This window comes from Lyngbya sp. PCC 8106 (assembly GCF_000169095.1).
Taxonomy (GTDB): domain Bacteria; phylum Cyanobacteriota; class Cyanobacteriia; order Cyanobacteriales; family Microcoleaceae; genus Capilliphycus.
Map to the genome: position 1 here is coordinate 1 of NZ_AAVU01000039.1, position 57,671 is coordinate 57,671.

Sequence of the window (57,671 nt, forward strand, 5' to 3'; positions counted from 1 at the left end):
TTCTTGACGTTCTTGAGTCGGGAAATATTCATCAGGACGGGGAGTTCCAAAAGCATCGTAAGCCAAACCTGTACTTACAAATAACCAACCTGCAACAAACAATGCCGGAATCGTGATGCTATGAATCACCCAATACCGAACACTGGTAATAATATCCCCAAAGGGACGCTCCCCGGTATCACCTGCCATATCTAAATTCTCCTGATTACAACGGTTTACAAATCGGATGAGAGACTTGAAATTATACTACGTTTTGTGAGTGGGGTTTTAAAAGCCAATCTCCCCTGCTTTTTGACAGAGGCTGGTTCTATTTTTATCCCGATCCCTAGACAAGAGAAATTTCATCTTTCCCCTGTCTCGCATCTGGGCGTTTCAATTCCAAAAGTTTTTCAGGGTCTTAAACGCCTATCACTGTATTATGATACGAAATTTGTGAGTTTGTAACAACCCAATTGAGCCATTGATCTGCTTTCATTCAGTTTAGAGTTCAAACCGCCGCTTGGGAAGGCTGACCTGTATATCTCAGTAGCGTTCCTCTTTGACCCAGGATAAAACCTTTTTCTGGGTTAATAAACTTAATGCGGTTAAAGTTAGAGGGAATATCTTCAACTTCGCGATCTTTGAGCCAAGTTTCTCCCCCGTCCAAACTACACACCAAGTTACCACTACCGCCACTGATCCAAATTTCTGACGAGGTACGATAAGCCAAGTCTAATAATCCCCAACTGGTGGTATATTCAGGCTGAATCGCTTCGCCCCATTCTTCAGGATTTTCTGGATCGGTAAATCGGAGTTCACCGCCTCGGGCAATCATCCACAAACGACCATCTTCACCAAAGCCCATATTTTCTAGGCGTTTAGAGCTATAACGGTTGTGGGGTTCCCATGCTGTTGATCCGGGTGTCCACATCGAATAAAAGTTTCCTTTCGCCGATACAGTCATATATTCACCCTCAGAGGAACGGGCGACATTACGAACAACTCCCACGGCTTCTTCGACTAGGGCTTTCCAGTGTTCACCCCCATCTTCTGTGCGATAAATAGCACCGATATCAGTTGTCATTTCTGCTGAACGTGGCCCGAGTGCAACGATCTTGTAAGGCGCACCGGGAAGTTTAGAACTTAATTGAATGCGAGTCCAAGAATTTCCGTTATCGGTGGTATGGAGTAAAACAGAAGGTTCACCGACAACCCATCCTTCAGAATCCGAGAAACTGACTGATGCTAACCGTACCTTTTCTTCGCCTAAGTCTAGGGCTTTTGTTTCCCAACTTTTCCCGCTATCGGTTGTTTCTAACAGCGTGGAATTACTACCGACAACCCAACCATGATTTGGGTCTTGTTCTGAAAAAGCGACATCAAATAAATTGGCATCGGTAGCAATGGGAATCAGTTCCCAAGGGTTATAACTGAGGGCGGGCAGATACTTACAACTGGTACACAGGAGAATAACAGCAAATACAACTAGAATTTTTCGCAAAAATTTCATTAAACTCATGGGTTTTAGATCGGTTCAAGTTGCTTTTATTTCAAAGCATACAAGCTCATAAAAAACAGAAAACCTAAGGCTAGTCCACCAAAAATTATGAGGTTTTTTTGTTGAGAGGTCAGTGTATTGACACCTAAGCCATAGTTCAAATTTTCTTTAAAGCCAGAAGGCCCTTCTTTCGATCCAATGTTGGAAAACTGACTTCTTGGCGCCCCACAAACTGGACAACGCCAGCCAGCAGGAATTTCTTCAAAGGGTGTTCCGGCCGAAACCGCTACTTTTCCCATTGAAGTTCCTTTGGTGGGTTCGTAAACGTACCCACAGGCTCTACATTCGTACTGATCTAGCGGTTGAACTTCAGTAGCTTGATCGCTCATAGCTTAACCTGGAGGAGTCATTAATTCTTAAAATGTCTATTACATAATATTACAGAATCTCACCAAAGCCAATCAAAAAATGGAATAGAGCGGGGGACCAGGCAGGGCCGTTTCGTTCTAGCCCTAAAACTTGATTTGTGGGGGGGGGTGGGGAGGTAGTGAGTCCACCCCCGTGCGCGGGGAACCCGCGTTGAGGGGAGTGGCGAACCCGTGCGCGGGAGGTAGGGAGGTAGGGAGGATTTTTATTAATCAAAAGCTATTTTTCCTCGGAAAAAACTCCTCTCCCCACCACCCCATAACTCTTTCACCCCATCAACCCCGGCAATTTTTAACTCGGGAAGCGAGTCATCCGCAAGCACCGCTGCCGACCGACTCGGATTTCAAATCCGAGTCGCAAGCGGCAGTGCATTCCGCACCTTGAAAAGGCGGTGAACGGATGACTGAGAATGAAACAGCCCTGGGGAACAGGGAGACAGAGGAGATAGGGAGAGAGAAAAAAACTTCTGACCTGACGACTTCTGAAGAAAGCCTGCTCCACTCACCCAAGGCAACCATATAATGTATAAAGACAATTGATAGTACACTTTCCGTCAATCAGCCATCGTGTTTATTCTCAGTGGTTATGAATACTTTCTAGGCTTCCTGATTATCTGTAGCCTAGTCCCCCTTCTTGCTCTTGGTGCATCCAAGCTGGTACGTCCTCAAAGCCGAAAGGGTGTGCGACGCACTACCTATGAGTCGGGTTGCGAACCGATCGGTGGTGCTTGGATTCAGTTCAATATTCGCTACTATATGTTTGCCTTGGTGTTTGTCATTTTTGACGTGGAGACGGTATTTCTCTACCCCTGGGCGGTGGCCTTTCACAAGCTGGGATTGTTAGCGTTTATCGAAGCATTGATTTTTATCACCATTCTTGTAATTGCCTTAGTTTACGCATGGCGCAAAGGCGCACTGGAATGGTCTTAAGTAGTTGTTAGTTAGAATTGCACAGAAACTATGACAAGTCAGAGTATTTCCCCAGAAACCGGGAAAATCATCAATCCCATCGAGCGACCTCAAGTTACTCAAGAACTGTCAGAAAATGTGGTCTTAACCACTGTCGATGACCTGTATAATTGGGCAAGACTATCGAGTTTGTGGCCGTTGCTATACGGTACGGCTTGCTGTTTTATTGAATTTGCAGCATTAATTGGTTCTCGGTTCGACTTTGATCGCTTTGGTTTAGTACCGCGTTCGAGTCCTCGTCAAGCCGATCTGCTGATCACCGCAGGTACAATCACGATGAAATATGCACCTGTGTTGGTGCGGTTGTACGAACAAATGCCTGAACCCAAGTATGTAATCGCCATGGGTGCTTGCACGATTACTGGCGGGATGTTTAGTATGGACTCGACCACTGCCGTTAGAGGTGTCGATAAGTTGATCCCAGTGGATGTATATATCCCGGGTTGTCCTCCTCGCCCAGAAGCGATCATTGATGCGATCATCAAACTGCGGAAGAAAATTTCCAATGATTCTCTACAGGAGCGAGGAAATTTACAACAAACTCACCGTTACTACACTCGTTCTCATCAAATGAAGGTAGTTGAGCCGATTTTGACGGGTCAATATTTACAATCTAGCACTCGTCAAACTCCACCCCCGCAACTCACTGAAGCGATGGGAATGCCTGTACCCCCGGCACTGTTAACTGAGCAAACCAAGGAGGAACAGCGTGGCTGAAACTGAAGAAGCAGCAATTGTAGAAGCCGGCCCAGTTTCCCAGTGGCTCAGTCAAAATGGATTTGAACATGAATCCTTAGAACGAGATCACTCGGGAGTAGAGATTATCAAGGTTAGTCGGGATTATCTTATTCCTCTGTCTACAGCCCTCTACGCCAACGGATTTAACTATTTGCGGTGTCAATGTGCCTATGACCTTGGCCCGAGTGAAGATCTCGTCAGTGTTTATCATTTGGTAAAAGTTGACGATAATGTGGAACAACCTGAGGAAGTATGCGTCAAGGTATTCGTTCCACGAAATGATCCAAAAGTTCCGTCAGTTTACTGGATTTGGAAAGCAGCCGACTTCCAGGAACGGGAGTCCTATGATATGTACGGTATCGTTTACGAAGGTCATCCTAATCTGAAGCGAATTTTAATGCCTGAAGATTGGGTAGGCTGGCCTTTGCGAAAAGACTATATCTCTCCTGATTTCCATGAATTGCAAGATGCCTATTAATGATTTTCGGGTCAGATTAATAACGTTGTGATCAAACGGCACTCCTGTCAATTGGAGGGAGTGCTGATTACAATTTCAAGAATAGGCAAAAGCAATCTACGACGGGATGGAGGCAACCGAAGTGCATTGTCAGATTTCCGAAAAGTCTGGTATAGTTGCCTACGATTAGGTAGCATTTATGTCTAGCCTAAGTTTCGTTGTATTTGGCCGCAGGGCTTGCGGTGTCAGCCTGTAGAGCGAGTGTAAGACCTGAAAGATTCCTAAGTCTAGAGGGCATCTGCATTAGAGCAGGAACCTAAATCGTGAGGTTTAGGAATTCTCCCCTTGAGGGAGGAAAGGATGCCAAGAGAGCGCATATGTACGATACCATTTAGGTTGCAACATTATATAGTCCTACGGGACTCGTCTTCGTACAATACTTTGGTGGAGGAGTTAAATTGTGAGTACTATTAGAGGCTCAGTATTTCAGGATCTTAACGGTAACAGTTTTTTTGATCTCGGTGAAGGTCTTCCAAACATTACAGTATTCTTAGATGACAATGGGGATGGTCTTCCGGGCGACCTTGAGCAAATAAGATTAACCGACTTTAACGGCGAATATTCCTTTGCGGATTTAGCGGAAGGAAGCTTTACTCTCGATCAAGTGACTCCCCCCGGTTTCAATGAACCTGTGGGTGTACCCATCTCCCTCGCGACAACAGGTGATCCCAACGAACGGATTGATATCAACATTCTCAACACAAACCTGACCCCACCGTCTACCCCAGCCCCAACAACTGGAGTGATTCGGGGTTCGGTTTACGTTGATAACAACAGAAATGAAATCTACGAGCCTTTTGGGGATCTCGGTGAACCCACGCTTGCAGACGGCTTTCCGGATGCAACAATCTACATTGACCTCAACAACAGTGGTTTCCGCGAACCCAGTGAGCCTTTTTCTGAACCCAATGAAGCAGGTTTCTATTTCTTTGGGGACTTACCACCCGGCTCCTACTTACTGAGAGCTGAACTTCCACGAGGGTTTGAGTTACTGGGAGACAACCCGATCGTCGCTCCTGTGGCTGCGGCAACAGTCAATGAACTCAACATTCCTGTTATTGATCCAGACAGCATTTATGGTCGGGTGATCCGTGACCTCAATGGTGATGGTCTGCCTCAGCCTTCTGAACCGGGACAAGCGGGAATTGATCTGGAGATTATTGGTGAAGATGGGATCAATGTCGTCGCCACAACCACTAGCGACGATAATGGGTTCTACATCGTTTCCAATCTCAATACAGAGATTCCTGGATCGGATGACCCGCAAAACCCCTTTGCTGAATACATTTCCAGAACAGAACCCGAACGATTTGCTCGAGATTTTGTCGTCAATTTTGATGTCGGTTTACCTTCGTCCGCCTACATCTTTACCTCTCCGGTTCCTCCTGTCGGAGAATTTCCGGGTGAAATTGGTGCCACAGTTCCTCCGGATTGGAGTCGCCAAGTTAACTCTACATTAGTCTTTAATCCTGCGGGAACGGTTCTGCCTGTTCCTGATAGTATTGCGGGTGTGGTGTTCAATGACCTCAACGCGAACTCTCTGCTTGATACCGATCCGGTAACAGGTTTACCTGATGGGCCGCTCGCGGGCGCGACAGTCTACATTGACTTGGATGATGATGGTGAACTGGGAGGGGATGAACCCAGTACCACAACGGACTTCAACGGGAACTTTATCTTTACCAATTTATCTGCCACATTACCCATCGACCCGTTAACAGGTTTTGCGGCGACCGAAGATACTTACGTGGTTCGAGTTGAGCCAACAGACATTCAAGAGAACTTAACCACTCCGATTCCGGCGATCACTCTAGCGGATGGAGAAGCCGCTCAAGTGACGTTGGGATTGTCAAGTGTAGTTCCCTTCCCACCGGGAAACCAATTTGCTCAAGAAGGTGGTGGTATCAACCCCGACTCACTGATCCCCGTCAGAGGTTTCGATCCGTTGGTATTGGCAGCTCCGACTCCCGTTTTTACTCCCACTCCCATTGTTTAATTAAGAGTCGTTAAGCTTCGTGTATTAAGTCATCGCCAGGAAAATCAAGGCTAATCTAATCAACCTTCATCCTATTCCTGGGATGATTTTTTTATGGAGATTTCTCACATTTCAGACAAAATTGTATCAAAATACTCAAATCAAGTTTAGAGAAAACGATAATATTAATAGATTAAGTTAAGTTTAACTTCTATTAAATTGTTTCAACAGCAAACCGCTTTAGAGTTTCCTGGAAGTATATTTCGACTAGACAATGGATTAACGATCATTCACCAGGAGATTTCAGCAACTCCTGTCGTTGTCGTTGATGTTTGGGTCAGGGCTGGAGCGATTCAGGAGCCTGAACCCTGGTCAGGTATGGCTCACTTCCTAGAACACATGATTTTCAAAGGGACAGATAAAATTGCCCCGGGAATATTTGATGAAGTGATTGAAAGTCGAGGTGGAGTAACCAATGCCGCCACAAGCCACGACTACGCCCACTTCTACATCACCACAGCCGAACAATACCTAGAAGATACTTTACCCCCGCTCGCTGAATTACTCTTACACGCAGCGATTCCGGATCAAGAGTTTATCCGAGAACGAGATGTCGTTTTAGAAGAAATTCGTCAGGCTGAAGATGATGTGGATTGGATTGAATTTCAGTCTATGATGGGAACGCTCTACAGTCATCATCCCTATGGACGTTCAGTATTAGGAACCCAAGAAAAACTAATGCAGCGATCGCCTGAAGAAATGCGCTGTTTTCATCAATATCACTACCAACCGGAAAACATGGCGGTGGTGATCACGGGTGGAGTCCAAAAAAACCGCACTCTGAGCGCAATCCAAAAAGCTTTTGATCGGTTTCCCACCCCTCAACCTTGTCCTTGTGTTGGCTTAACGCCCTCACCCAAAATTCAAGAAATCCGTCGTCAAGAACTCCAATTACCAAACGCTGAACAAGCAAGATTAACGCTAGCATGGCTAGGCCCAAACGTTAACGAGTTGCGAGACGGTTATGGCTTAGATCTACTCTCTGTCATCCTTGCAGAAGGACGAACCTCTCGTTTAGTCAGGATGTTGCGTGAGGAACTGCAATTAGTTCATTCTCTAACAAGCTGCTTTTCTTTGCAACAACAATCTAGCGTACTAACCATTAATGCTTTATTAGACACCGAGCAGATTGAAACCGTTGAAACTCTAATTTGTGATTGTATTACCCAACTGCACAACGAACCCATTTCTGAACTCGAACTGAAACGCAGTCAACGTTTACTCTGCAACGATTACGCTTTTTCGACTGAAACTCCGGCTCAATTAGCAGGCTTATATGGGTATTATTTTACCATAGCTCAACCCGAATTATCAATGATTTATCCGAGTGAAATTAAATCATTTCAACCTTCAGACTTGCAAAAACTCGCCCAAAAGTATTTAAAACTAGATTCTTATTCCGTTACAGTTATTAAACCCTGTTAAACATTAAACTCAAGGTAGGTTGAGTAGAACTGGAGAAACAAGACACCAGTTGTTTCTGAGTAAACGTTTTGTAACCCAACCTACATTTGACAATCAAGATCTCTACAACTCAGACTTCAAACGAAAAACATCAGCCAGTAACTCATTACCATTAGGTCTTCTTTCGGGAGCGGGTGAGTCATAAACAATCAGCACAGAATCCGATTGTCCTAGACAGGGAAAATGAGCAATTCCTTCAGCTTTATCAGCCCCAACCTTAATCGGCAAATCAAACATAACCTCTAAATGTTTTGACTCTTGCCAATAAATCATTTCCTCAGTTCGCTTTTCAATATTTTTCAAACGAAAAACTCGCATCGCCCCATTGAGATCCATTGTTGGGCCTCCGAGAATAATTAAATCACCATCATGTAAAAACAGTTCTCGAATTCCTAATCCATCTAACTCAATAAAATGCTTTCGATAGAGTTGTCCATCTTTTTCTATCGGTTTGAGCGTCAGAACACCGGGTTTTGTTTCTTCAACTTCGATCTCCAAAATAATCGCCAACCCCCGCAAAACAGGCCCTCTCAATCCCAGAAAAATACGATGTTTACTAACAGCTAAACCCTCAATATCAAGTCCATTATCCTTAGACGGTAAACCAGTGGAAACAATCGTACCAATATGAGGATCAGACTTGAGACTTTCAACTAAAATATTACCTTCTTTCGTCGTCTCTAAAAGAGCAGCAGTGCGTTTTTTTTCAGGATCATCTTTCAAAGTACAAGACTTAATTAAATTACCATCAATCACCGGAATACGAGCAATTAAATAGCGATTCGCCTCCGACTTGACTTCAGATAACCGCTCAACATCTTTTTCAGGATCTTTTCCCTTTGGTTTTTTCCGTTTTGTGCTATGAGAACCCATCACCCACAAATAACCGTGAGAATAATCCATCCCTTCAATATCAATTTCATCCTCAGTATTGGGGAGTTCAATAAAATCCAAAAGAGAAAAATGCTTGTGATTACCAAAAACAAATGGTTCTACCTGGGAAAGTCGCTCGACTCCTAACAACTCATCAGAACCCACCCACAAACTCCCATCTGGGGTGATCGCAGCCGCAGAGAGTTCACCGACTAAATCATCTGAACTGTCTTCAAACCGCAAGAGAACCCGACTTAGTAAAAAACCTTCTGACATTAGCTTAATTCAATCAACTTACAGTTATTTTTAATGCTGTGATCTTACTCTATTTTGGGCTTAATTTGTTTTGAAGTGGCGATAACGAGCTTGTACCAACATATAAATACCATAAGCAATTAAACCAAAAGCGGCGATCGCTAGCAAGAATTTACCATAAGGCTGCTGTGCGATAGTGTGCAACGCTCCATCAAGTCCCCGTGCTTTACTCGGTTCAAATTGTCGAGCAGCTTGAATTAAAAAGAAACCTAACATCGTAAAAATAACGCCTCTCGCTGTAATCCCAAAGCGACAGACATTGACTACTAATTTTTCTTGCTTATAATCCAGTTCTCTTAGGTTTAACTTTTTGCGAAACTTAGTCTTATAAGCTTTATAAATATAATAGAAACCCAGTCCAATAATTAATGCACCGAGAGTTCCGACTAACCATTGACCAAACGGTTGTGAAAGTAGACGAGCCGTCCCCGTTTGTTTACTATCGCCCCCGCCTCCACTGCTCGATCCGATTGCGAGTAGAGCGGCATTTACAGCGACACCTGCATAAATTAAACCACTAATAATATAACCCAATCTTGTCACAATTCCCTTGAAATCTGACCCTTTGTGATCGGGATCTTTAATCGCTTCAACAAATCGCCAAATGACATATCCAACTAAGCCAACAGCAACTAAAATCAATAATATTTGTCCAAAAGGTTGAGCTGCAATTGTTCGCAAAGCGCCTTTAGTACCCGTTGTTTTTCCACCCGAAGTAAATGCGGCCATAACTGCTAAGATACCAATTAGCCCATAAACTGCTCCTTTGGTTGCATATCCAAAACGAGCTAACCTTTCTACCCACATGACTTAGACTCTCCCAAAATATAATAAATAATTTCAATATCCGATTAACTAAGGCTGAGTACACCGATCAAAAAGCTCTTGATATTGTTGCTGATATTGGGGATCATTGAGAACCAATTCAACCCGAACTTTAGTACATCCGTGAGCATCTTCCATCGCCAGAGTATGTAATAAATCACCTGCTGCTTTCAAAGAAATAAATTCACCCTGAACCGTGGTTTTATCTGAATTACTCTTACGGGTTTTGAGTTCAACTCCCTCGATTTTTCCCTGTGATAAATCAATTTCAGCTAAGGGTTTATCTGATGATCCGACTTGTTCAACGATTAATTTTTCTCGTCGCACCGGAACTTCAACTATTTCAGTTTCAACTTGTTTACGAACAACCACTTCACCGATTTTATGGCGATCATGTTTCACCTCTAATCGTTCAGCCAGTAGACGTATTGTTTCACTTTCTACAGATTCGTGATAGGATTCGTCTTCATCGTTAGTAGAATCATGATTATCCTCATAGTCTGAATCATCAACGGATGGGATATTATCCTTTTCAGTTAAACTTTCATTCCAAGAGGCTGAATATTGATTTAATTTTTCTTGCATTTTTTCTGTGAATCTGATCACAAATTGATGATTTTCTAAATCCGCTTTAATAATAGACTTTTGATGAACTCTAAACACAGGTTTTGATTGTCCTGGTAACGAAAAAAGAATCTGAATTTGATCAGAATCATTTTTTAAAATTCGTTCAATTTTACCAATTAATCTTCTCTTTTCATCAACAACTGAATAGGTTTTAATTTCTTGTGACGTTGATAAACTTTCAGGAGAAGAAACGGTTTGATAATTATTTTGAGTTTCCATTTTCTAGTTTTATTCTAAATTAATCAGCTCAAAATTTTAGTTTTTATCGAATTGCAGCTCAACAGAAGTGTTAGGTGGTTGGTGTTAGGAAAAACCCCAGACCCGACCAACCACCTAAGACCCAATTCAAGCTAACTCTCACGGTTTTTAATTAACCTGGTTGTTTTATCGCTTAACCACAGGTTCTCCATTTTTATTAACCCGTAATTCTTCACGACGGAGGGTTTCCTCTGCTGTCACGGTATCGCGATCAACTTCTTTGCGGACATTCACTTCTTCACGAACATAAGCTTCCTTATGAATATCTGCGGTTTCTTCGTAGACATCCATGCGAGCCACTTCACCTTCTTTGAAGTTCGCAGTACCTGGCTTCACCCGTTTTCCTGCATCGTCAGGTGTAGTCCGTTCGACAACTACTCGTTCTTTTTCAACCGGAACAGAAGCCTTTGCTTTCTCTGTTTCTACGGTTTTCCCAACAACAACTTCACCCGCTTTATGACGATCTTTGTTTGCAATTAAGCGTTCTTCGTAGAGCTTAAATTCACCATGATCGCGTTCGTTTAAATCAAACAACTCGGTATCGTTATCGTAGCGATAGTTGTTGCGATCATAACTGGCTTGAGGCTGACGAGTCCGATAACTTTGGCGAACCCGTTCTTCATAGTCGTAATCGACTTTCATATCGCTATCATACTTCGGTAAAGCCTCAGCTTGTTCTTTGCTGGTTAAACCTAAAGCATAAAGCTTGTGATCGTTAAAATCAATCCGAGAGCGACCTACGGGTAATAATACCTTCTTACCGAAAATCCAGAATCCTGTGTCAAGGACGAAATAGCGGATGCGACCTGCTTCATCAACTAAAGCATCATCGACTGAACCAATTTTTTCGTTACTGGTTCCCGCATAAACGGTATACCCTTTAAAGTCGTTTCCTTTAAACAACTCATCAACATAATTAGGATAGTATTCTTTAATCTTTACTAAAGCCATAATTTATTCTTGTGTCTCTTTGTTCACTACACTTACAACAATAGAGAATAATCAAGTTTAATCAATCCTCCCACTGAGAGATTTAAAAGCTATGTCGGGGGATGGATGATAAACACAGAGAAAATATCCGATACTAAAGAAAATAAAGATAACATTGATCTTTACCTTTCTCAACATTTTGAAGAAAGGACTATTGAAATAGAGAAAAAGAGAGTAGAAAATATGGTCACAAGAACAGATACAGATTATAAACGAGCAATTGGAGTTTTAAAAACTCGGCGAGAAACAGAACAAGCACTTTATCAACTACGCGATCGCGGGATTGATCTCGAACAAGTGTCTGTAATTGCCCCGGACTCCGATCCAAAGTCAAAAGACGCAGATGTTGACGTTTATACCCATTCTCAAGGAAATCATGCCGATAGTGGGGCGGTTGGAGGTGCGATCGCTGGAGGTGCGCTCGGAACGATTACCGGATTATTAGTCGGTTTGGGAGCTATTGCCATTCCTGGAGTTGGGCCGATTTTATTAGCTGGTGCGGAAGCAACAGCGCTAGCAACGACCTTAGCCGGAACTGCAATTGGTGCGACATCGGGTGGAATTATCGGGGCTTTAGTGGGTTTAGGAGTTCCTGAAGACCAAGCCAAAGTGTACAATGAGCGACTCTCCCAAGGTCAATATCTTGTGATCGTCACGGGAACACCCAGAACCGTTGGACAGGCAGAAGATATCCTCCACGATCAAGGAATTGAAGAATTACACGTTTATGATGCTTTGCAAGTCGAAGTGACGCCGACGATGGATAATATGGTTTCTCCATCCACTCTTAAACGGGAAGAAAATATTGCAACATCGAATCGAGTGGTACACCAAGAACATCCCGAATTGATCGAACGAGAAAAAAGGACGACTGTAACGCCAAAGGCTGAGACAGAACTCTTTGTTAAATCGACAGCAGATCGGCGAGAAAATCTTAACAATATTGATCGCGACAGGGTATCTACAAATCCAGAAGTGATCGTGATCGATAAGCGCGATGAGAAATACAAAAAGTCTTAAAGACTGGAGAATTTAATCTTTTTATTGAACAAAATTGGAGGAAAAAACCATGAAAAAGTTAACATCTTTGATTATCGGTAGTTTTGTTTTATTTGGGGCGGCTGGATGTGATGTTGCTCGTACCAGTGCAGATGCTCCGACTTCTATCGACGGTGAAGTTGAAGACCCTCAATTGGTAGAAGAAACTCAAGAAGATGCTGATAGTAATACTCGCCAAGCTCAATTAAGTTCAGATATCCGGGCGCGAGAACAACGTAACGATATATTGGGCGATCAACAAGAACGAGCTGATTCTGATATTGAAAGTGAAGTTCGTGCAAAATTAGAAGCGAATATTCCCCGAGGTAAACTGACTATTCAAGCCGAAGATGGTGCAGTCGCCATTGGCGGAACCGTACCCGATCAACGAGAGTATGAAACGATTGAACCGTTAACGAAAGAAATTCTTGGGGTAGATTCAGTTGATATTAGTCAGGTAAAAGTTGTAGAACCCACAGGTTCAGAATCCTAATCAAAAGTGGATTAAGCTGAGTTTAGAGTTGAGTTAGACCCATTTTAAAGGTAGAGATGTGTTCAGGCACGTCTCTATAACATTAAATAGCGGTGGTGTGGAAAAGAGGGGTTAATATTGATGTCAATTTGGCTGACTGTCTTAGGTATAACTATTTTGCTCGGTGTTACGCTTGATGTTTTAATCACCACTTTAACGGTGGGTGGAGGTGGCCCGATAACAAGCCGACTTTCAGCAAGAATCTGGATAATCGCATTAAAAATTCATCGTCATTTTCCCAATCATCGGTTTTTGGCGTTGATCGGGATGTCACTATTGGTTTTAATGACATTGTTGTGGTTTGCCTTAACTTGGTTAGGGTGGACCCTGTTATTTGTCTCGGGTGAAGGCGCGGTAATCACATCCCCCAATTTAGTCCCGGCTAGTTTTTGGGAGAGAGTGTATTTTGTCGGTTATACCCTCTCAACTTTGGGACAGGGAAGCTATCAACCCCAAGGAGAACCCTGGCAAATTGCAACAGCGATCGCTTCAATTAACGGCTTTTTTCTGGTAACACTCACTTTTGCTTATCTACTTCCCATCGTCTCGGCCGCTAGCCAAAAACGTTCTTATGCGACTTATATTGCTTCACTGGGGGGAACCGCAGATGAAATTCTCATCCGGGCTTGGAATGGTGAAAACTTCGGACAATTTGATCAACATCTAATCGCTTTGAGTGTAATGCTAACTGAACTCGGTGAAAGTCACTTGAATTATCCGATTCTGCACTATTTCCACAGTATTGAGCGTTATCGCGCCATGACGCTGAGTTTAGTTGCTCTCGATGATGCCTTAACTTTACTCCAATATGGCATTCCCCGATCGCATCAACCCGATCCGGCTGCTGTTCGTTCAGTTCGTCGGGCGAGTGCTGCGTTTTTAGCCACGCTGAAGTCTGCCTATTTGAACCCCACCGATGAAAATCCTCCCTTACCCGCTTTGGAGTTGGTTCGGCTAGAGGGAATTCCGACTGTGAACGACTCCCAATTTCAACAGGCAACTCAACACCTCGAACAACGGCGACGCATTTTGTTAGAGTTAATTCGCAATGATGGCTGGACGTGGGACGCAATTGCCTCGACAAGAACCACAAGTCGGGCGAGTAATTTAGATGATCATAGTGCATTGGATGATGTTGTTTACATGGCTGTGGATCAGTTTCCCAAAGTTTAGAATTTAGAATTTTAACACTCAAGACAATCAACAATGAACGAGTCATTAGTGATTAATTTTTTGCTCTTTCTATTTGCTGCTCTTGTGATTGGACTCGGGGGAACTAAACTCTCGAAAATTGCCGATCAACTTGCTGATGCAACGGGTTTAGGTGAAGCCATTGTCGGAGCGTTATTGTTGGGGGGAATTACTTCTTTAGCCGGAATTATCACTTCAATTACCGCCGCCGCAGATGCCCATCCTCAAATTGCAGTCAGCAATGCTTTAGGGGGAATTGCTGCTCAAACTGCTTTTTTGGCGATCGCTGATTTTGTCTATCGCAAAGCCAATTTAGAACACGCTGCTGCCTCTTTGCCGACTCTCGTTCAGGGGGCTTTATTAAATGCTTTATTGGCTGTTCCTTTGTTAGCAATCGCTGCCCCAAAGGTGGAAATATTGGGGATTCATCCAGCCTCACTTGTGATTATTGGGGGTTATCTGTTTGGTTTGCGTCTCACCTCTCAAGTGCGGGATGCTCCGATGTGGAAACCTCACCTCACCACTGAAACGTTAATTGATGAGGCTGAACACTCAGAAGATCAGGGTTCTCTTGACAATCTTCCTAAGATGTGGCTGATGTTGGGATGGTTAGCGATTGTGATTGCTGGAGCGGGTTATTTATTAGCAAAAACGGGGGTAACTCTATCTCAACAAACGGGACTTTCAGAAACGGTTGTCGGGGGGTTGTTTATTGCGATTTCTACTTCTTTACCTGAATTAGTGACCTCTGTTGCTGCGGTGAAACGAGGCGCTTTAACTTTAGCGGTTAGTGCGATTATTGGCGGGAATACGTTTGATGTTTTGTTGTTGTCTTTTTCGGACTTTGCTTATCGGCCCGGTTCGATTTATAATGCGATTACTCAGTCGGAAGTTTTTGTGATTGCGTTAACGATATTAATGACCGCAATTTTACTGTTAGGACTCCTAAGACGGGAAAAGTCTGGAATTGGAAATATTGGCTTTGAAACTTTCTCAATTCTGTTGCTTTATCTCGGTGGCTTTGCCGTTCTATTCACTTGGAGTTAATTTAGAGGCGGTTCATAGTATAATCAGAACGAAGTCTGTTCAACACTGATTACTGAATTTTACTTAAACATCTCCCATGAGTCGTTCTCCAAAAACAGGTACAAAAATTGTCCTATTTACGGTCGGAATTGCCCTGATTATTATCGCCACTATTGTGGTGTTGAGGGGGTTAGGAATTTTATCTGCTATTCCTGAGTTTATTATTTGGGCGTTGGTTCTTCTGACGCTCGGAATTGGGATTATCGGCGGGTTGTTAAGCCAGGGAGACTAAACCCTTAATTAAAGAAGTCGATCAGAGTGGAAAAAATAATAGACTCTACCCAAAGGAATAGTTAAAAATTCTATCGTTCAGGAGAAGCCATAATTGACTTAAACTGTTATCCTTATAGTTCCGATAGCAGAAAAAAGCCTTATAAACACGATGTTAGAGCAAGCAGCCCAGTTAAAGCAGGCGTTAGTTGATTTTGTCTATGATGCAGAGGGAGACTTAGCTGTAGCCTTTGAACAGTATGTCGCCACTCATGGAAGTCGAGATCGTCAAGATATTCGTCTGCAAAACTTGGTTGTTGATATGTTTTTGAATGGAGGGGAAGTCGGAGAACAGACTCCGATTGATTTGTTTATTGCCCAACAGTCCGAGTTAACAGCCAGCGATCGCGATCTGATTAAAAATTGGCAACACACCTTCACTGGTCTATTTGAAATTATAGAGATTCAGCCGAAAAGTTTCAAGTTAATGAACTGGTTGACCGCTAAATATTATACTGTTTTTCCGAGTCCCGAAATTTCTCGCTCCGAGATCGAAAAATGGAAACTGGGCGATATTTTACTGACTCGTCTTGCTCCTTTAACCGATGGAAATTGGATGTTTTCTGGAGCCTGTATCCCTAAAGGAAATCTCGGAAAACCAAAGCTAGCAGTTGTCGTGGGGGAATTCAAGAACAATTATCCCAATCAACTCTATGGAGATGCACCTGAACTGTTAGAAAAAGCTTGGGACTCGGTTCTTCAATATCATCAAGAGTTTGTTGACTTTTTTGAAAGTGATCGCATTTTACTCCCTGGATATCAGCTTAACAAAAAAATTGCTGAATTGCAAGAAAGATTAACTCAAAAACAATTAGAAGCGGCGGGAATTGATCCTTCAAAATCGATTAAAGAGATGATTCAAGAAGCGGGGGTGGATGAAAGTGAAGTCAAAGCCTCAGCGACAGAAACAGGTGCGGATGAAAAATCAGTTGAAACCGCTTTAGAAAATAATTCTTCTCCTATGTTTTCCCCCAAAGTCGAACTTCCCGACGAGATCAAACGAGCCGAAGAAGTGATGGCTTTTTCTCATCCCCGTTGGGGTCAAATGTTTATTCCAACCTATTCTAAATTTGTAAGAATACTTGAAGCTGAAGATCCGGTTTCCGAAGCGAATGCGGACAAACTGGTTCTAAAATACTTAGAAGATCAAGAGATTAATGCTTTTATTTGGCAACAACTGAAAGCAGAATATCCTAATTCTCTGGAAAAACTTTTAAAAGCCGTGTTAGAACGTCCCGATTTTAACTTAGAAAAAGATTTAGATCCAACCCTAAAACAGTATCATAAATCTCTCGAACCCAAACTTCCAGAAATTGCTAGTGTTCCTCAACATCTCCATCAGTTGTTTGAAGAAGCTGTCGCTCAGGTACAGTCAAAAGCGAAAAGTAGCAAAAAGAAAAAGAAAGGCAAAGGATTTAAAGTTTAGAAAATAGGGAATATCTAGAGAATTGAATGAATATAGCAATGTTACCTGATTTGTAAAAAAGTAATCAAGATAACCCCCCAATGTTGGGGGGAAGGGGGGCGCAGAATTGGGGGTTTGGGGGCAATATCGTTTACAAATGATTTCTTATTGCTATAGAAAATTAAACCCTAAAAAACAGAGCTTCTTACAGCTCTGCTTTATTCTCATTCTACTGTCTTACCTATCTTTTCGTAAAGACTAATATCAAATGGTTAGTTTAAATTCTCTAATTTAGCAAAGTTTATGCGTGTCTTACGACTAATCCCCAGATGAAGATCAGAAGCATCGCACCTAAGACAGCAAAAATAATACTAGGAATACTAAAAGCTCCGGCTGAGGCGGCTGCGGCGCCGCTACTTCCCAGTAAAAGCTGACCCAAGAAACCACCAACAACTGCACCTAAAATTCCTAATCCCATTGTGGCAAAAATACCACCACCTTGATGACCTGGATAGATGAGTTTTGCCAACGCACCTGCAATTAATCCTAAAGCTAACCAAGCTAAAATACCCATATTTTTTTCCTCGCTCTATTAAAGTTGATATTCATATACTATCCTGTAGAAAAGTTCCTCGTCTTCTATCAATAGATGGAACTCATTTAAAATCAATAGAAAGAGTAGAACTTAGGGGTTCTCTACCCATAGAAATAGTGTTTTATTGATAAACTCATCACTAAGAGAGATGATTTAACTTAGTTATTCATCTTATATTTAGAGCTAACGTAGTTACAAACTATGAGGAAATAAAAAATATGAATTTACTTCTAGAAGTTGGTGTAGACGCTGCACCTCATTTTCCAGTTTCAGCCGTAGCAGTTGGGGTTGTAGGCTTCATTGCAGCCGCGTCTATTGGTTCGATTGCTTGGTACAATTCTAAGCGTCCTGCGGGTTGGGAAGATAAAGAGCGTCCTGATTTTGTTCCCAATGTTGAGAAGTCAAATGATCCGGGCTTGGGTTAACTCATTACTAAAATTCATAGTATTTTAGGCAGTTTAAAACAAGCTAAATTATACTATGACTCATTTTAACGATTTAGCTTTCATTTGTAGTTTATTTCTTTAATTAAGGAGGATTTTATGGCAGATACTCATAAGAAAACGGGTGGCGATGTAGGTCATTATGATCGTAACATTCAACCGGCTGAAGTAGGCGCTCGTCAAGACAGAGAGGGTGTTAATTATAAGAAGCTTGCCAAAGAGCAAGAAGGACAGCCTAACACCACTAAAGGCCAGACGGTTGACCAAGAAGGGTTAGCCAATAATTACGCAATTGAACCTGAAATGTATATTAACGAACCCGGTGACTTGCGAGAGCAAGAAGAAGAGCAAAAAGAAGAACGGGTTGAAGAATTAGAAGAAGTTCAGAAGCATGGAAAAAAAGGCCCAGGTGTAATCTAATTTAGACGATAGATTCTATCCTAATCAATCTGAGCTTTTTATCCCTCCCGTTAAAAAAAGGTTTGCTAAGTGTAGTAACCTGAAACAACGGGAGATTTCTTGATATTAAAATTAAGTTTGAGTTTGTAAATATACAGAAGTGATGGTTGTCGGTTTGGAGATCTTCATTTTTCTATCTATAAATGTCTCAATTTACTTTTGTACTGTCATCAATTATCAAGTTATATATGATTTCAATCTCCAGGATTTTAGGTTTAAAAATCATGGTTTGCTGAATCTATATCTAGGGATGGATAACTTAATCTTGATTTCTTGATATCTTATAAATATAGAGAACAAACATTTGTTCAAAAGTCTTGAAAAAACTAGGAGAAATTTAATTATGTCTACTGAAGATAAAGCAAAAGCAACGGCTAAAAATGTCGAAGGTAAAGCTCAAGAAGCTATGGGTAAAGTCACAGGCGATCCTGAAGATAAAGCCGAAGGTAAAATGAAGCAAGGTCAAGCCCAAGCTCAACACGCTGTTGAAAATGCCAAAGATAAAGCGAAGAAAGCAATTGACTAATTAATACAATCTAAATTTATTGAGGTTTAGTGTTTAAAATGAGGTTCATAAGAACCTCATTTTTTTATGATCTATTTATTGAATTAACTAAACAAAACTAGGAAAAATCTGCATCAATAGCTCCACCTTGTTCGTGAGCAATTAATATTTGACGATTTCCGAGATCAGTTGTTCGTTCTTCTGACTTGGGTTGTGACGCTTTCGGATTTTCCGATTTAAACTGTTGTTCGAGTTCAACAGCAGGGTCAACACCCGGATCGACATCAGAATCAATTGCTCTATCTCGATCAGATGGTTGTTGATTATTCATAATCATAGTTAAGTTCTCCTTTGTTTAGACAAATATCATCAGATTTGTTTCCACATTAACAATTATTTTGGTTAGTTGACCTCTTGCTAATGAGATAAATAAGTTAATAAACTTTTAAAATAAAATGTAGGAGTGCAAGCCTTACACCCCTACCCGATAAAAGTTTTGTTTCTCAAGAATAGATTCTTGAAAATGAGATTTATCCAAAGCTACCGCTCACATATTTTTGGGTAGCTTCCTCTTGGGGATCTTGAAAGATTTTCTCGGTTTCATCATACTCAACTAAATACCCAAATCGATTTCCTGACTCTCCTTCTTCAGCGTTAAAGAAAGCAGTTAAATCAGCAACCCTTGTCGCTTGTTGCATATTGTGAGTAACAATAACAACTGTGTAACTTTCTTTGAGATCATGAATTAAATCTTCAACCTTTTGAGTCGAAACAGGGTCAAGAGAGGAGCAGGGTTCATCCATTAAAATAACTTCCGGTTTCAAGGCAACCGCCCGAGCAATACACAGACGTTGTTTTTGACCTCCAGAGAGGGATAAGGCGTTTTCTTTTAGTTTATCTTTCACTTCAGTCCATAGTGCTGCTTTTTTGAGGGAGTTTTCGACTAATTCATCCATATCTCCCGAATAGTTATTAATCCTGGCTCCATAGGCAATATTATCATAAATTGACTTGGGAAAAGGATTCGGTTTTTGGAAAACCATACCAATTTTTCGACGCACTTTAACCGCATCAACTTTCTTAGAATAAAGATTTTTATCATGGAAAAAAACTTTACCCTCTGTATGAAAACTGTCAATCAAATCATTGAGACGATTAAAACAACGAATTAAGGTACTTTTCCCACAACCCGACGGCCCAATTAACGCAGTGACTTGTTTGGGGGGAATTTCCATATTTACCTTACTTAAGGCTAAAGTATCACCGTAGTAAACGCTTAACTGTTCCGTTGTAAAAACACTATTATTGAATGTCTTTGCGCTTTGATTGGAGCGATTGTTTTTGGAGTTGTGACGTTCTCTATTTTTCTGTGAATCATTGTCATCTTGATTTGCATGAGAGTCACGATTTTCTGAGGAGTGATTATTCTGTCTCATTGTTTGCGTATTGTCTCGAACTTCAATTGAATTTTTTTCCGGTTTGTTTCTGTTTTTCTCAGTATTATCTTGAATCTCAAAATGACGATTATCCATAATTTACCTCCGAGTTTTAAATGAAGAATGAATGGAAAACCTAATAAGTTCCTTTCTGACCAAAATATCGAGCCAGAACACTAGCAAACAGAACTAACAAAATCAAAATCAATGAAGCAGCCCAAGCAATTTCTTGTTGATTTTCATAGGGAGCCGTTGCAAAGTTATAGATCAAAACTGACATTGAGGGAACAGTTTGATCGATAATTCCATCCGGCCAGCTTTGAGCAAATATCACGGTGAATAATAAAGGTGCTGTTTCTCCTGCTGCCCGAGCAACAGCTAGAGTAATTCCGGTTAAAATAGCGGGGATAGCAGCCGGAACAACAATTTGTAAAACAGTATGAAAACTTGATGCTCCAACACCAACTGAAGCCCAACGAACATCTTGAGGGACTAATTGTAATGCTTCGTCTGTAGTTCTGACAATGATGGGAAGCATCAAAATTGCCAGGGCAAATCCTCCGGCTAAAGTTGAGAATTTATCCATCGTTAAAACCACTACAGTATAAGCAAAAATTCCAACAACAATTGAAGGAACCCCACTGAGAACATTTGTAGCAAAACGAATCCACTTAGCGATTTTTTTTGAGCTAAACTCAGACAGATAAATCCCCGCTCCAATACCAATGGGAACACTGATTACTACGGCAATACCAACCAGAAGTATTGTTCCAGCAATCGCAGAAGCCACACCTCCTCCTGCTTGCATTGCAGTGGGAGGAATCTCAGTAAAAAGAGCTAAGTTAAATCGACTTAATCCTTTAAAAATCACATAAGAAATGACTAAACCCAAAGGTAAAATAGCTAAACCTAACATGAAAAAAGCTAATCCAGTTAAGAGCTTTTCAATTAGATTACCTGAATTTGATCCTGAAGTTTCGATACTCTCATTTGGAAAACCATTCTGCTGTGTTGTTGTTCCTGAAGTCATTAATAAATATCCTAGTATTTTTTAACCTGACGAACAATCCATTCCGCCAAAATATTAACGATTAGTGTGATTAAAAATAGAACCGCTCCGGCATACATCAAAGAAGATTCTTGTAAACCACTTGCTTCGGGAAATTGACTGGCAATTAAAGAGGCAATTGTATTTCCGGGTGCAAATAGAGAAATACTCAAGTCATTACTATTTCCAATCACCATCGTGATAGCCATTGTCTCTCCTAAAGCCCGGCCAAAACCCAACATAATGCCGCCGACAATTCCTGAAAATGAAGCCGGAATTAAAACGCTAAAAATAGTTTGCCATCGAGTCGAGCCAACCCCATAAGCAGCACTGCGTAATTCTGGCGGTAAAGAGGCGAGAGAATCTCGAGAAATAGCCGTAATAATTGGCAAAGTCATGATGGCTAAAATCACTCCGGCAGGTAACATTCCCGGGCCGATTGGTTGGGTGCTAAATAATGGAATCCAACCTAAATATTGGTGTAGCCATCCGCCCACAATCAGCAAAAATGGAATCAGAACATAAATTCCCCATAATCCATAGATAACGCTAGGAATGGCAGCTAATAACTCCACCAGAAAAGTGAGTACAGTCCGAATAGAAACAGGTAAAAAATTTTCACTCAAAACTACAGCACTAGCAATCGCAATCGGGACTGCAATTAATAAACCGATTAAGGAACTTACAATCGTTCCATAAATCATTGGCAGTATGCCATAATTACTCTGAGGGGGATTCCAGGCGCTGGTGGTTAAAAAACTGGCTCCAAATTCTTTAATCGCAGGAATGCCCGCAAGCGTAACTTCTACTGCTAGCCAAATTAAAACGGCAGCGACACTAAATGCTAGAATCTGATTGAGCCAAAAAAAAGTTTGATCTGTTATCTGTTCACGCGATGAGCGATTATCGTCATCTGCCCGAGAACTCTGAGCATTAGAAGTCATACTCAAAAAAATAATTTAACTTGAACAATTCCACCGACTAGAAACTAATCAATAAAGCCCGAAATCTTGATCTAAAGTTCCGAAGAATATTGATGTTGAGTTTGCAATCTGTGTGAATGCCTTAAGGTTAAATCAAACTGACCTGATTCTCTATACCTCATCAGATAGATTTATAAGAAAAAACTTATTTTATTTTTATGACTGAAGGCTGAATTTTATAAAAAAAACAATATTTTCATAAAACTTAATACAAACTTAACCTTTACTTAACCTTTAATTAACTTAGTTTCTATATACTAAAAGATCAATTTTAATTCATATTATTAAAATCAGAGGTAAATCTGGACGCGGAGACTAACCCCGCACTCAGTTCTATTACAATACTTTGACATCCTCTCCGTCGTAAACAACGGAGATTCCAAACATCACTGTCTGGGCTTCCTCTTTCCACGAGCTGACTTACTAGGTTGAGTTTCCCCAACAGAGCAGAGGGCATTCTCTCTAGAGGCGTTAACTTCCGTCTGCCCGACGGTATTTTAAAAACAGATATTAAGCGGAAGAACGGATTAAGTTATCTGTAGGACAGCATAAATCTCTGATACTCGCAGTTAAATTAATCCGTTAATCGATTTCTTATCCGTTTCTTTATTTGATAGTTGTTTTAATGCAGATTTCAGTATATTTCTGGCGGCATTTTTATCCCGGTCAGCGATATATCCACAGTGAGGGCATTCATGGGTTCTCGTACTGAGAGTTTTTACAACTTTCTCACCACAATTTGAACAGCTTTGGGAAGTATACGCGGGTTCAACAGCAATCACCGGAACCCCATAAACCCGCGCCATATATTCTAACCATTCTCGAAACCTGTACCAAGCTGCATCGCTAATTGATTTGGCTAGATGATGATTTTTAACCATGTTGCGAATCCGTAGGTTTTCAATCGCTACCAAGTCGTTAGACTGTATGACGTGTTGGGCTAATTTACAAGCCCAATCATTACGCCTGCGTGAAACCTTGAGATGCGCTCTACCTAATTTGTTTCTGGCTTTTTGGCGATTTTGACTGCCTTTTTGAGTTCTTGATAATCGACGTTGTAGCTTTTTAAGCTTGCGTTCATCTTTTCTCAAAAACCGGGGATTATCTATTTGATTACCAGAACAATCTGTGTAGAAATAGTTAAGACCTACATCTAATCCTGTTTGTTTTCCTGTGAGTTCTTTTTTCTCCTCTCGTTCATGGTCTATCAGAAATTGAGCATAATACCCGTCATGTCTTCTAATTACCCTCACTCGTTTGATTTGTTTTAACTGATAATAGTGCAGGTTTCGGCTTCCCCAAAGCTTAAATGTACCCGTTTGAAACTTGTCTGTGAACGTTAGATAACGTCTGTCCTCCGAAAGTTTCCATCCTGATGTTTTGTATTCAACAGACGCTCTAACTTGATACTTTTTAAACTTTGGGAATCCTTTGGAGCCTGGTATTTTCTGCTTACAATTCCGATAAAATCTTTCAATTGATGCCCAAGCTCTTTCTGCGTGTGCTTGTCGTGCCATTGAGTTTAACTTTGATGCCCAGGGAAATTCTGGGTTGTCTGACAACAGTTTGCAGTGCTTGTAGGCATCGTTGCGACTTTTAACCTGACCGTCTAACCATGCTCTGATAACGCTGTTGCGAACAAATAGACCTGTCCGAATGGCTTCATCCAAGCTTCGGTACTGGCAATATGTTCCTTGCAGCTTCATTTCATATACGAGCATAATTTGTCGTCGTCGCTGACGATAACCCATCATAGCACGAACATAATCCGTCGTGAACGACGGGGCTTTTGACCCGCTTTTTTTGGTAAACTGACATCGGTTTTTAGACTTGATACTTCAACCAGATTGAGGTCACAGTCCCAATAAAATGAGCCGCAACCCCATTCAAATTGGCAACCATAATTAAAACATCCAGCGCTCGCACCGCTTCACTGGCATCGGTTAATGTGGTTCCAGGAGGTTGAGAAATTGTTTTAGCAACTAATACTGCTGCTGTTAAACCCGAACCGATTAAAGTCACAAACATTCCCCCTAACCCTATTATTAATCCGAGTTGGAGCAGTCGAGTTAAATCTGATTTTGGAGGGGGTTGAGTAGAGTCCGCTTTTCGTAGACGTTGACCGACTCGCGTATACCAAAAAGCCAAAATAATACTCACGACCGCAGCGATAATTCCACTGATAGCAAACAAGATTCCCCATCCCATTGCCGGATTTGTTTGGGCAGAAATCTGACGACCTGTGACCACAAACAATAAGGAAATTCCCGAAACTAAAACCCCTACAATTTGCAGCCAGAAGCAACTCCATCCGGTTAGACGCAAATTCAATGCTTTTTTCTTTAAGTTTGGAGAAACAGAAGAACTATTCATTTTTTTGTTTTTTTATAAAGTTGATGAAACGGCCTGTATTTTCGCTCAGATTTCAACAGAATCTAGCTGTCTCGTGAGAAATAAAAAATTAATCAATGTTATCTCTATGTTCTAAAAAATTGAGACAATGAGCTGGATATTTCAGCTTCTATGATTCTATTGAGGGTTGAGAGGGTCGGCGATACACCGAATTTAGCAATACATCCAATACACCGATCTCTCTAGCTCTGAGGACAGCTTTATGAGTAATTAAATCACCGACATTGAGAATAATTTTGTCCTGTTTATCTCGAATAATTCGCTTAATGGGACGACCAAGAGCAGCCTTAACTTCTTTGTCTTGTGTGATGTTAGCGACTTGTTCTTCAGTGAGTTGAGTCGTTTTTGGCTCATCCCGGCTTCTTCCTCCTCCGGGTGATCCCATCTGAACTTGTTTTAGATAACTTAGTGTTTTCACTTGTTATAGCCTCCGACTGGGTTTTAGATTTAACGCTGTTTTTGTATAAGGTGTATACTTTATAAAAGCTTTATTTTGGAAATTTGCCTATTTACAATTTTGGCTATTTACAATATAGTTTAAATCTCCTCTCCACTCTATCTCCCATAAGTCATAACTTTAGCCAGAAAGAGCATTATTGTCAAAAATAGTGTCTCTCCACTCTACTGAGAACAGTCCCCGGAAAGGCTGATTATCTCACAAATTGCTATTCTAACAGAGGAAAATACTAGACTGACAAAGAGAATATTAAAAAAACTTAAAAATCTGAGGACTAAAAACAGAATTGATTTTAATCAAAATAAATAACCTTAATTTAAAATCTCAGACTTCAGTACGCAAAATAGTCAGCGTTATTGGGAGCCATCCGGTAAAGGTTAACGATTTTTTAATTCGATTTTTGACCAATTAACGGTTAGCCACTGACGGTTTATGATCGGAGGACTCTGCCGACTGATGCTAATTTCTGTCTGTTCATCGCGATTAATCCATCTTAGGTTAGAGGAAATTTAATCCATATTTGTATATGTTCAGTATATTAGTCTACCCTTGAAAAATTCAACCTAAAATTCAAAATAAGGCGAGCATAGCCTCAATTCAATCATCTAAAATCAGAAATATTAATCATCTATCAGAGGAAACGATCATCATGGATATAACAACCGTTTGGGAAGAACTCGCCTGGGAACGAGGGGGCAAAATTGTATATATAATTATTGATGGTGTTGGAGGACTTCCTCACCCCGAAAAAGGAGGCACTGAACTCCAAATCGCTCACACTCCCAACCTCGATCAAATTGCCCAACAGTCGAGTTGTGGACTCTTAGAAATTGTCGGCCCCGGAATTACCCCCGGCAGCGGCCCCGGTCATTTGAGTTTGTTTGGTTATGATCCCCTGTCTTGGGATGTAGGTCGGGGGATTTTATCAGCTTTGGGGATTGAATTTGATTTGCAACCGGGAGATGTTGCTGCACGGGTTAACTTCGCAACTCTTGATGAACAAGGAAATGTTTCTGACCGTCGCGCAGGTCGTATTGAAACAGATCTGAACCGTCGTTTATGCAAAAAAATCAATGAAAAAGTTACATTAGAGTTTGAGGGCGAATATTTTTTTGAAACCGTTAGTGAGCATCGAGCGGTGTTTGTGTTACGTGGAAAAGAATTAGATGGTCAGTTAGAAGATACCGACCCACAAGCAACAGGAATTCCGCCAAAATATCCGAAGCCGTCATCAGAAGAATCTGAACTAACAGCAGAGTTAGTTAGGTCTTTTATTGCTCAAGTTAATCAAGTTCTTGCCGATGAAAACCCAGCGAATAGTATTTTGATGCGAGGATTTGATCGTTATGTTCCTTTTCCTTCTTTGAATGATCGCTTTGAGTTGAAAGGAGTTTGTATTGCCGATTATCCCATGTATCGGGGTGTTAGTCGTTTGGTGGGAATGGAGGTTTTACCCCGTCCGGGTGGTATGAAACAACGGTTTCAAGCTTTAGAATCTTGCTACGGCGATGATTATAATTTCTATTTTCTTCATGTTAAACATTCAGATAGTCGCGGTGAAGACGAAGACTTTGAAGCGAAAGTGAAAGTGATTGAAGAAGTTGATCAATTGATGCCAATCGTTACTCAATTAAATCCGGATGTATTAGTGGTAACTGCTGATCATTCCACTCCTGCAATTATGGGCCGTCATAGTTGGCATCCCGTTCCGGTAATGATGCAAGCCAAAACAGCACGAATTGATGATGTGGCGACCTTTGATGAATATGCTTGTTTGCGAGGTGCATTAGGGACAAGACCCGGTGTTCATCTAATTGGATTGGCATTAGCTCATGCTCAACGATTGCGGAAATTTGGGGCTTGATTTTATGAGGATAAGTATTGATTTGATCGAATTTTTATTGTCACTGAAATCTGGGTCTTTAAGATGTTTCGCATTCGCTCAACATGACAGCTATAAAAAATCTTAACATGACACCGAAAATAACATTGACTCAAACTTATTAATAATTTGGAGTAATTTTGATGGGATTCAAGAAAATTTTTAGACTTTTGAAAGAAACATTTAAAGAATGGCAAGAGGATAAATCTTCTCGTTTAGCGGCTGCTTTAGCTTATTATACTGTTTTTTCATTAGCACCCTTATTAATTATTGTAATTGCGATCGCTGGCGCTATTTTTGGAGAAGAAGCCGCTCGGGGTGAAATTGTTGGTCAAATTCAGGGGTTAGTGGGGAAAGATGGGGCGACGGTTATAGAAGAAGCGATTCAAAATGCAGATCGACCTCAAATTAGCAGTATTGCTTCAATTTTTAGCATTATTTTCCTGTTAATTGGTGCGTCTGGGGTGTTTGCTCAGTTGCAGGAATCTCTGAATGAAATTTGGAATGTAAAAGCCCAACCCAAAAATGGTATTGCCGGATTTATTAGAAAGCGAATTCTATCATTTTCAGCGGTTCTGGGAATAGGATTTTTACTGTTAGTTTCTCTGGTTCTCAGTGCAGTTATTTCAGGGATTAGCAATTATTTTAGTGATTTAATTCCCGGCGTAGATTTCCTTTGGCAAATTCTCAACTTTGTAGTTTCTTTTGGCGTGATTACTTTGTTATTTGCGTTGATGTACAAGTTCTTACCGGATGCTAAAATTCAGTGGAGTGATGTTTGGATTGGTTCGCTAATTACGGCTTTATTATTTACGATTGGTAAATTCGCACTCGGACTCTATCTCGGACGGGGTAGCTTTGGTTCAACCTATGGTGCAGCAGGTTCTCTGGTGATTATTTTGGCTTGGGTTTACTATTCGGCTCAAATTCTATTTTTTGGGGCAGAATTCACTCAAGTTTATGCCCGAAAATATGGTTCTCGAATTGTTCCAGATGAACACGCAATCCGAATTTAATTCTAGAGAAAAAACCGTTGGTTAGAAAGGGTTTATTATAGAAAAGTAGACTGAATACAGTTCATTAAATACGAAAAATTTAAAACTTGAAAGTAGGTATTTTAGAAACAACACTCAGTCTATATCAAGCTTTTTTTGAAATAGAGTATAAGTTTTACTTGCTTAGGAAGGTAACTTTACCATTTCTCTAACGTTACCTTCTACACTGCCAACTCCGTGCATAAATTCCCGATCTTGTGAACAGACTTTCATTTGCATTCCAAATTTGGGTTTAATGGAAATAAAACCATTACGATCTATTTTTTGTACCGGAAGATATTCCCAGCGGAAACGCTGTAATAACATCGCTAAAACGATCTTAATTTCCATCATCGCAAAAGCCGCACCTAAACATAAACGGGGGCCAGCACTAAACGGGTTGTATTCATAAACAGAAGGATTAATACTTTCCCATCGTTGAGGATTAAATGCTTCAGGGTCGGGATAAATATCAGGTAGATGATGAGTGTGATAAATACTCACAAAAACCTCTGTTCCCTTCGGTAATACATAACCTCCTAATTCCGTTGTCTGGGAAGTTACTCGTCCATTCCAAGGAACAGAAGTTATTACTCGTAAACTTTCTTTGATTACTCTTTCAAGTAAAGGTAATTTCTGTAATTGTTCAACGCTTGGAGAGTTGCCATGTAGGGTACTATCAAGTTCATCAAAGAGATCACTACAGACTTGAGGATGTTGGGAAAGCAATAACAAAATCCAAGTTAGAGCATTAGCAGTGGTTTCATGACCTGCAAGAAAAAGGACTCCGGTATGAGCAATTAATTCATCTTCTGTTAAAAGATGCCCTGTATCTTCATAACGCGCTTTGACCAACATTGAAAGTACATCTGAGTCGGGAGTTGTTTTGGCTTTCTTTTCCGCAATAATCCCTTTCATTTGTGTTTCAAAAAGACTTAATAAATCTAGATAGCGATGAAAACTAAAGCCCGGTAAATCTAGAGGTAAAAGTCTCGTAAAAGGAGATATTTGAATACTGATGATCTCTTGCAGCAGATTACCTGCACTGTGATCTTTTTCGATGACATCTTCACCAAATAAACTTTGAGTTGCGATTCGTAACGTTAACCTTTTCATCAATTGATTAATTTCACAAGGCTCATTCACCTTAATTTGTTCGAGTTCTGACTGCGTGATGGCAACCATATCATCTCGATAAGAACGAAGTTGTTGATGATGAAAAGCTGGCATCATTAATTTTCGTTGCTTTAAATGAGTCTCGTCATTGACTCCAAATAGTCCAACACCATAATTTTTTAGGGGTTTAGTTCGTTCTGAAACATCTTTGTAACGATAAAGTATTCCCGATAAAGGTGCTTTATGATAAATATGACTTTGAGTGGCAACCTGACGCACAATTTCAGGCCCATAAGCAATCACAGTACCCGGACAGTCCGAAGCAGCAGAGTAAAGATTTGTTCCACCTCCCGCAACTATGGAAGCAACTTTACCATAGGTTTTAAACAATTCACTACTGTAGCCAATAGAGTCTTTCGCGAAGTTGATTGTATTCACTATCCGTCCCACCAAGGGTAGAGGACTAGGGCCAGGAATTGTCCATGCTTTTTGATTAGCGATGGTAGTCATCTTTTTTACTCCCAGATCTATAAATTCGGCTTGATCTGCTGCCGAGGCTAACATAGGTAGCTATAAATTACAAGTATTTTTATAAACAATTCTAATGATTGTAGAATCATTAAAGCTTTACACTAATATTCAGTTAAACTGGTATCAGTATGTACAATCTACAATATTTATCTGAGAGTGGAATTCTAGATTGGTTTGTTGTTTTTGGATATCTGGGAATTACCGTTTTTATCATGTGGCAAGTGTTTAATACAAAGCCCCGATAACATCAACTCTGAACCCGATTTTACTTAAATTGAATCAAAAAGCAAAAGGATTTTAGATAGATTGCTATTCAGCATACCACATAGCTAGACAACTGATAGAATAAATCTCCCCTAAGACAGAACTTTAGGGAAATGCAAAAGGATAGAGTGAGATTAGCTTCATACGCATAGTTCGAGGGGGATCAGGCTGGCTTGCGTTTCTGATCCCCATTTCTGATCTGTCTGGCCTTCCCGTATTTTTTCTCATCACAAAAGTCTATTAAAAAAGACAAGCTAATCGCTTTTTCCCATCATCTTAAAACTTTTGAAGCCATAGCTTTGACGAAGAATTAATTGAGTTCGGTTATTTAATCCTTCCTTGATGCCTCCCCTTCACCCACACATGGGCTTACCAGTTCCCAGGGCGTGAGAAGCCCGCCTAGCCTCTGCCTCGGACTTCGACAGGACTGGATTTTTTTCTCAGCCTGAACAGCCCTGGGATTTAGGGGGCGAAGGATTTAGGGAGATTCATCCTCCGTTTTGAACCCGTTAAACAGTTGTTCAAACTGGGGTTTGGGTTGGAGTTACATTTGTGGGAGTATCGGTACAGTAGACTTCACAAGAATTATTTGGACTTTCAATCAGTCGAATTTTGTGTAACTTTGCCCCTAATTCCCGAACGGGATTTTGCAGCAAATCACGAATATACACCACAATATTTTCGGCTGTCGGTACTACTTTGGCAAAGTAAGCGATATCTTTATTTAAGAAGGTGTGATCGAAGGGTTCAACTACATAATCATCGATCACCTGTTGTAAAGCTGCTAAATCTACAATCATCCCAGTCCGAGAGTCAATTTCGCCTTTAACGCTGACTTCGAGATGATAGTTGTGACCATGACCATGAGGACGGGCGCATTTGCCGTAAATTTCGCAATTTTCCTCAAAGCTGAGGTCAGGATGAGCCAGACGGTGAGCGGCGCTAAAATGAGTGCTGACTGTTAAATGAGCTTCCATGCTGTTTCCCTGATAATCAGCCCAGAGTTTGGGGTGTTCAAAGACTTGAATGTTGGTTAGGGGGAGATGGGGTGCTAAACGTTGCCAAATAACTTGTGCTAAGTATTCAGTGGTGGGTAGGGTTTGCTGAAATTCTAGCCAAACTTCGTTGAGGAAGGAAAAATCTAGTTGACTGGTGACTTCGGCCTTGATCACGTGTTTGACATCGGAGAGGTTCAACACCATCCCATATTCGTCTAGCTGTCCCACCATCGAAATGTAGAGGACGTAGTTGTGTCCGTGGCCAGGGGCGCGAGCAGTTGGCCCAAAGCGTTCAAAGTTCTCAGTTTCGCTTAGTTCGGGCAACCAGTAACGATGACTGGCTGAAAACTCTGCCCGACGAGTGATAACGCATTCCATAAAATGCACACCAACATCTGTTGTTAAGTTTTGTAAACTAATTTAAGGTTTTTTTTAGATTATTTCAATCCCCACTAGATTTCAGAGTCTCATTTTGAGATGAAGTTACGAGGATTGCAACCTTGAAAACTCATAAATTAGAATGACTTTATTTTTATTATAAAACATTCTTCATTTCCTGTTTGATTTCTCTCCGCAAACCCGCAGCAATTCTAAAAAATTCATGCCCGGTATGTAAGCAGGAATCATCATAATTGACGGTAAAGTATTCGAGTTCTTCTAGTCCGTCACTGACATGATTGAGGCAGTAATAAAGATGAGCCGCAACACTCGCAATATTAGCCGGATTTGGAGTTGAACGAAAGCGATTTTGAGCTTGGGCTAAAACATCTCGACAGGTTTCAATATAGATTTGAAAATCTTCCATGAGTTCATCATCAAAGGGATCAGCAGAGAGTTTATCGACCTCACTTTTAAAGGGTTTCAGTATACGATCAAGGTAGCGGTTGATAGGTTTATAAACTTGATTGAGCCATTCTTCAAGTTGAGTATCGACGGCTTTTGCGGTTTGACGTCGCCTACGGGTTTGAGCGGTTGAAGTTGTTGTGGGGTTTGAGGTGTAAGCGCGAGATTTTGTGTGACGCTGTTGGTCGTAGGATTGACGCCTTTGAGGATCGCTTAAGACTTCGTAGGCTGCATTAATCCGAATAATGCGTTCATGGTTAGCCGTTTCGTGGTGACTATCGGGATGAAATAATTTCGCTAAACGCCGATAAGCTTGTTTAATTTCTGATTGGGTCGCGGTTGGTTTGATTTCTAGGGTTTGGTAATGATTAGTGGTTGAGGTAACCATGAAAAATTTTCTCCAGATTCAACTGTTCATGCTATAATAAGCCACTAACATTTTATCGATCAGATTAACTGTTAATCGCCCACTGTTTATTTTAACGATTCATCCTAGAAACTGAGTTGATCTAAATCTAAAATTATTTCTTTTGAAGTTAGCCCTCTGGTATTGGAAGTCATTTAATATTAATCTCTTGTACAAACAAAATCTTAAAAAATGAGCTTAAGTTTTGAATTATAACCCCGGTTAAAACCCTAGAAAAGTTTAGTGTTTTTCCCCTGAAATTACTATTAATACCGATTCAATCCAGACGAAAATGCAAGAAAAAGTTTAAATGTAATACATGAGATTGGTTTGTCGCTGGATATCCAACTTTTCACACAAATCCTGCAAAGTATATTTCTGTAAAATCGAGTTAGCCATTTGATGAGCTTCTTCCCAGACTTCATCGACAATCAGACTTTCGAGGCTTTTGTGATGTCGATTCCGATTGGGGCTTGAATTTGAGCCTTCCAGACAAACAACTACATCAAATAGGGTGATTTTCCAAGGTTCTTTGGCGAGCAAATACCCTCCCTTTGCTCCCCGTTGACTCCGAACGATACCACTCCGTTTGAGGGTTGCCAGTAGCTGTTCAAGATAGCGCTCTGGTATGTGATGCTGACGAGCAATCTGACGAATTTGACGTGGCTCACCGTGAGGATAGTGAGCGGTTAACTCTAGCAAAGCTAGAACTGCGTATTGACTCTTACAGGACAATTCCACCAAATTACAATGTAATACGATTCCATTTAGTTTCTAGTATACTCCGGTTTTCTAATCGGGTTTATGGGTTTTTGTCAACTTGATTTATATTTCAAGTTTGAGATGCCAATACCCATCTTGCCGATCACAAGGTAAAACAGAGATAGGGAAGTCTGTCAAAAATTGCTAGACAGTCCTGAACCTACACTGTTATCTAGAAAACCCTCTCATCTGTTCAGTCGAGTGAAACCCCACAGAAAAAAATAGGTTTGGTTATTCTAAACCTGATACTTGGGTAAACTTTACTGAAAGGAGAGAAACAGCAAAAATGAAATCCTCAGTTGCTATGACTCAAGAACTTGAAAAGACAAAAAAACTCGCTCAAAAAAACACCAGATCAACAGCATTTCTAACATTTTTTATGCCGTTACTCGGTTATATTTACACCGGGCGTTATAAACCAATGTTGATGAGTTTGGGTCTGTTTATTGGAGTGACAGGTGTTTGTGTAGCCGGAGATCTTGAACTTGATGAAACGGAAGATTTAACTCTAGCTTTACAATTTATGTATGGAGTGGGTACTGCGGTTGAAAATGCTCGTGCTGTCAGTCAAGCGAAAAAACGTTTACAAGAGCCAAAATTTCCAGCGATTAATCCCGAACACCAAAAAATTCAATTATTGAGGTTAGCCAAAGCTCAAGGCGAAATTACTTTAGCAGATTGTGTGCTAGAAATTAATTGTTCGGCAGCTGAAGTTCGTCCACTCTTAGAAGAATTACAACGGGAAGATTTAATGATTGTGGGAAACAGAAAACAGGATGGTGCTGTTGTTTATCGGATGATTTGATTGATGTTTAAATTGATCAATATTACTTCCATAAATATCAATCATCGTTCCTGAACTTAGATTCTAACTGTGTGTAATACTCTCTCCCTTCAGAAGTCGAAATCTTTTGGACAGGTGAATTCTTCAAAAAATTGGGGAAAAATACAGCTCAAAGACCATTTTATGAGACGCTAGTATCAGTTGTTTTTGGTTAACTATTCATGCCTGCGGTCACTGTCAAACAGCAACAATATCAAACCTACATTCTTTCGGATGAAACCATTTCTGCGGAAGTTTCCGTCGTTCCAGAACGTGGGGGAATTATCACAGACTGGCGTATCGGTGAACATCAAATCTTTTATTTAGATACAGAACGTTTTACTGATCCCTCGTTATCGGTGCGGGGTGGCATTCCTTTATTATTCCCCATTTGTGGTAATTTGCCCAATGACACTTATCAACTCAATGGACAAACTTATCAACTCAAACAACATGGTTTTGCTCGTAATTTACCTTGGGAAGTCACCCAACAATCTACAGAAAATGGCGCGAGTCTCACCGTAACTCTTAAGAGTAATGATCAAACTCGTGCTGTTTATCCCTTTGATTTTGAGTTGAATTTTATTTACACACTGCGAGGTAATACTCTAGAACTCCGTTATCGTCACACCAATTTATCTCAGGAATCGATGCCATTTGCAACAGGTATTCATCCTTATTTTACAGTTGCAAACAAACAGCAATTAGTTTTTGATTTACCCTCAACTCAGTTTCAAGCCAAAGATGATGAGACGATTCAAACGTTTTCAGGACAGTTTGATTTTGAACAAGATGAAATTGATGTGGCATTTTTTGATTTATCTAAACCCTCTGCTGTCGTCAATGATCTTAGTCGCAAATTAAAGCTGACCTTTGAGTGGGATGAACGTTACTCAACCCTTGTTTTCTGGACGGTTAAAGGTAAAGACTTTTATTGTCTAGAACCCTGGAGTTCTCCTCGTAATGCACTCAATACAGGTGAATCTCTAATCAGTGCCAAACCCGGAGAAACTGTAGAAACGTTTGTCAAAATTAGTGCTGATCTCAGTTAGAGTTTAAGTTTAATCGCTGGAGTTACTCTTAACTTATTGTCTAAAAATTCCCCAAATTAATTAATCGTTAATATTGGGGAATTGTAATTACTTTTTAAGAAAAAAATCAAAATATTTGTATTTTATAAAGCCATTACATTGATCTAAAATTAGATTTTAAAATGAGTAATGTATCTAAAGTTTTCATTCAACAGTGTGTCAAACTAAGTTTAACCTTATGGGTTTACTTTGTGCTGTTATCAGAGATTGGGGTAGCAGAGTCTAGTAATAAAAACTCACCCTCATTACAACAGCCAGAAACACAGCAGTTTTTGAACGAATCAGAAAAATCTTTACAGCAGCAGACTATTTCCTATCAGCTACAAGCGATTCAAAAATTAGAAGAAACACTATCAAAATCACGAACTTTAGCGGATAAATCTCAAGTCGCATCAATCTTACTTCAACTCGGTAAACTTTATCAAGAACTCGGAGCAACAACACCTGCATTACAACACTACAACGAAGCTTTAGCCTTATATCAAGAAACAAAAAACCCTCTCCAAGAAGCCTATATTCTCAGTCAAATTGGAAGTGTTTATGTCGCCTACTTAGAACAATTAGATGAAGAACAACTCTTGGGATTTAATCACGATTTATTGATCAATTCTCAGCAGTCAAAATTATTGCTTGATAACAGCTATAGCGATCCTGAAAAAGCGAAAGAACTTTATAATCAATCTCTAGAAATTTACCAGAATAAAATTGATACCTTTGCTGCACGTCAAGGAGAAGCAACTGTTCTCAATACTATGGCTCTCAATGACTACTTGAATAATGGTGAAGAAGATAAAGTTAAATTACTCAAACAATCTTTGGCAATTTATCAGGAAATTGGTGATCAAAAAGGGGAAGCTCTTGTTCTAGGTAATTTGAGTGAATTAAACCTCATTGAGTACAGAAATGATCAAACGGGGTGGGATTTATTTGATCAAGCTATGACAATTTATCAGACAATTGCTCAGTCTCCTAACCGTGAGAATTTCGCTTCACGTCAAGCCGAAGCTAACCTATTAAATATTGCCGCTCAATATTGGTGGCTAGACAATCAACAAAAAGCATTAGAATATCATAATCAGTCTTTAGAAATTTACCGAAAAATTGGAGATTTAAAGGGAGAAGCTATTACCTTGAGTCTCATCGGTGATTACTATTTTTCATTAGGAGATCAACAACAAGAATTAGAGTTTTACAATCAAGCCCTGATTATTTATCAAAAACTGGGTGATCGCGTTAAAGAAGCAAATATTCTTGATCGCTTAGGGTTAATCTACTCCCAATTAGGAGATGTACAAAAAGCATTAGAATACCACAATCAAGAATTAGAGACTCTCAAAGAGATTAGTCAACTTTACACCCAACTAAAAGATCCAGACAAAACCTTAATATTTGATTATCGTCAGCCTATTATTCTATTTACTATTGGAAAGCTTTACTCTCAATTGGGAAATTTTAAAAATGAATTAGAGACTTACAAGCAAGCACAAACGATTTATCAAAAATGGGAAGATAACGAAGGAGAAGCGGCTTTTCTTTTGGCGATCGCTGAATACTACGGAAAGCAAGAAAACCAGGAAAAAATGGTAGATTTTTTAAATTCTGCTGTGACTGTTTATCAAAAAAATGGCAACCGTATTCAAGAAGCAAATCTCTTGCGTGATCAGATTGCGGGGATCTACTTTTATAGCTTACAAGATTGGGAAAAAGGATTTGATACTCTTAATCAAGCACTCAAAATTTACCAAAAAATTGGCGATCGCGCCGAAGTTGCAAAAACACTGAATAAGATTGGGTACTTCTATCTTAATGCTTTAGACAACAAAGAAAAAGCATTGGAATTTTACACTAAAGTTATTCCAATTTATCAGGAACTCAAGGATTTGAGTGAAGAAGTATATACGCTCAGAATTATCGGTAAAACATACTACGAACTCGGGAACAAACAGAAAGCATTAGAAGTATTTAATCAAGCTGTAAACGTTTACCAACAAAGAGGTAATACTGAACAAACTGTAAAAATTATTATTGAGATTGCTGAGGATTACACAAAATTGAAAGACCAAGAAACAGCTCTAGAATTCTACAATCAAGCTATCCCGATTTCTCAACAACTAAAAGATTACGAAAAAGAAGCATCAATTTTGAGAACGATAGGCGAGCTATACTATGAATTAGAAAACACAAATCAAGCAGTAGAAAGCTTTCACCAAGCACGAATAGCTTATCAAAAAAATAGCGATCGCTCAGGAGAAGCCTGGACAATCTATGAAATTGGTAAAGCCTACACCACATTAGGAGACTTGAAAAAAGCTTTAGATTCCTATCAACAAGCCTTACCCATTTATGAGCAAGAAACTGATGCGCCTTTCCGAGAAGAACGAACACTTGATATGTTGATTAGAATGAGCCGTATTTATGCTTATCTAGGAGAATCAGAAAGTGCTTTAGAATACTGTAATCGATCTCTAAATAACGCTCAAAACTTCCCCCAATCAAAAATTGTCAGAAGATCAGAAATGTTTAGGGAAATTGGTAAGCTTTGTGATCAAATCGGAAATACAGAAAAGGCATTAGAGTCTTTTAATCAATATTGGAATATTTATCAACAATTAGGACTAGATCGAGAAGTGATAGCTTTGATGCGTATTGGTCAAGATTACGCTGAATTAGGAGATCAAAAACAAGCATTATACTTTTTTTATCAAGCGAGAAAAGTTTATCAAAAAAGCGGTTTTTATGAAGGAGAAATAGAGACTTTAAGTTGGGTTGGTAAAATCTATTCTCGGGCGGGAAATTATCAAAAAGCATTGGAGTCTTTTAATCAAGGTTTGAGAATTGCCCATAATATTAATAATTCGAGTAAAGAAGCTTCTATACTCAGTGAAATCGGTGATAGCTACTCTGAATTAGGAGATGAAGAAAAAGCATTAGAATTTTATAACAAAGCTTTAATAATTTACAAAAAACTCGGAAACTTTAAACAACAAACAGATCTCCTCAACAAAATTGGTGAACTTTACCAGCAACTCGGAAATTCAGAAAAAGCATTGAATTTTTATCAGCAAGCCCTGACAATTTCTCCAGATAATAACTCTTTAAATCAAGTACAAGTCTCCAGAAATATTGCTAAACTTTATTCTGAACTTGGAAATTTAGAAAAAGCATTAGAATTCTACCAGCAAGCCTTAAATTATAATCAACGCTCTAGTTCATACCTTTATACAGATATTGGTAAAGTTTATTCCGATTTAGATCAACCCCAAAAAGCATTAGAGTTTTTTAACAAATCCCTAGACATACTCAATAACAAATATCCGGAAGCAGAAGCAGAAAATCGATTTGGAATTGCTAGAGTTGAACGAAAAAAAGGTGATCTCGACACCGCTTTAACTCAAATTAAAACTGCTATTTCCTTAATTGAAAAAACACGAGCTAGCAAAAATTCTCTAGAAGAACGTCTAACCTTTTTTGCTTCTAAACAGGACTACTATGAGTTCTATATTGATTTATTAATGGAACTCCATCAACAAGATTCCTCAAAAGGATACAATGCTCAAGCACTCAATATTAGCGAACGTTCTAAAGCTAGAAATCTCCTCGAACTTCTCGCCTCAGCTAACACCGATATCCGCAAAGGTGTTGATCCAGAATTAGTCATCCAAGAACGAAGTTTACAGCAACAATTGGATGCAGTAGAACGACGACGAGTAGAACTCTACAAGAGTGATGAGTCTACTCTAGAACAAAAAACAAATATAGACCAAGAACAACAATACCTTCTTCAAAAATATAAACAAGTCCAAACTAAAATCCGTGAAAAAAGTCCGATTTATGCTGCGCTGACTCAACCTCAACCCCTGACTTTAGAGCAAATTCAACAACAAATTTTGGATAATGAAACTCTGCTATTGCAATATGCTCTTGGTGAGAAACGCAGTTTTCTTTGGGCGATCACTAAAAATAGTATTACCAGCTATGAACTTCCCTCAAAAGCATTAATTGAACAAGCCGTGAAAGATTTTTTTCGTAGCACAGTTATCAATCAAAGTCGTTCTCCCGTCAACTTATCTCAAAATTCTGAATCTCTCTTTGAGATGATTTTGGCTCCGGTTGCTTCTCAATTAAATCATCAACGTTTGGCAATTGTTAGTGATGGAATTTTACATTATCTTCCCTTTTCTGCCCTTTCCTTACCAACAACTTCATCAGAAAAAGAGTATTTACCTTTAGTTGTTAATCACGAAATTGTTAACCTGCCTTCCGCATCAACTTTAAGTATTTTACGCCGAGAAGCCAAACACCGAACACCTGCTTCCAAAACAATTGCGATTGTTGCTGATCCTGTTTTTAGTGCTGAGGATAAACGCTTAGAAACTCCAGCTTTAACCCGTGAGAGTTGGGAACAATATAACCTCAATCGTTCCGCCCGACAATTAGATATTGGTGTTTGGAATCGAATCCCAGGAACCCGAATAGAAGCAGAAGCAATTCTCACCCTTGTACCGCCATCTGAGCGTATCCATGCCTTTGATTTTGCGGCTAATCGTTCTACCGCGACTAATTCCCAATTGAGTCAATACAAAATCATCCATTTTGCAACTCACGGATTATTAAACAGCGTCAATCCTGAACTTTCTGGAATTGTTTTGTCAATGGTTGATCAACAAGGAAATCCCCAGAATGGTTTTTTACGTTTGCATGATATTTTTAACCTCAATTTTTCCGCAGATTTAGTTGTATTGAGTGCTTGTAAAACCGGATTAGGTCAACAGGTTCGAGGAGAAGGATTAGTGGGATTAACTCAAGGATTTATGTATGCAGGAACACCCCGAGTATTAGTCAGTTTGTGGGATGTCGATGATCAAGCAACAGCCGAAATGATGAGTAGATTTTATCGGTTGATGCTTCAAAAGAAACTCTCTGCAACGGCAGCTTTAAGAACAGCACAACTAGAGATGCAAACAGAAACTCAGTGGAAATCTCCTTACTATTGGGCTGCTTTTACTTTGCAAGGTGAGTGGCGCAAAAAAATCGATGACTTGAAATTGTCTTCACAGAAATACTAAATTGATTTTAGATGAAATTTAAAAAATAATCTGACAAAATACCATAGCCAAGACGCAAAGGTTTTTTCCGATCTGCTGATTATGATCTGTAGTAAATATTTAAGGATTTCATATCTGTCTCGATCTGCGGTAAGCTAGAGTTCAAATCGAGATGGTCAGATTTATGCAATCGCGAATCTTTCCCCGTGTTTTACTTGCAGGTTTAATTAGTCTTGTCACTTGGTTCTGGACTCTCCCTGCTTTTGCTTTGATTCCTGTGGAAATTTCTGATCTGGGTTTCAAAGACTGTCCACCTGAATTATCAGAAGGGATGATTTCTAGTTTTTCTTCCCAAGGGGCTAACTGTTATATTATCGTCGGAAAAGCCAAAAATACTTCAGGAAAATATGTTGTGGATGCTGATGTATTTGGTCGGATCTACGATGCCAATGGTAATCGAGTCATGCAAAATCGGACTCGCCTCGGAAGTATTAGTGAAGTTCCTCCGGGTGTTACTGATTTTGAGATCAGAATTTCGGTTCCGACGAATCTCAAACCCCCGTTAAGCTTAGAACAGTTTAAAGCTTCTGGGTTTACAGGTCGAATTGGCCGTTAGTTTGATGTTTAGGTTGGGTGACGAATCATCTGAACCCAACCCAACTTTTTGACTAAACGAAACTGTACAAAATTCCGGGGATAATTCCCGCCACAATTTGCAAGAGAAAAATGGCAATAATCGCTGAAAAGTCAATTCCGCCCAAGGGGGGAATAATGGAGCGAAAAAGATTTAAGTAAGGATCAGTTAACTGACTTAAAACAGAGAAAAACGGGTTACTCCAATCAACGTTGGGAAACCAGCTTAACAAGATTCTAATGAAGATTAGAACCATATAAATTTGTAAAAACTGAGCTATCGTATTAGCCAGTAGTAGTATTGGGGAACTCATAGAATTTTATTGAATTTCTACTCAACGTTAAAAGTTATCCGAACATAGATATCTTATCACATCTGAGGTGTGATCAGGTTTGATGGAATTACTACCCAAACGTCCGACTCAAACGTCTTCTCGCAGCGATTCGGAATTTTCTGGGGTAACATTACCGTTAACACTTCCCAACTGTTGGCGAACATCATCTATAGCCTGATTGAGTTGAGCAATTTTATCCTCAAGACTCAAACGAGCCATTTCCATATTCTCAGCATCCGGTTGATTGGATTTGTTTTTGGCTTTTTTTGGCTCCATCAACTGATTGTTTAAGTTCTCACCAGACATTCGTGAGGTGAGGACAACCCCCAAAACTCCACCGATCAAGCTCCCCAAAGTCGCTCCAATCATTAATCCACTGGTAAACCCTTCTCGATTGCTCATATCAACTTTTCTGTTTTCAATACCCTAATTTTACCGTTGTCAGGGACAACTCTTAGAACTTAAGTTCCAAAAGTGCGATCGCCAGCATCCCCTAATCCGGGTACAATAAACCCGTTCTCATTCACCGTTTCATCAATAATCGCCGTATACACCTTCAGCTGAGGATAAGCGACACTCAACCGTTGTAACGCCGGAGGAGACGCCACAATCGAAATAATTCGGGTGAACTCTGGATTAATTCCCCGTTGTGTCAATTCTTCCATTGTTGCCATGATGGTTCCGCCTGTTGCCAACATCGGTTCACTGATCAAGACGCGGGTTTGAGGATCAAAACTAGGAGGGAGTTTGTTGAGATAACAACTTGATTCTAAAGTTTCCTCGTTGCGTACCATACCCAAATGATAAACCGAAGTGATCGGTACCACACTCTGAATGCCTTCCATTAATCCTAATCCCGCTCGCAAAATCGGAATCACCGCCAGAGGAACTTGGGGATTAACATAAGTCGCTGGACATTCCGCTAAAGGCGTTTGCACCGTTGTTTCGATTGTCGGTAGCCAGTCTCGTACCGCTTCATAAGTGAGCCATCGCCCTAATTCTGTCATTGCGGAACGAAAAATTGCAGAGGGGGTACTGACATCACGAGCCACTGAAAGCCAGTGCTTAACCAACGGATGGGGGGGAACATAAACGCGCAGTTGCAAAGCCATAAGCCGATTCTGTCTGCTGAAAATCCTCAATTATCATAACTCGCCTGCGTTGCTGTTCTCATACAGTTGGGCAAATTCTCCTGATTTTTTGGACAAGTCTAATTAAAACTCAGTTAATTATTTGACAATTATTTTCAATAAGGCTATATTAAATTTTAGTGTTCTCCTCTCAAGGATCGGTAAACGGGGCGGCAGTGTTCAGACCGCTCCCGTTTTTGTCTATATTTAAAGGTTAGGGGCGGGCGTGTTACCCACTCTACGGGACAACCAAAAAGAACAGATAATCCTGAATCCCGGTGGTGATCAAATCGCGATACTCCCCTCAAACCACTTGAGGCGTTACACTGTGAGAGTCAGAAGATCCTGAAGAGAGTAAACTTCATGCCTGTTTCTAGTCGTCAGCCGTCTATTGGTGTAAATCCGGTATCCACTTCACCCGTATTTGATGTCATTGTCATTGGTTCTGGGATTGGAGGACTGGTGACAGCAACCCAGTTAGCCGCTAAAGGTGCTAACGTCCTCGTTCTCGAAAGTTATATTATTCCCGGTGGAAGTTCGGGCTACTTTGAACGCGAAGGATATCGCTTTGATGTGGGTGCGTCGATGATCTTTGGTTTTGGAGACGAAGGTACAACCAACCTACTAACCCGTGCTTTAGAAGCCGTCAACGTTAACCTCGAAACGATTCCCGATCCGGTGCAGATCCATTATCATCTCCCAAAAGACAGTCAGGTTAAAGTTCATCGAGATTATGAGAAGTTTTTGCAAGAACTGATTGAAAAGTTTCCCCATGAACACCGAGGGATTCGTAAATTTTATGATGAATGTAGGAAAGTCTTCAACTACCTCAACTCAATGGAGTTACTTTCTTTAGAAGAACCCCGTTATTTAATGCGGGTGTTTTTCCAAAATCCGGGTGCTTGTCTGGGTTTAGCGCAATATTTACCTCAAAATGCAGGTGAAGTTGCACGGCGTTATATTAGCGATCCACAGCTATTAAAGTTTATAGATATTGAATGCTACTGCTGGTCAGTTGTTCCGGCCGATCTGACTCCGATGATTAATGCCGGGATGGTTTTTAGCGATCGCCATTATGGTGGTATTAATTATCCTAAAGGCGGAGTCGGTGAAATTGCCATTAAGTTAGCGGAAGGACTCGAAAAAGCCGGAGGTCAAATTCACTACAAGGCTAGAGTTAAACAAATTTTAATTGAAAACGGTAAGGCGGTAGGAGTCGAATTAACCAACGGTGAGGTCTATCGCGCCAAACGAGTCGTGTCTAATGCCACCCGTTGGGATACTTTTGGTAAGTTAGTTCCGACTCAACACACGCCGAAACCGGAAGTCAAATGGCGAAAGCGGTATCAAAAATCACCCAGTTTCCTGAACCTGCATTTAGGGGTTGAGGCTTCTGTATTTCCCCCTGGAACTGAATGTCATCATGTGATTGTCGAAGACTGGGATCGGATGGAAGAATCAGAAGGGACAATCTTTGTTTCTATTCCCACCCTGCTTGATCCGAGTCTTGCTCCCGAAGGCTATCACATTATGCACACCTTTACTCCCAGTTGGATCGACGAATGGCAAGGATTATCTGAAACCGAATACGAACGAAAAAAAGAAGAAGCCGCAGGACGGATAATAGACCGCTTGGAAAACTTCTTTCCCGGTTTAGATGCGGGGTTAGACTACATGGAAATCGGAACCGCGCGATCGCATCGTCGTTTCCTCAACCGAGAAGATGGTACCTATGGCCCGATTCCCCAACGTCAACTCCGGGGACTGTTAGGAATGCCGTTTAATCGCACTGCTATTCCCGGTTTATATTGTGTGGGAGACAGTACCTTTCCCGGTCAAGGGTTAAATGCTGTTGCCTTTTCGGGATTTGCTTGCGCTCATCGCATTGCCGTTGATCTCGGATTTTAACAGATTTTAAAAGGGAGGTTGGGAGGTCGGTAAATCTTAACTTCTGACCTCACAACTTCTATCTTATAGATTATTATTTTTTCGATTTCAAATCAGAGGTTGAGATTAAAAAATATCTAGGTTTAAGCTCAAGTTGAGAGTACAAAATTAGGGCTGAAATATTTTGCACTGACGAGTTTATAAACACTGATTAGAATTTCACCCACTCAATTCTAACGGACAAACATGAGACTGTTGTTGTAGCCATTGTTGTCCGACTTGTTGTAACGCCTCGATTACGGGTTGAAGTTCTTGGCCTTTTTCAGTGAGAGAATATTCAACTCTGGGCGGAATCTCTGGATATACAGTGCGTTTAACCAAACCATATTGTTCGAGTTGTCGCAGTCGAATCGTTAAAGTTTTCGTACTAATTCCGGGTAACGCCTCAACGAGTTCATAGGTTCGGCGACTTCCGCGAAATAGTTCTCTGAGAATCTGAAGTGACCACTTCCTCCCGACCCGATCCAAAATAAATTCAATCGGAGAGGTGATCTCTAGACACTGAGGGACATTCAGCAGTAAAGGCGTAGAATCGCTTGCTTTGACCTTCATCAGACCATCCTCATAAACTTCATCTTTTTTAATAATAACCGAAAAATCCTTATCCTCGCCATTTTTTTCGTTTTGTAACTATGAAGAAGCACTCGAGGATGATGGCAATTTTCAGAGAAAAGAATAGGATGAAAGTAGAGTCAATCAAAAACCGATTCAGACTCAACTCCCCTGCAAGCCTTTCGTTAAAAAGACGTAACATTCGGCAAATAACCCTTGGGGATCAATGCTTTTTTATTTTAAAGACTTGTTTTAACAAGAGCTGAAGTCACGGCAAACCCGTTTTGATTTTTAGCAAAACCCGCAAAAAACTCTACTCAAAGATAGAGGCTTTGCGGGAAACTATCTCTTTTACCTGGAGTGAATTTACTGATGTTAAAAACCATTACCCAACAAAAAATCTCCCCAGTCAAAGAACAAACCCTGGTGTTGTGGTTCAATCAAGTGGGAATGGCTGATGTCAAGTTTGTTGGTGGAAAAAATGCTTCTCTCGGCGAAATGATCCGTCAACTCACCCCCAAAGGTGTCAACGTTCCTCAAGGGTTTGCGATTACCGCCTACGCCTATCGTTACTTTCTCAAATCAGCGGGTTTAGAGGTCAAATTGCGTCAACTGTTGACCGATTTAGATGTCGATGATCTGCATAACCTGCGAATTCGCGCCGAACAAGCCCGAAATTTATTAATTAATACTCGATTTCCCGTAGACTTAGAAAGTGCGATCGCTCAAGCTTATTTAAAGTTATGCGATATCTACGGAACAAAGGTTGATGTAGCCGTGCGTTCGAGTGGAACGGCCGAAGATTTACCGGATGCGAGTTTTGCGGGACAACAGGAAACTTACCTCAATATTCAAGGTTGTCAAGCGGTGATTGCTGCGACTCATCAATGCTTTGCTTCTCTGTTTACAGATCGGGCGATTTCCTACCGGACAATTAAAGGGTTTAATCATTTTGATGTGGCTTTGTCGGTGGGTGTTCAGAAGATGGTTCGTTCTGATTTGGCAACTTCTGGAGTGATGTTTTCTATTGATACAGAAACCGGATTTAAAAATGCTGCTTTAATTACAGCCGCTTACGGTTTAGGGGAAAATGTGGTGCAAGGTGCTGTTAATCCTGATGAATATTTAGTTTTTAAACCCACATTACATGAAGGTTTCCAACCCATTTTAGATAAACGTTTGGGAAGCAAAGCGATTAAAATGGTGTATGATAGTGAGGGAACAACTAAGAATATTAATGTTGATTTAGCCCAACAACAAAAATTTGCTCTCAATGATTATGAAATTCTACACTTAGCGAAGTGGGCGATATTGATTGAAGATCATTATTCGCGAGTTCGGGGATGCTATTCACCGATGGATATTGAATGGGCAAAAGATGGAATGAGTGGGGAATTATTTATTGTCCAAGCCCGTCCAGAAACGGTACAATCCCAAAAATCAACTCAGATTCTTCAGCAATATAAACTACAAGAACATGGTAAAATATTACTGACAGGTCGGGCGGTTGGTGATCGTATTGGTCAAGGTCAAGTACGGGTAATTCTTGATGTTAAAGACATCGATCAATTCCAAGCCGGAGATGTATTAGTGACCAATAAGACTGATCCAGACTGGGAACCAATTCTCAAAAAAGCCAGTGCAATTGTGACAAATTCAGGCGGAAGAACTTGTCATGCAGCGATTATTGCCCGAGAGTTAGGAATTCCGGCGGTTGTGGGTTGTGGCGATGCGACAACGGTTTTAAAAACAGGTCAAGTGGTTACAGTTTCTTGCGCCGAAGGAGAAGAAGGTCAAGTGTATGAGAACTTAGTTCCTTTTGAAATCGAAGAAACGGTACTTGAAAATTTGCCCAAAACTCGCACTCAAATTTTGATGAATGTTGGCAATCCGGAAGTTGCATTTCGTTTAGCAGCGATGCCTTCTGATGGCGTAGGGTTGGCGCGTTTAGAGTTTATTATTGCCAATCATATTAAGGTTCATCCTTTAGCATTGATTCATTTTAATCAATTAAAAGATGAAAAAGTTAAGCAAAAAATTGAGCAGTTAACCGTTCAATACCACCATAAGCCGGATTATTTTGTCGATAAATTGGCACATGGAATTAGTATGATTGCGGCAGCTTTTTATCCCCATCCTGTAATTGTACGAATGAGTGATCTCAAGAGTAATGAATACGCCAATTTGTTAGGGGGTCGTGAGTTTGAACCGGATGAAGAAAATCCGATGATTGGATGGCGAGGGGCATCACGTTATACTGACCCGAAATATCGAGAAGCATTTGGCTTGGAGTGTCTAGCTATTCAACGAGTTCGAGATGAAATGGGGTTGGCTAATGTGATTCCAATGATTCCATTTTGTCGTACTCCCGAGGAAGGGCAACAAGTGTTAACAGAGATGGCAAAATACGGCTTAGTTCGAGGCAAAAATGGGTTACAAGTTTATGTGATGTGTGAATTGCCGAGTAATGTTTTATTAGCCGATGAGTTTTGTCAGGTTTTTGATGGATTTTCAATTGGGTCGAATGATTTAACCCAGTTGACATTAGGCTTAGATCGAGATTCCGGTTTAGTGGCGCACCTGTTTGATGAACGCAACCTTGCTGTTCGCCGCATGATCAAAATGGCAATTGAAACGGTTAAACAGCAGGGACGTAAAATCGGAATTTGTGGCCAGGCGCCCAGTGATTATCCGGAGTTTGCTCAATTTTTAGTGAAATTAGGAATAGATTCGATCAGTTTGAATCCAGATTCCGTTGTGCCAATGATTCTCAATATTGCTGAAATGGAAGGATCAGTGTGATCGAATGATATAGTTTGGGTGGTGTAAGTCAAGTTCTAGAATTTGGGAGGAGTCCTAAGTTCTAGACGAGCTGAGACTGCGGAGGTTAGGGTATGACCGAAGCAGTCTTTTTTTTAGGAAAAATCTTTTGAGGATGAACAGAATCGTACACTTTTAAAGACAGACACAGGCAATTGAGTATTGAGTTCGGGAGAGAAGCCTAAATTTGCTCGAAATGCTTAAATTTTTCTTAAAAAAAGAATTTCAGGATTCATCAACTCAACCCATCAATTTTGCTTTCATTGCGGCTTCATCCCAATAGGATTCTAGTTTTTGAATTTTGCCCGCCTCATTAAACTCAAAAATAGCAATTCCTTCGGTTGTCGCAGTACGACCATTTCTAGCCAAAACATTCATTGTCCACTGGACTGCTACTTTATGACCCCCACTGAAAATTTGATTCGGTGTAATCTCTAGCTTCTCATAAAATTTCGATAAAATTTCAAAAAACTTATGAGCATCTTGGTGGACATTAAGTGGTGGTTTTCCCACTGGGTCATAAACGAGTGCATCCTCCGAAAAAGCCTGTAGCCAACCTTCTGAATTTAAAGCGGCGACTTGGCGATAGTATTCGGTTAAAAACTGTTCAATCTCAGTTTGGGACATAACAAAATGTTAGGCGATGGCTTGGCTCTAATTATAGATGCTTTTTTTATTTTTTCCAAGCGATTATCCTCAATTGAGTTCTCACTAAACTTTTCACGGTTTCCAGGGTTTAATCAGATTGATACAAAGATATAACATTTTCTTAGGAATTTTGAAAGACTTTTTTGATTTCCAATAGAAATGCGGATAGCAATCGGGAATGATCGGTCAGCTTTATTGCCTCAAACCCCTAATTATAGCGGCTTAGATGGATTGATTATTCATAAATTAAATCCCATCGCCATCAGTGATCAAAAGGGAATCACAGATGATAATATAGAGTCAGCCCTTTTCGCCCTTCTAGGTTTTTCGAGAGAGAACATCACCCCAAAAGCTGAATGAGTATTTTCACACTGCAATCGGTCAAAAAAGATTTTGGAATCAAGGAAATCCTCAGAGATGCCAATCTCAGCCTTGATGCTACGGATAAAATTGGTTTAATTGGGATTAATGGCTCTGGAAAGTCAACTTTATTGAAAATAATTGCAGGGTTAGAACCGATTGATAGCGGTCAACTCTTAGTCAATTCTAAAGTTAAAATTGTTTATTTATCTCAAGATCCCGATTTAGACGATAATAGCACTGTTATTGAACAGGTTTTTGCCAAGAGTGGCGAACAAATGAAACTCATTCGTGAGTATGAGGTTCTCTCAACAAAAATTGCTAAACATCCAGAAGATAGCCAGTTAATTAATCGTTTATCAGCCGTTACGCAAGCGATAGATGCCGGGAATGCTTGGGAACTGGAAACACAAGCAAAGATTATTTTAACTCAACTTGGAATTGAAGATTATGATGTCAAAGTTGGAAGTTTATCAGGAGGATATCGTAAACGAATTGCCCTCGCTTCTGCTTTGCTTTCTAACCCCGATGTGTTGTTAATGGATGAACCGACTAACCATTTAGATGCCGGGTTAGTGGAGTGGTTGCAAGGGTATTTGAATGGTTATCGCGGTGCTTTATTATTAATTACCCATGATCGTTATTTTTTGGATCGCGTTACTAATCGGATTGTTGAACTTGATCGAGGGGACTTATACACCTACACGGGAAACTATTCTTATTTCTTAGAAAAGAAAGCAGAATCTGAAGATATTGAGGTGAGTCAACAACGAAAACATCAAGGCCTTTTACGGCGAGAGTTAGAATGGTTAAGACGTGGCCCAAAAGCCAGAAGTACCAAACAAAAAGCCAGAATTCAACGCATTGAAGGAATGCAGGACACTGAATTTAAGCAAGCCCAAGGGAAAGTCGAAATCTCTACCCCAGGTCGTCGAATTGGGAAAAAAGTTATTGAGTTAAAAAATATTTCCAAATCCTATAGTGAAAGACCGATTATTCAGGATTTTACCTATACTTTTGCACCCGATGACCGCGTGGGAATTATTGGTAAAAATGGTGTCGGAAAATCAACGTTATTAGATTTAATTACAGGTCGAATTCAACCTGATTCTGGAACTGTTGATATTGGGTCAACCATTTATATTGGTTATTTTGATCAACACTCAGAAGATTTAACTCAAGCTTTAAATGAAGAACAGCGAGTGATTGATTACCTCAAAGAAGTCGCTGAATATGTTAAAACGGCTGATGGGACTCAAATTACCGCCTCTCAAATGTTGGAACGATTTCTGTTTCCCCCCAATCAACAATATTCACCCATTCATAAACTTTCTGGGGGTGAAAAACGACGATTATTTTTGTTGAGAGTCTTGATGAGTGCGCCGAATGTTTTAATATTAGATGAACCGACAAACGATTTAGATGTCCAAACCTTATCGGTTTTAGAAGAATATTTAGAGGAGTTTAACGGTTGTGTGATTGTGGTTTCCCATGATCGCTACTTTTTAGACCGAACTGTTGATCGAATTTTTTCCTTTGAATCTGAGGGAAATCTACGTCAATATCCGGGGAATTATTCGGTTTATTTGGAATACAAAGCCAGAGAAGAAGCGGAAGCCGCCAATCAAACGACAACGGTGAAAGAAAAGGTTTCAGATACCCAACAACCCGACAAATCTCAACGCTTTTCTTGGGATAAAGACGGAAATCGTAAACTGTCTTCTAAGGAGAAAAAAGAATATCAAGCCTTAGAAAATAAAATTGCCAAGTTAGAAACTGAAAAAGCGAAGTTAGAAGCTGAGTTATACAATGTATCCCCTGGAAAAGTCAGCCAAGTTCAAGAACTTCATCAAAAAGTTGAACAGTTAGCCCTAGACATTGATCAAGCCACCGAACGTTGGTTAGAATTAGCAGAAATTGATTCTTAAATTGCTCTTTCTATTGCCAATTTCCCACTAAAACAAACGGCACCCAATAAAAAGGATGACGAGTTCTATCCTCATTTAAAAGATTAACTTGAGCCGTTTGCAATGCTTGCGCTTTATTGGATTTTGTTTGAGGATTTGCTAACTCTCGATAGAAGTCAACCATCAGCCTAGCGGTACTTTGATCCTCAACTGTCCACAAGGTTGCGACGGTGCTACGCGCTCCCGCTCTCTCTGAGCCAATATTTTTAAAGTTTCAGAGGAGTTTTTGAGAGATAAAACTAAGTTTAAACTTTGGTTTATTATAGCTTCAGCCTCTTGCCACTGATTTAACTTTTGATATGTTAAGGCTAAGTTACTTCAGGCCATTACGTGGTTAAGTTGATCACCATTTTGAGCCAAAATTTCAGCCGCTTTTTGCCAAAATTGCACCGCTTTTTCAAACTGTCCAGATTGATAAAAAGCTTGAGCCTGTTGAGTTAATTGTAAGCCATCTTGCTGAGTTTGAACGATCAAAATTCCTGGTATTCGAGCGATAACAGGTGGCACTGCCATTGACATCAAAAACAACATCAAAATAAAAATTCTGAACCCTTGCTTTAAGTTGATTTTAAAGTTAATCATTGTTGTGTTCCCCCATTGATTCTTCTCACTCAAACCAATTTATATAAAGCCCTATTTTTATTTTAGAAAAAAGCTCAACTTTTGTCTATAGAATGCTAATATTTTGAATTCAGAGATATTCTTTGATTGTTGAGTTAGATAAAAGAAGGCTGAATCAATTAATAGATGGGTTCAATTCCGCTATAAATCATCCTCATAAATAGTCTTGACTGTTTGATAATACTATTTTTCAGATCAAACGGCAATCTTTAAGAAAAACCGAAGAATTAAAAGTTGAAATTTTAAACTTTAAGTAAGATTGTTGATTCCCCAGATAGCTAACAAAATGTTAATATTCATATTAGTTTCCTTGAAATCAAAAGATTAAAGTGAAATTATAAAATCTCTAAAACCTGCTATAAACTCTGGAAGACGTTAACAATTCAATTCAGAATGAGTCAATTTACTGATTTACCTCAATTACCCAATTTTTCTCGACGAACCACCCTGAAAATTCTAGGAGTGAGTGCTGTTTCTGGACTGATTGGTTATTCTCGATTTAAAAAGCCGCAGCCTACAGTTTTTCAGCAGGATTCTTTGATGTTACCTCGCCTTCTCAATCAACCTAAACAGGTGGTTATTGTCGGTGGAGGACTAGCCGGATTAGCCTGTGCTTATGAACTCAGTCAACGAGGATTTAAAGTCACACTATTAGAAAAATCTCCTCAACTGGGTGGTAAAATAGCAAGTTGGCCGATTAAAGTAGACAACAAAATATTCAACATGGAACATGGTTTTCATGGCTTTTTCCCTCAATATTATAACCTTAATAGTATCATTGATGAACTCCAGATCGAAAATAATTTTATTTCTTTAGAATTTTACTCTGTTGTGTTTAGAAACAACCAATATAAACCAGAAATTTTTCGTCCCAATCATTCGGCTTTTCCCTGGAACATTGTTGATTTAGCAATTTCTTCTGAGAATCGATTGCGTTGGGGAATCAACCTAACAAAACCCGCTCACTGGCAAGTTTTCAAGGAAATCGGCGGCTTCAAAATACCCGATAGTTTTCAACGTTTAGACTCAGTATCTGTTGCTAATTGGGTGAAAAAAGATTTTCCTCAAGGTTTATATGATTTGTATTTTTTACCCTTTGCCAAATCCAGTTTAAATGCACCCGATAAACTCAGTACAGCTGAACTGATGCAATTTTTTCATTTTTACTTTTTTGGCAACCCTGAAGGCTTGGCATTTAAGGGTACACGCCAGGATATGGGAACCAGTTTAGTTCAACCTATTGCTCAATCCATTCAACAACAAAATGGTGAAATTGTCACCGAAGCAACTGTCAGTAATATTCAGATAAAAGCTGGAAAAATTGATTCAATTTCTTATTTTAAAGGAGAATCTTTAAATCCTGTTCCTTTTTGGGTACAACGAAATCAATGGGTTGGAAAAGATTGGGAATATTTTGGCGCAGGAGATGAAGTTTATGCGATTCCGCCGGGAAAAAACGAAGCACTTTCTTTAACTTGTACCCATCAAGGCTGTACAGTTAAACACACTGAAAATGGACAGTTTTATTGTCCGTGTCATGGAAGTCTTTTTGAAAGTAACGGACAAGTAATTTCAGGGCCAGCCCAACGAAACTTACCTCAATATCAAGTCATTCAACGTCAACCTAAACAAGTTCAACTTGTAGCGTTAAATGCTGATAAATCCGTAAAAAGTTCAAATAATTTACCTCAAAATTATACCACAATTCAAGCAGATTACTATATTTTCGCCACAGATATTCCCGGAGTTCAACAACTTTTTTCTTTAACTGAAGGAGAAGTAAATTCAACCCTACAAGAAAAAATTAAAAATCTACAAGTTGCTGATCCCTTTGCCGTTTGTCGGTTTTGGTTTGATCGCGATTTTCCTTGGGAACAGAGCAACTTTACCTCTTTATCTGGCTATGAACTCACCGATAGTATTACCCTCTATCATCGCATTCAACAGCAATTTATTGACTGGCATCAACAAACAGGTGGAAGTGTGATTGAACTGCACGCTTATTGTTATAAAGAATCTCAATTTTCCACTCAAGAAGACTTACTAACAACCTTTGAACAAGAACTCTATGAAATCGTCCCCGAACTCAAATCCGCTCAGTTAATTCATCGAGAATTAGTCAATCAAAAAAACTTTGCAGGTTATCCACCCGGAAGCGATGCCAAACGCCCTCAAACCCACTCCGGTATTGCTAACTTAATGTTCGCTGGAGATTGGGTGAAAATGCCTTTTCCTTGTGGTTTAATGGAACGAGCCGTTAGCAGTGGATTATTAGCCGCGAATGAAATTTTACATCAAGAAGGTTTACACCGACGCTCATTGCTTTCTGTGAACCCCGAAGGATTTTTAACCCTTTGAATCATTTGAATCATATGAACCTAAATCTCAAAATTCGTGACTTAGGAATTAACCCCAATCATTGGTATGTTGTCGCTCGAAGTAATGAAGTTAAAACTCAACCTTTGGGGGTGACATTGTGGAATCAACCCATTATTTTATTTCGAGATTCTCAGGGAAAAATTCAGGCTTTAGAAGATCGTTGTCCCCATCGACAAGTTAAACTCAGTCATGGTAAAATAATAGCAGGTTTGATTGAATGTGCTTATCATGGCTGGCAATTTAACACTCAAGGTCAATGTGTCAAAATTCCCTATTTAGCCGAAAATCAGAAACTCCCCAATTGTCAAATTCGGAATTATCCAGTTCAAGAATTAGACGGTTTTATCTGGCTCTTTCTGGGAGAAAATTCCACTCAAACTCAACCGTTAGGTGTTCCTGAATGGGATCACTTAAATTATATTGCTACCGTTTCTCTGATTCACTGTCAAGCTCATTATTCTTTTGTGATTGAAAACTTGATGGATATGTATCACGGACATTTACATCAAAATTGGCAAGCTTGGACAGATGCCGTTTTAGAAAAAATCGATGAATATCCCGATCAAATTGATGTCCACTATCAAGCCCAAAGTTATTATAAAATCGATAAAATCTGGTCAATTTCTCAACTATTCTTTCCAGCTTTACGTCAACTTCATCCTGAACCCTTAACGGTTAGTTATATTTATCCCCATTGGGTTTCAACATTAGGAAAAGACTTTAAAATTTACTGTCTATTCTGTCCGATAAGTTTAACCGAAACCAAAGCTTATCTGATCCATTTTACATCGCTTCATTCCTTTTGGCGTCTGCACAAACTCCCGATTCCATTTCGTCGCTTTCTCAAAAACCGACTATTCGGTTCAGCCCAAAAATTACTTGATGGATTAGTGGAACAAGATATTAAAATGATCGAAGAAGAACAACAAGCCTATCAGAATAATCCTGAACAAAAAGGATATGAGTTCAACCGGAGTTTAGCCAGTGTACAAAAGTTAATCTTACATCAAGCCTCACTCTCTTAATCTTGTCTTTGTTCTATTTTTTATGATGTCTTTAAATTCTCAACTAACCAATTAAACTTAGCCTCCGCCAACTCCAAAAAATCTTGTTTACTCTCAGTCATATCCTCTGTATCCTGTTCCATATCTTCGAGAGAAGGATCATCAACTTCATATCCCAAACGCCTAACCGTTCCCCGCATCCGACTCGCTAAACAGAGACATATTCCTTGATAAAATCGAGAAGCAAAGCCCGCATTTTTATGGAGTTGAGAGATTAATTCAAAGCGAGGAACAACCAAAACCAAACTTTCTTCCAGTGCTTTCACCGTCGCCAAAGGAGGACGATTATCAATAAATGAAATTTCCCCCACCACTTCTCCTTCAACTAACCGAGCGAGTTCTCGCTCTCCATTGGGAGAAATAGACACACTTAATACCCCTTTTAAAACAATATAAAGCGCACTAATCGTTCGACCTTCATAAATCAGTGTTTCCCCCGGAGGAATCACTTGTGTTTTGCCTCGATTAATAATCCAACATAAATCTTGATCATCCAGTCCGCCCAGAATAAATAGAGCTTTTTTAGGTTGTTCAATCATTGGTTTTGAGAGTTTGTAAAAGTGCTTTTTGATCTGAAAATAAAAACATTAAAACTCGCTTCTGCTTAACGCTAAACTCCAAAAAATAAACTCCTATTCCTCCTCTTGTGTCACCTTTGTTACCTGATCAATAAACCGAATCAACCCTTCGTGAAACTTATTTGGCGCTTTCATATAGCAAGCATGACCGACTTTGGCTAAAATAAGCTTCCGAGCATTGGGCATGAGTTTCACTAAAATATCCGCCTGTTCAACCGGAATAATCCGATCTTCACTTCCCCAAATGGCTAAAGTCGGAAGTTCAATTCCCTGAAGCTGTTGACTCATTTTCATAATTCCCACCGGAGCGATCGCCACAAACCCCTGAAGATCCTGTGAATGTTTGACCAGAAAAGAAAGACTGTAAGTTCCACTCATCGATGGAGACACTAAAATAGCCTTCTGGAGATTCAATTTAGCAATCAATTTTGGTAAAAATTCACTATGATAGTCGGAAATTGATTCAGACTGACCATAACCCGGCAAATCAATCGCAATCACATGGAAGTTTTTCTGAGTTAAGCGCTTGAGTGTACCCAGATCTTTCCAGGTTTTCGCATTAAAACTCGCGCCATGCAGAAACAATACAGACGGATTTTGCGGATCTCCTCCCTCCAGATAATGAATATTTGCGGTTTGAATCTTGATAACCTTTGATGCTATTGCATATTCCATAAAGGGATTAATATAAATTAAACAAAACACCTGAATTGATCAGGATTTTATTTAAACATCCTAGCTTATTATATCTTAGAGGCTCGGAGAGGGTTTATATTAAATTAAGAAAGTTGATCACAATTGTTTCTAATAGGTGCTATGGCAATCGACCGTTTACCTGAGTCTCCGCGTCCGAATCCCGTAGATCACCAACCCTTTCCCAAGGTTCGCTTATTCACCATGTTTCGGCTCGGTTTATTTCAGATGGGATTGGGCATTATGTCCTTGCTCACCCTGGGAGTCATTAACCGAGTGATGATCGATGAGTTGAAAGTTCCGGCTCTGATGGCCGCAGGTGCGATCGCCATGTACCAATTAGTCGCCCCGGCTCGCATTTGGTTTGGTCAGATGTCCGATGCCAAGCCCCTATTCGGACACCATCGCAGTGGCTACATCTGGTTAGGTGCCATCGTGTTTACGACTGTCTCCTTCCTCGCCTTACAGGTAACATGGCAGTTGGGAAACAGCTTGCAAAATACAGGCTTGAGTGGAGTTACCTACGCTTGGACGGCCCTCCTCGCCCTCGTTTTTGCCCTCTACGGCTTGGCACTCAGCGCCAGTTCTACTCCGTTTGCGGCGTTATTATTTGATGTTTCCGATGAAGATAACCGCTCTAAACTGGTGAGTATTGTTTGGTCGATGTTGATGATCGGGATTGTGATCGGAGCTATTATTAGTTCAAAACTCCTCAACCGTCCCGAAATTTGCGGCACCGATATTCTCTCCTATAGCCCCACTCAAACGGGTAGTGTCGTTAATATTCCTCAATTACAATCCGTCATTAATCCCCTATTTATCATCGTTCCCGCTATTGTTTTTGGGTTGTGTCTGCTCTCAACCGTCGGCGTTGAAAAGCGATTTTCCCGCTATGCTAGTCGTTCCCGTGTTGTCGAACGAGAAGACCAAATTACCCTGTCTCGCGCGTTACGAATCTTAACCGCCAGTCGTCAAACGGGTTTATTTTTCAGCTTCCTGCTGGTGATGAGTATCAGTCTATTTATGCAGGATGCCGTACTCGAACCCTATGGCGGCGAAGTGTTTGGAATGTGTATTTCCGAAACCACCCAACTCAACGCCTTTTTTGGGATGGGAACCTTAGCCGGAATTGCGACAACGGGTTTTTTAATCACTCCCCGTTTAGGCAAGAAAAATACCGTTAAAGTCGGTTGTATTGGGACTATCGTGTGTTTGAGTTTATTTATCGCCTCGGGCTTCATTGCCGACCCCGGAATGCTCAAAGGCGGGTTATTGCTATTTGGGGTTGCTTCGGGAGTCCTGACCGCCGGGGCTATTGGGTTAATGCTCGACTTAACGGCGGCGGAAACAGCCGGAACCTTTATTGGTGCCTGGGGACTCGCTCAAGCCATGGCACGCGGTTTAGCAACGATCCTCGGAGGGGCTGTTTTAGATTTAGGTCGCTCTCTGTTTAGCATTCCTGTCCTGGCTTATAGTCTGGTATTTGCGGTACAAGCAGTGGGGATGATGGTGGCTATTTCCTTACTCAGTCGCGTTAATATTCGGGAGTTCCAGGAAAATGCCCAAAAAGCGATCGCCACCGTTTTAGAAAGTGAATTAGATTAGTAGGGTGGGTGAGAGCAACAAAATTTCGATTTCAGCAGTTAAGTTATCGGTTCTCACCCACCCCTCTACCAAACTTTTTCCGCGCGTCAAAAGAGTAGGGGGGGTTGACAACCCGGAGCGCGATCGCTTAGAATCATGTTGTGGGGTTAACCTGAAGCTACGCATGACTAA

The 57,671-nt window shown here is 40.3% G+C and carries 55 protein-coding genes; 26 read left to right on the forward strand and 29 right to left on the reverse strand.

Annotated elements, in window-relative coordinates; all coding sequences use genetic code 11:
• From psbE to L8106_RS21775, 3 genes are all read right to left on the reverse strand, one after another.
• Window positions 1-189 (reverse strand): cytochrome b559 subunit alpha (gene psbE / locus L8106_RS21765; protein ID WP_009786617.1); only part of this gene is annotated, 189 nt, incomplete at its 3' end.
• Between the two features lie 298 nt (window positions 190-487).
• On the reverse strand, window positions 488-1,498 hold the full coding sequence (locus tag L8106_RS21770) for a photosynthesis system II assembly factor Ycf48 (protein ID WP_009786618.1): 1,011 nt from the start codon (window positions 1,496-1,498) through the stop codon (window positions 488-490).
• Window positions 1,499-1,524: 26 nt separating this feature from the next.
• Entirely contained in the window at window positions 1,525-1,866 is a 342-nt protein-coding gene (locus L8106_RS21775) for a rubredoxin (protein WP_009786619.1), read from the reverse strand.
• A gap of 603 nt (window positions 1,867-2,469) precedes the next feature.
• Here L8106_RS21775 and ndhC point away from each other — a divergent pair.
• From ndhC to L8106_RS21805, 5 genes are all read left to right on the forward strand, one after another.
• On the forward strand, window positions 2,470-2,832 hold the full coding sequence (gene ndhC, locus L8106_RS21785) for a photosynthetic/respiratory NAD(P)H-quinone oxidoreductase subunit C (protein ID WP_039896942.1): 363 nt from the start codon (window positions 2,470-2,472) through the stop codon (window positions 2,830-2,832).
• A gap of 30 nt (window positions 2,833-2,862) precedes the next feature.
• Entirely contained in the window at window positions 2,863-3,588 is a 726-nt protein-coding gene (gene ndhK / locus L8106_RS21790) for a photosynthetic/respiratory NAD(P)H-quinone oxidoreductase subunit K (RefSeq protein ID WP_009786623.1), read from the forward strand.
• On the forward strand, window positions 3,581-4,087 hold the full coding sequence (locus tag L8106_RS21795; protein ID WP_009786624.1) for an NAD(P)H-quinone oxidoreductase subunit J: 507 nt from the start codon (window positions 3,581-3,583) through the stop codon (window positions 4,085-4,087). Before ndhK ends, L8106_RS21795 begins: the two co-directional genes overlap by 8 nt.
• 439 nt (window positions 4,088-4,526) lie before the next feature.
• The gene (locus tag L8106_RS21800) at window positions 4,527-6,122 is read left to right on the forward strand and encodes a hypothetical protein (RefSeq protein WP_009786625.1); all 1,596 of its coding nucleotides are present in this window, start codon (window positions 4,527-4,529) and stop codon (window positions 6,120-6,122) included.
• 198 nt (window positions 6,123-6,320) lie between these two features.
• Window positions 6,321-7,586: a pitrilysin family protein gene (locus L8106_RS21805; RefSeq protein WP_009786626.1), complete on the forward strand. Its 1,266-nt coding sequence runs from the start codon at window positions 6,321-6,323 to the stop codon at window positions 7,584-7,586.
• A gap of 102 nt (window positions 7,587-7,688) precedes the next feature.
• On the opposite strand, the gene L8106_RS21810 is transcribed toward L8106_RS21805, so the two are convergent.
• The 4 genes from L8106_RS21810 to L8106_RS21825 all read right to left on the reverse strand — a co-directional run bounded on the left by L8106_RS21810 (window position 7,689) and on the right by L8106_RS21825 (window position 11,474).
• Window positions 7,689-8,774 carry a DUF3616 domain-containing protein gene (locus L8106_RS21810; RefSeq protein WP_009786627.1) on the reverse strand — a complete coding sequence of 362 codons (1,086 nt, stop codon included), beginning with the start codon at window positions 8,772-8,774 and terminating at the stop codon, window positions 7,689-7,691.
• Between the two features lie 60 nt (window positions 8,775-8,834).
• Window positions 8,835-9,620 (reverse strand): DUF1206 domain-containing protein, encoded by a 786-nt coding sequence (locus L8106_RS21815; protein ID WP_009786628.1) that lies wholly within the window; start codon window positions 9,618-9,620, stop codon window positions 8,835-8,837.
• 48 nt (window positions 9,621-9,668) lie between these two features.
• Window positions 9,669-10,484 carry a DUF2382 domain-containing protein gene (locus L8106_RS21820; RefSeq protein ID WP_009786629.1) on the reverse strand — a complete coding sequence of 272 codons (816 nt, stop codon included), beginning with the start codon at window positions 10,482-10,484 and terminating at the stop codon, window positions 9,669-9,671.
• A gap of 165 nt (window positions 10,485-10,649) precedes the next feature.
• The gene (locus L8106_RS21825; protein ID WP_009786630.1) at window positions 10,650-11,474 is read right to left on the reverse strand and encodes a DUF2382 domain-containing protein; all 825 of its coding nucleotides are present in this window, start codon (window positions 11,472-11,474) and stop codon (window positions 10,650-10,652) included.
• Window positions 11,475-11,696: 222 nt separating this feature from the next.
• Between L8106_RS21825 and L8106_RS31715 the strand changes: the two genes are divergently transcribed.
• From L8106_RS31715 to L8106_RS21855, 6 genes are all read left to right on the forward strand, one after another.
• Complete coding sequence (locus tag L8106_RS31715) at window positions 11,697-12,533, forward strand: hypothetical protein (RefSeq protein WP_156803787.1); 837 nt, start codon at window positions 11,697-11,699, stop codon at window positions 12,531-12,533.
• A gap of 49 nt (window positions 12,534-12,582) precedes the next feature.
• Window positions 12,583-13,044 carry a BON domain-containing protein gene (locus L8106_RS21835; protein WP_009786632.1) on the forward strand — a complete coding sequence of 154 codons (462 nt, stop codon included), beginning with the start codon at window positions 12,583-12,585 and terminating at the stop codon, window positions 13,042-13,044.
• 120 nt (window positions 13,045-13,164) lie between these two features.
• Entirely contained in the window at window positions 13,165-14,256 is a 1,092-nt protein-coding gene (locus L8106_RS21840; RefSeq protein ID WP_009786633.1) for an ion channel, read from the forward strand.
• 33 nt (window positions 14,257-14,289) lie between these two features.
• Window positions 14,290-15,321, forward strand: coding sequence for a sodium:calcium antiporter (locus L8106_RS21845; protein WP_009786634.1), 1,032 nt, complete (start codon window positions 14,290-14,292; stop codon window positions 15,319-15,321).
• Window positions 15,322-15,397: 76 nt separating this feature from the next.
• Entirely contained in the window at window positions 15,398-15,592 is a 195-nt protein-coding gene (locus tag L8106_RS21850; RefSeq protein WP_009786635.1) for a hypothetical protein, read from the forward strand.
• Window positions 15,593-15,742: 150 nt separating this feature from the next.
• Window positions 15,743-17,056, forward strand: a complete 1,314-nt coding sequence (locus L8106_RS21855; RefSeq protein WP_009786636.1) for a hypothetical protein — start codon at window positions 15,743-15,745, stop codon at window positions 17,054-17,056.
• A gap of 280 nt (window positions 17,057-17,336) precedes the next feature.
• Here L8106_RS21855 and L8106_RS21860 read toward each other — a convergent pair whose 3' ends face one another.
• Window positions 17,337-17,609 carry a GlsB/YeaQ/YmgE family stress response membrane protein gene (locus L8106_RS21860; RefSeq protein WP_009786637.1) on the reverse strand — a complete coding sequence of 91 codons (273 nt, stop codon included), beginning with the start codon at window positions 17,607-17,609 and terminating at the stop codon, window positions 17,337-17,339.
• A gap of 239 nt (window positions 17,610-17,848) precedes the next feature.
• On the opposite strand from L8106_RS21860, the gene psb35 reads away from it, so the two are divergent.
• The 3 genes from psb35 to L8106_RS21875 all read left to right on the forward strand — a co-directional run bounded on the left by psb35 (window position 17,849) and on the right by L8106_RS21875 (window position 19,058).
• Window positions 17,849-18,055 (forward strand): photosystem II assembly protein Psb35, encoded by a 207-nt coding sequence (psb35, locus tag L8106_RS21865; RefSeq protein WP_009786638.1) that lies wholly within the window; start codon window positions 17,849-17,851, stop codon window positions 18,053-18,055.
• A gap of 117 nt (window positions 18,056-18,172) precedes the next feature.
• Window positions 18,173-18,493 carry a hypothetical protein gene (locus L8106_RS21870; protein WP_009786639.1) on the forward strand — a complete coding sequence of 107 codons (321 nt, stop codon included), beginning with the start codon at window positions 18,173-18,175 and terminating at the stop codon, window positions 18,491-18,493.
• Between the two features lie 382 nt (window positions 18,494-18,875).
• Window positions 18,876-19,058 carry a CsbD family protein gene (locus L8106_RS21875; protein WP_009786640.1) on the forward strand — a complete coding sequence of 61 codons (183 nt, stop codon included), beginning with the start codon at window positions 18,876-18,878 and terminating at the stop codon, window positions 19,056-19,058.
• Between the two features lie 97 nt (window positions 19,059-19,155).
• On the opposite strand, the gene L8106_RS21880 is transcribed toward L8106_RS21875, so the two are convergent.
• The 7 genes from L8106_RS21880 to L8106_RS21910 all read right to left on the reverse strand — a co-directional run bounded on the left by L8106_RS21880 (window position 19,156) and on the right by L8106_RS21910 (window position 25,334).
• On the reverse strand, window positions 19,156-19,368 hold the full coding sequence (locus L8106_RS21880) for a hypothetical protein (protein ID WP_156803788.1): 213 nt from the start codon (window positions 19,366-19,368) through the stop codon (window positions 19,156-19,158).
• Window positions 19,369-19,567: 199 nt separating this feature from the next.
• Entirely contained in the window at window positions 19,568-20,569 is a 1,002-nt protein-coding gene (gene pstB / locus L8106_RS21885; protein WP_009786642.1) for a phosphate ABC transporter ATP-binding protein PstB, read from the reverse strand.
• A gap of 40 nt (window positions 20,570-20,609) precedes the next feature.
• On the reverse strand, window positions 20,610-21,503 hold the full coding sequence (pstA, locus tag L8106_RS21890; RefSeq protein WP_009786643.1) for a phosphate ABC transporter permease PstA: 894 nt from the start codon (window positions 21,501-21,503) through the stop codon (window positions 20,610-20,612).
• An 11-nt stretch (window positions 21,504-21,514) separates the two neighbouring features.
• Window positions 21,515-22,465: a phosphate ABC transporter permease subunit PstC gene (gene pstC / locus L8106_RS21895; RefSeq protein WP_009786644.1), complete on the reverse strand. Its 951-nt coding sequence runs from the start codon at window positions 22,463-22,465 to the stop codon at window positions 21,515-21,517.
• Window positions 22,466-23,073: 608 nt separating this feature from the next.
• On the reverse strand, window positions 23,074-24,225 hold the full coding sequence (locus L8106_RS21900) for an RNA-guided endonuclease TnpB family protein (protein WP_039896953.1): 1,152 nt from the start codon (window positions 24,223-24,225) through the stop codon (window positions 23,074-23,076).
• Between the two features lie 103 nt (window positions 24,226-24,328).
• On the reverse strand, window positions 24,329-24,877 hold the full coding sequence (locus tag L8106_RS21905) for a DUF3611 family protein (RefSeq protein ID WP_009786646.1): 549 nt from the start codon (window positions 24,875-24,877) through the stop codon (window positions 24,329-24,331).
• A 148-nt stretch (window positions 24,878-25,025) separates the two neighbouring features.
• Window positions 25,026-25,334: a hypothetical protein gene (locus tag L8106_RS21910; protein ID WP_156803789.1), complete on the reverse strand. Its 309-nt coding sequence runs from the start codon at window positions 25,332-25,334 to the stop codon at window positions 25,026-25,028.
• A gap of 688 nt (window positions 25,335-26,022) precedes the next feature.
• Here L8106_RS21910 and L8106_RS21915 point away from each other — a divergent pair.
• Window positions 26,023-27,237: a 2,3-bisphosphoglycerate-independent phosphoglycerate mutase gene (locus L8106_RS21915; RefSeq protein WP_009786648.1), complete on the forward strand. Its 1,215-nt coding sequence runs from the start codon at window positions 26,023-26,025 to the stop codon at window positions 27,235-27,237.
• 161 nt (window positions 27,238-27,398) lie between these two features.
• The gene (locus tag L8106_RS21920; protein ID WP_009786649.1) at window positions 27,399-28,271 is read left to right on the forward strand and encodes a YihY/virulence factor BrkB family protein; all 873 of its coding nucleotides are present in this window, start codon (window positions 27,399-27,401) and stop codon (window positions 28,269-28,271) included.
• A 162-nt stretch (window positions 28,272-28,433) separates the two neighbouring features.
• Here the strand turns inward: L8106_RS21920 and L8106_RS21925 are convergent, their stop codons facing one another.
• The 5 genes from L8106_RS21925 to L8106_RS21940 form a co-directional block, all read right to left on the reverse strand.
• Window positions 28,434-29,915: a cytochrome P450 gene (locus L8106_RS21925; RefSeq protein ID WP_039896954.1), complete on the reverse strand. Its 1,482-nt coding sequence runs from the start codon at window positions 29,913-29,915 to the stop codon at window positions 28,434-28,436.
• 539 nt (window positions 29,916-30,454) lie between these two features.
• The gene (locus L8106_RS34580) at window positions 30,455-30,544 is read right to left on the reverse strand and encodes a hypothetical protein (RefSeq protein ID WP_156803791.1); all 90 of its coding nucleotides are present in this window, start codon (window positions 30,542-30,544) and stop codon (window positions 30,455-30,457) included.
• Between the two features lie 177 nt (window positions 30,545-30,721).
• Window positions 30,722-31,576: a 6-carboxytetrahydropterin synthase gene (locus tag L8106_RS21930; RefSeq protein ID WP_009786651.1), complete on the reverse strand. Its 855-nt coding sequence runs from the start codon at window positions 31,574-31,576 to the stop codon at window positions 30,722-30,724.
• 157 nt (window positions 31,577-31,733) lie between these two features.
• On the reverse strand, window positions 31,734-32,429 hold the full coding sequence (locus tag L8106_RS21935; protein ID WP_009786652.1) for a J domain-containing protein: 696 nt from the start codon (window positions 32,427-32,429) through the stop codon (window positions 31,734-31,736).
• 324 nt (window positions 32,430-32,753) lie between these two features.
• Complete coding sequence (locus L8106_RS21940) at window positions 32,754-33,188, reverse strand: Rrf2 family transcriptional regulator (protein ID WP_009786653.1); 435 nt, start codon at window positions 33,186-33,188, stop codon at window positions 32,754-32,756.
• A 307-nt stretch (window positions 33,189-33,495) separates the two neighbouring features.
• Here L8106_RS21940 and L8106_RS21945 point away from each other — a divergent pair, with 307 nt between their 5' ends.
• From L8106_RS21945 to L8106_RS21960, 4 genes are all read left to right on the forward strand, one after another.
• On the forward strand, window positions 33,496-34,014 hold the full coding sequence (locus L8106_RS21945; protein WP_009786654.1) for a hypothetical protein: 519 nt from the start codon (window positions 33,496-33,498) through the stop codon (window positions 34,012-34,014).
• Window positions 34,015-34,214: 200 nt separating this feature from the next.
• Window positions 34,215-35,084 carry an aldose 1-epimerase gene (locus tag L8106_RS21950; protein WP_009786655.1) on the forward strand — a complete coding sequence of 290 codons (870 nt, stop codon included), beginning with the start codon at window positions 34,215-34,217 and terminating at the stop codon, window positions 35,082-35,084.
• 161 nt (window positions 35,085-35,245) lie between these two features.
• Window positions 35,246-40,189, forward strand: a complete 4,944-nt coding sequence (locus L8106_RS21955) for a DUF2225 domain-containing protein (protein WP_009786656.1) — start codon at window positions 35,246-35,248, stop codon at window positions 40,187-40,189.
• 163 nt (window positions 40,190-40,352) lie between these two features.
• Window positions 40,353-40,784, forward strand: a complete 432-nt coding sequence (locus L8106_RS21960) for a hypothetical protein (protein WP_009786657.1) — start codon at window positions 40,353-40,355, stop codon at window positions 40,782-40,784.
• A 52-nt stretch (window positions 40,785-40,836) separates the two neighbouring features.
• Here the strand turns inward: L8106_RS21960 and L8106_RS21965 are convergent, their stop codons facing one another.
• The 3 genes from L8106_RS21965 to upp form a co-directional block, all read right to left on the reverse strand.
• A complete protein-coding gene (locus L8106_RS21965; RefSeq protein WP_009786658.1) occupies window positions 40,837-41,115 on the reverse strand; it encodes a YggT family protein in 279 nt (92 codons plus the stop codon).
• A gap of 108 nt (window positions 41,116-41,223) precedes the next feature.
• Window positions 41,224-41,538, reverse strand: a complete 315-nt coding sequence (locus L8106_RS21970; protein WP_009786659.1) for a hypothetical protein — start codon at window positions 41,536-41,538, stop codon at window positions 41,224-41,226.
• 59 nt (window positions 41,539-41,597) lie between these two features.
• Window positions 41,598-42,248 carry a uracil phosphoribosyltransferase gene (upp, locus tag L8106_RS21975; RefSeq protein ID WP_009786660.1) on the reverse strand — a complete coding sequence of 217 codons (651 nt, stop codon included), beginning with the start codon at window positions 42,246-42,248 and terminating at the stop codon, window positions 41,598-41,600.
• A 381-nt stretch (window positions 42,249-42,629) separates the two neighbouring features.
• On the opposite strand from upp, the gene crtH reads away from it, so the two are divergent.
• Window positions 42,630-44,174: a carotenoid isomerase gene (gene crtH / locus L8106_RS21980; RefSeq protein WP_009786661.1), complete on the forward strand. Its 1,545-nt coding sequence runs from the start codon at window positions 42,630-42,632 to the stop codon at window positions 44,172-44,174.
• A gap of 198 nt (window positions 44,175-44,372) precedes the next feature.
• On the opposite strand, the gene L8106_RS21985 is transcribed toward crtH, so the two are convergent.
• The gene (locus L8106_RS21985; RefSeq protein ID WP_009786662.1) at window positions 44,373-44,765 is read right to left on the reverse strand and encodes a helix-turn-helix domain-containing protein; all 393 of its coding nucleotides are present in this window, start codon (window positions 44,763-44,765) and stop codon (window positions 44,373-44,375) included.
• 372 nt (window positions 44,766-45,137) lie between these two features.
• Between L8106_RS21985 and ppsA the strand changes: the two genes are divergently transcribed.
• Window positions 45,138-47,567: a phosphoenolpyruvate synthase gene (ppsA, locus tag L8106_RS21990; protein ID WP_009786663.1), complete on the forward strand. Its 2,430-nt coding sequence runs from the start codon at window positions 45,138-45,140 to the stop codon at window positions 47,565-47,567.
• A gap of 258 nt (window positions 47,568-47,825) precedes the next feature.
• On the opposite strand, the gene L8106_RS21995 is transcribed toward ppsA, so the two are convergent.
• Complete coding sequence (locus tag L8106_RS21995) at window positions 47,826-48,212, reverse strand: nuclear transport factor 2 family protein (protein WP_009786664.1); 387 nt, start codon at window positions 48,210-48,212, stop codon at window positions 47,826-47,828.
• Window positions 48,213-48,589: 377 nt separating this feature from the next.
• On the opposite strand from L8106_RS21995, the gene L8106_RS22005 reads away from it, so the two are divergent.
• Entirely contained in the window at window positions 48,590-50,521 is a 1,932-nt protein-coding gene (locus L8106_RS22005; RefSeq protein ID WP_009786666.1) for an ABC-F family ATP-binding cassette domain-containing protein, read from the forward strand.
• A gap of 10 nt (window positions 50,522-50,531) precedes the next feature.
• On the opposite strand, the gene L8106_RS30915 is transcribed toward L8106_RS22005, so the two are convergent.
• Window positions 50,532-50,762, reverse strand: coding sequence for a CHAT domain-containing protein (locus tag L8106_RS30915; protein ID WP_083798463.1), 231 nt, complete (start codon window positions 50,760-50,762; stop codon window positions 50,532-50,534).
• 116 nt (window positions 50,763-50,878) lie between these two features.
• Window positions 50,879-51,142, reverse strand: coding sequence for a tetratricopeptide repeat protein (locus tag L8106_RS22010; RefSeq protein ID WP_009786668.1), 264 nt, complete (start codon window positions 51,140-51,142; stop codon window positions 50,879-50,881).
• A 432-nt stretch (window positions 51,143-51,574) separates the two neighbouring features.
• On the opposite strand from L8106_RS22010, the gene L8106_RS22015 reads away from it, so the two are divergent.
• Together L8106_RS22015 and L8106_RS22020 are read left to right on the forward strand one after the other, a co-directional pair.
• Complete coding sequence (locus tag L8106_RS22015; protein ID WP_009786669.1) at window positions 51,575-53,539, forward strand: FAD-dependent oxidoreductase; 1,965 nt, start codon at window positions 51,575-51,577, stop codon at window positions 53,537-53,539.
• 14 nt (window positions 53,540-53,553) lie between these two features.
• The gene (locus tag L8106_RS22020; protein ID WP_009786670.1) at window positions 53,554-54,585 is read left to right on the forward strand and encodes an aromatic ring-hydroxylating dioxygenase subunit alpha; all 1,032 of its coding nucleotides are present in this window, start codon (window positions 53,554-53,556) and stop codon (window positions 54,583-54,585) included.
• Window positions 54,586-54,605: 20 nt separating this feature from the next.
• Here the strand turns inward: L8106_RS22020 and L8106_RS22025 are convergent, their stop codons facing one another.
• Both L8106_RS22025 and L8106_RS22030 read right to left on the reverse strand, forming a co-directional pair.
• Window positions 54,606-55,163, reverse strand: a complete 558-nt coding sequence (locus L8106_RS22025) for a cyclic nucleotide-binding domain-containing protein (RefSeq protein ID WP_009786671.1) — start codon at window positions 55,161-55,163, stop codon at window positions 54,606-54,608.
• Between the two features lie 93 nt (window positions 55,164-55,256).
• Complete coding sequence (locus tag L8106_RS22030) at window positions 55,257-55,907, reverse strand: alpha/beta fold hydrolase (protein WP_232228552.1); 651 nt, start codon at window positions 55,905-55,907, stop codon at window positions 55,257-55,259.
• 111 nt (window positions 55,908-56,018) lie between these two features.
• Here L8106_RS22030 and L8106_RS22035 point away from each other — a divergent pair, with 111 nt between their 5' ends.
• On the forward strand, window positions 56,019-57,500 hold the full coding sequence (locus tag L8106_RS22035) for a BCD family MFS transporter (protein WP_009786673.1): 1,482 nt from the start codon (window positions 56,019-56,021) through the stop codon (window positions 57,498-57,500).
• Window positions 57,501-57,671: the final 171 nt, after the last annotated feature.

Bases quoted from the DNA above. Each gene is read 5' to 3' on its own strand.
- L8106_RS21770 (WP_009786618.1), bottom strand. From the start codon at position 1,498: ATGAGTTTAATGAAATTTTTGCGAAAAATTCTAGTTGTATTTGCTGTT.
- L8106_RS21775 (WP_009786619.1), bottom strand. From the start codon at position 1,866: ATGAGCGATCAAGCTACTGAAGTTCAACCGCTAGATCAGTACGAATGT.
- ndhK (WP_009786623.1), top strand. From the start codon at position 2,863: ATGACAAGTCAGAGTATTTCCCCAGAAACCGGGAAAATCATCAATCCC.
- L8106_RS21810 (WP_009786627.1), bottom strand. From the start codon at position 8,774: ATGTCAGAAGGTTTTTTACTAAGTCGGGTTCTCTTGCGGTTTGAAGAC.
- L8106_RS21815 (WP_009786628.1), bottom strand. From the start codon at position 9,620: ATGTGGGTAGAAAGGTTAGCTCGTTTTGGATATGCAACCAAAGGAGCA.
- L8106_RS21820 (WP_009786629.1), bottom strand. From the start codon at position 10,484: ATGGAAACTCAAAATAATTATCAAACCGTTTCTTCTCCTGAAAGTTTA.
- L8106_RS21825 (WP_009786630.1), bottom strand. From the start codon at position 11,474: ATGGCTTTAGTAAAGATTAAAGAATACTATCCTAATTATGTTGATGAG.
- L8106_RS31715 (WP_156803787.1), top strand. From the start codon at position 11,697: ATGGTCACAAGAACAGATACAGATTATAAACGAGCAATTGGAGTTTTA.
- L8106_RS21835 (WP_009786632.1), top strand. From the start codon at position 12,583: ATGAAAAAGTTAACATCTTTGATTATCGGTAGTTTTGTTTTATTTGGG.
- L8106_RS21840 (WP_009786633.1), top strand. From the start codon at position 13,165: ATGTCAATTTGGCTGACTGTCTTAGGTATAACTATTTTGCTCGGTGTT.
- L8106_RS21845 (WP_009786634.1), top strand. From the start codon at position 14,290: ATGAACGAGTCATTAGTGATTAATTTTTTGCTCTTTCTATTTGCTGCT.
- L8106_RS21850 (WP_009786635.1), top strand. From the start codon at position 15,398: ATGAGTCGTTCTCCAAAAACAGGTACAAAAATTGTCCTATTTACGGTC.
- L8106_RS21855 (WP_009786636.1), top strand. From the start codon at position 15,743: ATGTTAGAGCAAGCAGCCCAGTTAAAGCAGGCGTTAGTTGATTTTGTC.
- L8106_RS21860 (WP_009786637.1), bottom strand. From the start codon at position 17,609: ATGGGTATTTTAGCTTGGTTAGCTTTAGGATTAATTGCAGGTGCGTTG.
- psb35 (WP_009786638.1), top strand. From the start codon at position 17,849: ATGAATTTACTTCTAGAAGTTGGTGTAGACGCTGCACCTCATTTTCCA.
- L8106_RS21870 (WP_009786639.1), top strand. From the start codon at position 18,173: ATGGCAGATACTCATAAGAAAACGGGTGGCGATGTAGGTCATTATGAT.
- L8106_RS21875 (WP_009786640.1), top strand. From the start codon at position 18,876: ATGTCTACTGAAGATAAAGCAAAAGCAACGGCTAAAAATGTCGAAGGT.
- L8106_RS21880 (WP_156803788.1), bottom strand. From the start codon at position 19,368: ATGAATAATCAACAACCATCTGATCGAGATAGAGCAATTGATTCTGAT.
- pstB (WP_009786642.1), bottom strand. From the start codon at position 20,569: ATGGATAATCGTCATTTTGAGATTCAAGATAATACTGAGAAAAACAGA.
- pstA (WP_009786643.1), bottom strand. From the start codon at position 21,503: ATGACTTCAGGAACAACAACACAGCAGAATGGTTTTCCAAATGAGAGT.
- pstC (WP_009786644.1), bottom strand. From the start codon at position 22,465: ATGACTTCTAATGCTCAGAGTTCTCGGGCAGATGACGATAATCGCTCA.
- L8106_RS21900 (WP_039896953.1), bottom strand. From the start codon at position 24,225: ATGCTCGTATATGAAATGAAGCTGCAAGGAACATATTGCCAGTACCGA.
- L8106_RS21905 (WP_009786646.1), bottom strand. From the start codon at position 24,877: ATGAATAGTTCTTCTGTTTCTCCAAACTTAAAGAAAAAAGCATTGAAT.
- L8106_RS21915 (WP_009786648.1), top strand. From the start codon at position 26,023: ATGGATATAACAACCGTTTGGGAAGAACTCGCCTGGGAACGAGGGGGC.
- L8106_RS21920 (WP_009786649.1), top strand. From the start codon at position 27,399: ATGGGATTCAAGAAAATTTTTAGACTTTTGAAAGAAACATTTAAAGAA.
- L8106_RS21925 (WP_039896954.1), bottom strand. From the start codon at position 29,915: ATGACTACCATCGCTAATCAAAAAGCATGGACAATTCCTGGCCCTAGT.
- L8106_RS21930 (WP_009786651.1), bottom strand. From the start codon at position 31,576: ATGGAATGCGTTATCACTCGTCGGGCAGAGTTTTCAGCCAGTCATCGT.
- L8106_RS21935 (WP_009786652.1), bottom strand. From the start codon at position 32,429: ATGGTTACCTCAACCACTAATCATTACCAAACCCTAGAAATCAAACCA.
- L8106_RS21945 (WP_009786654.1), top strand. From the start codon at position 33,496: ATGAAATCCTCAGTTGCTATGACTCAAGAACTTGAAAAGACAAAAAAA.
- L8106_RS21950 (WP_009786655.1), top strand. From the start codon at position 34,215: ATGCCTGCGGTCACTGTCAAACAGCAACAATATCAAACCTACATTCTT.
- L8106_RS21955 (WP_009786656.1), top strand. From the start codon at position 35,246: ATGAGTAATGTATCTAAAGTTTTCATTCAACAGTGTGTCAAACTAAGT.
- L8106_RS21960 (WP_009786657.1), top strand. From the start codon at position 40,353: ATGCAATCGCGAATCTTTCCCCGTGTTTTACTTGCAGGTTTAATTAGT.
- L8106_RS21965 (WP_009786658.1), bottom strand. From the start codon at position 41,115: ATGAGTTCCCCAATACTACTACTGGCTAATACGATAGCTCAGTTTTTA.
- L8106_RS21970 (WP_009786659.1), bottom strand. From the start codon at position 41,538: ATGAGCAATCGAGAAGGGTTTACCAGTGGATTAATGATTGGAGCGACT.
- upp (WP_009786660.1), bottom strand. From the start codon at position 42,248: ATGGCTTTGCAACTGCGCGTTTATGTTCCCCCCCATCCGTTGGTTAAG.
- crtH (WP_009786661.1), top strand. From the start codon at position 42,630: ATGCCTGTTTCTAGTCGTCAGCCGTCTATTGGTGTAAATCCGGTATCC.
- L8106_RS21985 (WP_009786662.1), bottom strand. From the start codon at position 44,765: ATGAAGGTCAAAGCAAGCGATTCTACGCCTTTACTGCTGAATGTCCCT.
- ppsA (WP_009786663.1), top strand. From the start codon at position 45,138: ATGTTAAAAACCATTACCCAACAAAAAATCTCCCCAGTCAAAGAACAA.
- L8106_RS21995 (WP_009786664.1), bottom strand. From the start codon at position 48,212: ATGTCCCAAACTGAGATTGAACAGTTTTTAACCGAATACTATCGCCAA.
- L8106_RS22005 (WP_009786666.1), top strand. From the start codon at position 48,590: ATGAGTATTTTCACACTGCAATCGGTCAAAAAAGATTTTGGAATCAAG.
- L8106_RS22010 (WP_009786668.1), bottom strand. From the start codon at position 51,142: ATGATTAACTTTAAAATCAACTTAAAGCAAGGGTTCAGAATTTTTATT.
- L8106_RS22015 (WP_009786669.1), top strand. From the start codon at position 51,575: ATGAGTCAATTTACTGATTTACCTCAATTACCCAATTTTTCTCGACGA.
- L8106_RS22020 (WP_009786670.1), top strand. From the start codon at position 53,554: ATGAACCTAAATCTCAAAATTCGTGACTTAGGAATTAACCCCAATCAT.
- L8106_RS22025 (WP_009786671.1), bottom strand. From the start codon at position 55,163: ATGATTGAACAACCTAAAAAAGCTCTATTTATTCTGGGCGGACTGGAT.
- L8106_RS22035 (WP_009786673.1), top strand. From the start codon at position 56,019: ATGGCAATCGACCGTTTACCTGAGTCTCCGCGTCCGAATCCCGTAGAT.